Genomic DNA, 57,088 nt, shown 5'->3' on the forward strand with positions numbered 1-57,088 from the left:
TTCCCTGCGCAATCCCGCCACGTTCAGCGGGGTCTGCGGCCTCAAGCCGAGCACCGGGCGGTACCCGTCGGACCACCGCTTCGGCCCGGACGACCCGTCGTTGAGCTCGCAGGTCATCCCGGTCGACGGGCCGATGGCCCGGACCGTGGCCGAACTCCGCCTCGCGCACCGAGCGCTGGTGGGCACCGACGCACGCGATCCGCGCGCGGTCCCGGTCCCCGTCGAGGGGCCGGAGCTCGAGCGCCCGATCAAGGTCGGCCTCGTCGTCGACCCCACCGGCGGAGGCGTCGATCCCGAGGTGCGGGAGGGGCTCGTCGGCGCGGCCGACGCCCTCGCCGACGCCGGTTACGAGGTCGTGGAGGTCGAGCTGCCGAGGCTGCAGGAAGCGCTCGACACCTACGGCAAGATGATCATGACCGAGTTCGCGCCCGGCTGGCCGATGATCCGCGAGCTGGTCGGCCCCGACGCGGCCCGCTACATGGAACTGTCCATGCAGGAGGGAGCGCCCGTCGAACTGCCGGAGTACTTGGGGCTCACCGGAGTTCGGCTCGGCATCCAGCGGGCGTGGGCGGAGCTGATGGAGGAGTTCCCGCTGGTGCTCGGTCCCGTCAGCACCAGGCTGTCGTTCGAGCCGGAGGAGGAATCGCGCGGCCTGGAGGAGTTCCGCGCGTACGGCAGGTCGATGGCGCTGTGCACGGCGAGCAGCTTCGTCGGCGTCCCAGCGGTGGCGGTGCCCGCCGGAACCGCATCGGGATTCCCGCGCGGTGCGCAGGTGATCGGCCAGATGTTCCGGGAAGACCTCTGCTTGGACGCGGCCGAGGTGATCCAGGGCGCCTTCGAGTCCAGCACCCCGATCGACCCGCGCTAGAGCCCGTCGAGGGATGCGGCGCAGGTTCCTAGACGCTCATGCCTCGCCAGATGAGGTCGATGAGCTCCGCCGTCCCAGCTCGCCAGTCTCCCTTGGGGTCGAGGTAGAAGAGGCCGCTGAGGCCGCGCAGCACCGTTTCCGGGTTCAGGTCCGGGCGGATGTTGCCGGCCTCGGCGTTCGCGAGCAGCAGCGGGCTGAGCGCGTTGATCAGCTTCTCGTGGGCGTTGACCGGGAGCTCGGCGGGTGAGGACGTCGCGGCGACGAGCGCCTTCGCCAGGCCGCGCTTGGTCATCATGTAGTGCGCGAGGTGGTCGGTGACCCAGGTGCGGAACGCCTGTTCGGGCTCGTGGGCGGCCAGCAGCTTCGGTACGACTTCGCCGAGGAGTTCGAGCTCGCGCTGGTAGACCGCGATGATCAGCGCCTCAGTGGTGGGGAAGTGCCGGTAGACGGTGCCCACGCCGACGCCGGCCTGCTTGGCGATGTCGTTGAAGGAGACCCGTTCCGAGCAGGCGAGCGACCTGGCGCCGACGCTGAGGATGGCCTCGTGGTTGCGCCGGGTGTCGGCGCGGCGCGGGTTCACCGAGCCCGTGGTCATCGTCCCTCCCCGCTCGTATACCTGGTCTTCACCCGGAATGTAGTGCACCGCCGGCGAGGCTTGGGCATTCTTGAGGGCGAGAACATACGTGCTCGTTGATGCCCGGATAATTATCCGGTAGCTTGGTGTCAGCTGAAGTGGATGAGTATCCGGTTCAGCCTTCGAGTTTAGCTCCCACCACCACGAGCATTCCGCCCCGGCGTTCCGGCGGCAGGGCGGGGAAGAGATTCTGTGGACATCTCCCTGGAAATCAACGGTAGGACGGAAGAACTCAGCGTCGATCCCGGCGTGACCCTGCTCGACGCGCTGCGAGAGAACCTCGGCGTCACCGGCCCGAAGAAGGGCTGCGACCGGGGGCAGTGCGGTGCCTGCACCGTTCACGTCGACGGACGTCCCGTCCTGTCCTGCCTCACCCTGGCCGCCACCGTGCAGGAACCGGTGACCACGGTCGAAGGACTCGCGGACGGCGAGTCGCTGCACCCCGTGCAGCAGGCCTTCATCGAGCAGGACGCGCTGCAGTGCGGGTTCTGCACGTCCGGGCAGGTCATGTCGGCCGTCGCGGCGGTCGAGCAGGACGTCGAGGACGTCCGCGAGTTCATGTCGGGCAACATCTGCCGCTGCTCGGCCTACCCGAACATCGTCGCGGCAGTGGAACAGGCGAGGCAGGCGGGCTGATGCGCTCCTTCGAACTGACCGCACCGAGCACGATCGACGAGGCGTTGGGCGACACCGGCACGTTCCTGGCCGGTGGCACCACGCTCGTGGACCTGATGAAGCTCGACGTGCTCACCCCGAAGCGGGTGCAGAACATCAACGGCCTGCCGCTGCGCGGGATCGACACCTCCGACGGGCTGCGCATCGGCGCGCTGGAGCGGATGAGCGACGTGGCCGAGAACCCCGGTGTGCCACCGGTGATCTCGCGCGCGCTGCTGCAAAGCGCGTCGCAGCAGCTGCGCAACATGGCCAGCATCGGCGGGAACCTGATGCAGCGCACGCGGTGCGGCTACTTCCGCGACGTCGAGATGCCCTGCAACCGGCGCGATCCGGGCAGCGGTTGCTCGGCGATCGAGGGCGCGAACCGGATGCACGCGATCCTCGGCACCAGCGATTCGTGCGTGGCCACCCACGCCAGCGACCTGGCGGTCGCGTTGGTCGCGCTCGACGCCGAGGTCCGGCTGGTCAGCGCCTCCGGCGAGCGCGTCGTCACGCTCGCGGACTTCTACCTGCAGCCGGGCCAGACGCCCGAGGCCGAGCACGACCTGCGCGAAGGCGAGCTGATCGGCGAGGTCATCGTCCCGAATCTCGACTGGGCCGACTGCTCCACCTACGTGAAGGTCCGCGACCGGCAGTCCTACGAGTTCGCCCTGACCTCGGCCGCCGTGGCGCTCGACGTCCGCGACGGCGTGATCGCCGACGCTCGCGTCGCGGTGGGCGGCGTCGCCACGGTGCCGTGGAAGCTCGGGGTCGTCGAGGACCTGCTGCGCGGCAGGCCCGCCACCCAGGAGACCTTCGAAGCCGCCGCCGCTCTCGCTGTCGAAGGCGCGAAGCCGCTGTCCGGCAACGCTTTCAAGGCCTCCTTGCTGAAGCGGACGATCGTTCGCGCCCTGCTCGAAACCACCGAAGGGATGCAGCTGTGACCAGTCGGCTGGACGGTCCGCTGAAAGTCACCGGACAGGCCAAGTACGGGGCCGACAACAACCTCCCCGGAATGGTCTACGGCTACCTCGTGCTCAGCACGACCGCTCGCGGTGAGATCGAGAGCATGGACGTCACCGCGGCCAAGAGCGCGCCCGGCGTTCTCGCCGTGTACACGCCGTTCGACAAGGTGGACCTGACGACGCCGAGCTCGATGCTCGGCGAGACCTGGGTTCCGCTGCAGAACCGCGAGGTCTCCTACTACGGGCAGCCGATCGGTCTGGTCGTGGCGGACTCCTTCGAGCGGGCGCGTGACGCCGCAGCGCTCGTGGAGACCGGTTACCAGGAGGCACCCGCCAAGACCTCGTTCGAGGACGGGATCGCCGAGGCCGAGGTCGCGCCGGATCGCGAGGACCTGGAGATCCTCGACCCCGACGCGGGCCTGGAGTCCATCGCGGACGCCTTCGAGGCCAGCCCGGTGGTCGTCGACCAGACCTACGCGACCGCGACCCAGAACCACGCCGCGATGGAACCGCACTCGGCGGTGGCGGCGTGGGAGGGCGACGAGCTCACGCTGCACACCCCGAACCAGGGTTCGCACATGGTCGCCGCGGACGTGGCGACCGCGCTGGGCGTCGACGCCTCGCAGGTGCGCGTGGTGAACCCGTACGTCGGCGGCGCTTTCGGCGGCAAGGGCAAGACCTCCACGCCCGCCTTCCTGGCCTCGGCGGTGAGTCGCGCGCTGGGTCGTCCGGTCAAGGTGGTGCTGACCCGCGAGCAGGTGTTCACCGCGACCGCCGGACGCGCGTCCACGCGGCAGCGGGTGGCCCTGGGCGCCGACCGCGAAGGCCGGCTGATCGCGGTCCGGCACGACTCGTGGTGCAGCACCGATGCCGCCCGTTCGTTCGTCGAGCCGACCTCGCACGGCACGTCGCTGGAGTGGTACGCGACGCCGAACCTCGCGGTGTCGCAGCGGATCGTGCCGCTGAACGTCCCACCGACGACGTTCATGCGCGCTCCCGGTGAGGCGCCGGGGTCGTTCGCGCTGGAGAGCGCCATCGACGAGCTCGCGATCGAGCTGGAGATGGACCCGATCGAACTGCGCAAGCGCAACAACTCGACGGCCCCGCCCGGCAAGGACCTCCAGTGGTCCAGCAAGCACCTCGACGAGTGCTTCACGGTCGGTTCGCAGCGCTTCGGCTGGGCGAACCGCAGCCCGCAGGGCCGCACCGAGGGCGACTGGCAGGTCGGCATGGGCGTCGCCGTGGCGATGTTCCCCGCGCTGCGGTCCCCGGCGACGGTCGGCATCGAGCTCAGGGCGGACGGGACCGCCGTGGTCTCCACCAGCGGTGCGGACCCGGGAACCGGCCTGCTCACGGTGATGTCGACGATCGGCGCGGAGGCGCTGGACCTGCCCGAGGAGCGGATCACGCCGCAGCTGGGTGATTCGGCGCTGCCGCCAGGCGGTCTGTCGGGTGGTTCGACCGCGACCGCCAGCGTCGGCACCGCGATCCAGCTTGCGGGGGTCGCGGCGGTCGACGAGCTGACGGCGCTGGCTTCCGGGCCGGGCGCGCCCTTCGAGGGCAAGGACGTCACCTACGCTCACGGCGAGCTCTTCGCCGACGGCGAGACGATCGCCTTCGGCGACCTGCTGCGCAGGCTGGGGCGCGAGTCCGTGTCGGTGAGCGGGTCCTCGGCTCCCGGCGAGGAGCTGACCAAGCACTCCTTCAGCTCGTTCGGCGCGCAGTTCGTCGAGGTCAAGGTGCACAGGTGGACGCGCGAGATCAGGGTGTCCCGGATGCTCGGCGTGTTCGACTGCGGCCGGATCATCAACGACAAGCTGGCGACCAGCCAGCTGCAGGGCGGCATGATCTGGGGCCTGTCGGCGGCGCTGCACGAGGCCATGGAGGTCGAGGGCAGCGGGCGAGTGGCCAACGGTGATTTCGCGAGCTACCTGCTGCCGGTCAACGCCGACATCGGCGAGGTGGGCGTGGAGTTCGTGAAGTACCCGGACACGCTGCACAACTCGGTGGGTGCCAAGGGGCTCGGCGAGATCGGCACGGTCGGCGTGGCCGCCGCGGTCGCCAACGCCGTCTGCAACGCCACCGGCGTCCGGGTCCGCCACATCCCGATCACCATCGAGAACCTCCTGGTGGACTGACGACGCGCAGCCGGTCCCAGTTTTAGTCCAAACCGAGCCATGATCATGTCCGAAATGTCGGCTCAGTTAGGACTAAAACTGGGACCCACCCATCGCGAACGCCACGTTCCGCTCGCGTCCGTTCTCAGGGGGTGTAGGAGCCGGGGATGGTCCTGTTGATGACGCTGATGCGGTTCCAGGCGTTGATGGTCGCGATGAGCATCAGCAGCGCGGTCAGCGTCTCCTCGTCGAACTGCTCGCGCGCGTTCTCGTAGACCTCGTCGGGCACGCCGTGCGGGTTGTCGGCGAGGCGGGTGCCCGATTCGGCCAGGTCCAGGGCCGCGCGCTCGGCATCGCTGAAGTGCGGCGACTCGCGCCAGGCCGCGACCTGGAACAGCCGCTCGTCGGTCTCGCCTCCCTGCTTGGCGTGCTTGCTGTGCATGTCGACGCAGAAGGCGCAGCCGTTGATCTGGCTGACCCGCAGCTTGACCAGGTGTTGCAGGTTCTTGGGAATGCCGCTGCCTGCGAGGTAGGCCTCCAGCGACGCCATCGCCTTGTACCCGTTGCCCGCCTTGGCCGGCAGGTCGTCGATCCGTCCCTGCATCGTTCACTCCTTGTTGTGGATATCTGTTGTCCAGAATCTGCGGATGAGCGAACCCTCCGCCGGGGCGGGGTTTTCGCTCAGGTGCGGGTGTCGTCGAACCAGCGACGGACCCGCTCGGGTGCGGCCGAGGAGTGACCCTCCACCGAGGACGCGATGTCGGCGATGGTCTGCGAGGCCAGTTCCCGGCGCCACGCGAGCTCGGCCTTGCGCATGGAAGTGTGAATCTCGCACGGCGTCTTGCTGCGAACGCCGCTGTCCGAGCCGCCTCGATGGCGGATCTCGGTGCAGCGGAACGCCTCCTCCTCGCCTTCGATCGCCGCGACCACGTCCATCAGCGTGATCTTCTCCGGCGGCCGGGCGAGCCGGAAGCCGCCGCGCGGTCCCGATGTCGAGGTGAGAATCCCGGCGCGGGCCAGCGCCTGCAGCTGCTTGTTCAGGTATGCGGCCGGAAGTTCGTAGAACCCGGCGAGCTTCGCGGCCGGGACCGCTCGTTCGTCGCCGAGCCAGGCGAGGTTGAGGCAGCTGTGCACCGCCCACTCCACGCCCTCGTTCATCCGCACAACCAGGACACTACATGTCCAGGATTAGAACTGGCAACCGGGAATGGTCTGGGCCACTCGGGTCTGAACGCGATCTTGCGCGTTCCGCCGGGTGCGGGGGCGGCGTAATTTCGGCTGTCGTTCACAGGCGAATACCGATTGGGGAATCGAACATGCCGATGTCCAGGCGATCGTTCATGATCTCCACCGGTGCACTGGTCGCGGGCGCGACCGTGTTGCCGATCTCCCAGCAGCGTCTCCCGATGGCCGGCGCGGACGGCTCGTGGCTGGCCGACGCGGTGCTCTACCAGATCTACCCGCAGACGTTCGCGGACACCGACGGCAGCGGGGTCGGGGATGTGCAGGGCATCATCGACCACCTCGACCACCTCCAGTGGCTCGGCGTCACCGCGGTGTGGATGAACCCGATCTTCCCGTCGCCGCTGACCGATGCGGGCTACGACGTCTCCGACTACGTGGGCGTGCACGAGCGCTACGGCACGCAGGACGACGTCGCGCGGCTGACCGACGAAGCCCGCCGCCGAGGCATCCGCATCCTGTTCGACCTGGTCGCAGGCCACACCTCCGACCAGCACCCGTGGTTCCAGAACTCGTTGCAGGACTCCGGGGACGACCGCTTCATCTGGGCGAGTCCGGACCAGCTGCCGCCGGACGGCAGCCTTCCCGACGGCTTCGTGGCCTCGCCGGGTCCGCGCGAGGGCGCGTTCCTGAAGAACTTCTACGACACGCAGCCGGCCATCAACTACGGCTACGCCCAGATGAACTCGGATGAGCCGTGGCGTCAGCCGGTCGACGCCGAAGGTCCGAAGCGCAACCGGGAAGCGATGCGCGAGGTGATGGATCACTGGCTGAAGTTGGGCGTTTCGGGTTTCCGCTGCGACATGGCGGCCAGCTTGATCAAGGACGACCCGGATCTCGCCGAGACGGGCAAGCTCTGGGGCGAGATGGCGGCGTGGCTCGACGAGAACCACCCGGACGCGGTGCTGATCTCGGAGTGGGGAGACCCGGCGGTCGCGGTGCCCGCCGGGTTCGACGGCGACTTCTTCTTCCAGACGGGCGAGGCGTGGAAGTCGTTGTGGCAGGACAACCCCTACTTCGGCGCTGACGGAACCGGCACGGCCAAGACCTTCATCGACGCCTGGAAGGACGCCGAAGCCGCGATCGGCAGGCCGGGGGGAGTGCTGCTGCCCTCGGCCAATCACGACACCGCGTTGCGGCTGAACAACGGCGTGCGGACTCCGGAGGAGATTCCGGCGGCCTTCGCGTTCTGGCTGACCTGGCCGATCGTCCCGCTGCTCTACTACGGCGAGGAGATCGGGATGCGGCTGGTCGAGGGCCTGCCCGACGTCGAGGGCAGCGACGGCAGGCAGAACAACCGGACCCCGATGCAGTGGAACGACGGCCCCAACGCCGGTTTCTCCACCGCCCCGGCCGACGAGCTCTACCTGCCCATCGACCCCGAGGAGGACCGGCCGAACGTCGAGGAGCAGCGCGGTGATCCGGGCTCGCTGCTGAACCTGGTGCAACGACTCATCGCGCTGCGCGCGAACCACCAGGAGCTCGGGATCGCTGCCGAGGTCGAGGTGTTCCACGACGGCTACCCGCTGACCTACCTGCGGGGTGATCGGTTCCTGGTGGCGGTCAACCCCAGCCGGGAGTCGGTGGTGGTGTCGGTGCCCGACGATCGGCTAGCGGGTGCGCGTCCGGTCGAGGACTCCGGAGTCACGATCAGCGGTCACGAGATCACCGTGCCGGGATTCGGCTACGCCGTGCTGGATCTTCGGCCATGAGCACCTTTCCTCGTTCACTCGGATGACGTAGATTCGGCGCCGCTGTGTGAATACGTATTCAGGCGAGGAGCTGGGTGCAGTGGTGTCGAGGCGTTCGTTCATGATCGGTACGGGTGCGGTGCTCGCCGGAGCTGCGGTGGTGCCGATCGCGCGGGTGAGTCCCGCAGCGGCGTCCGGTCAGCCCTCGTGGCTGGCCGACGCCGTGCTCTACCAGGTGTACCCGCAGAGCTTCGCCGACACCGACGGTGACGGGATCGGCGACCTGCGGGGCATTACCGAGCACCTCGACCACCTGGCGTGGCTGGGAGTCACGGCGATCTGGGTGAACCCGGTGTTCCCGTCGCCGTTCACCGACGCCGGTTACGACATCACCGACTACGTGGGCGTGCACCCGCGCTACGGATCGCAGGAGGACGTCGGGGCGCTGGTCGAGGCGGCCCGGGCGCGCGGCATCCGGGTGCTGTTCGACCTCGTCGCGGGGCACACCTCCGACCAGCACCCGTGGTTCCTGAACTCCTTGCAGGACAACGCCGACAGCCGCTACGTGTGGGCGACCCCGGACCAGCTGCCCCCGGACGGCAGTCTGCCGGAGGACTTCGTGGCCTCGCCCGGGCCGCGCGAGGGCGCGTTCCTGAAGAACTACTACGACACCCAGCCGGCCATCAACTACGGCTACGCGCGGATGAACCCGGACGAGCCGTGGCGCCAGCCCGTCGACGCCGAAGGCCCCACGCGCAACCGGGAAGCGATGCGCGAGGTGATGGATCACTGGCTGAAGCTGGGTGTTTCGGGATTCCGCTGCGACCTGGCCGCCACGCTGGTCAAGGACGACCCGGGCTGGGTCGAGACGGGCAAGCTGTGGGGCGAGATGCGCGCGTGGCTCGGCGAGAACCACCCGGACGCCGTGATGATCGCCGAGTGGGGCGACCCGGCGACCTCCGTGCCCGCGGGCTTCGACGGTGACTTCTTCCTGCCCGTCAACGGTCCCGGTGATGGTGCGCCGTGGAAGACGTTGTGGCAGGACAACCCCTACTTCGGCGCCGATGGAACCGGCACGGCGAAGGTGTTCGTCGACGCCTGGGAGCAGACGGAGCAGACCATCGGCAAGCCGGGACACATCCTGCTGCCCTCGGCCAATCACGACGGCGCGTTGCGCCTGAACAACGGGGTGCGGACTCCGGAGGAGATCCCGGCGGCGTTCGCGTTCTGGCTGACCTGGCCGACGGTGCCGACGCTGTACTACGGCGAGGAGATCGGCATGCGGCTGGTCGAGGGCTTGCCCGACGTCGAGGGCAGCGCGGGCAGGCAGAACAACCGGACCCCGATGCAGTGGAACGACGGCCCGAACGCGGGGTTCTCCACCGCGCCCGCCGACAAGCTCTACATCCCGCAGGACCCGGACCCGAACCGGCCGACCGTCGCGGGGCAGATGGCCGATCCGGGCTCGCTGCTGAACTTCGTGCAACGGGTCATCTCGCTGCGCAAGCGTCACCCCGAGCTCGGCAGCGGTGGCGGGGTCGAGGTGTTCCACGACGGCTACCCGCTGACCTACCTGCGGGGTGACCGGTTCCTGGTGACGATCAACCCGAGTCGCGAGCTGGTCACCGTCGAGGTCCCCGACGATCGCCTCTCCCGCGCCCGCCCGGTGGAGGACAGCGGCGTCCGCATCAGCGGCCGGACCCTCGAAGTCCCGGCCTTCGGCTACGCCATCCTCGACCTCGGCTGAGCGCCTCACCTCGGCATTTCCCAGTTTTAGTCCAAACCGAGGGGGCGGTTTCAACCGGTGGTTGCAACTTGGTTTGGTGTGGACAGTAGTTGGTGGAGTGCTTCGGCGGGGGTGCGCCAGGCGAGTGTTTTGCGGGGGCGGCCGTTGAGTTCGGTGGCGACGTCGGCGAGGTGTTCGGGGCTGTGCCGGGAGAGGTCGGTGCCTTTGGGGAAGTACTGGCGGAGCAGGCCGTTGGTGTTTTCGTTGGTGCCGCGTTGCCAGGGGCTGTGGGGGTCGCAGAAGTAGATATCGAGGTCTGTGGCCAGGGTGATGTCGGTGTGCCTGGCCATTTCGCTGCCCTGGTCCCAGGTCAGAGACCTGCGCAAGTGGGTGGGCAGGGTGTGGATGGCGGTGATCATCTGGTTTTTGACGTGCTCAGCGTCCTTGCCTTCGGGCAGGTGTAGCAGCATGCAGAACCGGGTGGAGCGCTCAACCAGGGTGCCGATCACCGAGCCGTTGTCCTGACCGGCGATCAGGTCGCCTTCCCAATGTCCGGGCACCGCGCGGTCGGTGGCCTCCGCGGGCCGCTCGGAAATACTGATCATGTCGGGGATGCGGCCGACGCGTTCCCGCCGGGCATCGGGCATCCGCCGTGGCCGGCGCAACGCCCGGCCGGTCCGCAGACACGTGGCCAACTCCCGGCGCAATGCGCCCCTGCCCTGCACATACAGAGACTGATAGATCGACTCGTGCGACACCCGCTTCTCCGGTCGGTCGGGAAACTCCTCGGCGAGCCTGGCACTGATCTGTTCCGGAGACCAACACTGCCGCAGCCGCTGCTGAACGTGGTCGCGTAACTCGGTGTCGGCAGCCAGTTTCGCGGTCTTCGGACGCCGCGCACGCCGCTGACTCGCGCTCTGGGCGGTACTGGCCCGATACCCACGCTCACCAGTGGTGTTGCGGTCCAGCTCACGACCGATCGTGGACCGATGCCGCCCCAACCGGCGAGCGATCTCGGCCCGGCTATGCCCCTGCGCACGCAGGACGGCAATCTCCTCCCGCTCGGCACACGACAAAAACCGACCCGAACACTCACCCACACCATTACCCACCACCCCGCCAGCCTGGGTGAACCACCGCTTACCCGACGTCAACGACACACCCGCCACAGCACTGGCCGCCCCCAACGACAACCCACCACGCACCCCAGCCCAAAACACCACCCGCACCTCACGCGGCTCCACCGGACGACCCACCAGCGCACACTCCCTACAACACAACAGGAGTTGCAACGACCGCTTGAACCCGCGGGGCCTTCGATGCCCGAAATGTCCGCTCAGTTAGGACTAAAACTGGGAAGTGGTGAGGACTCGATCACGCGATCACCGGTGGGGTCGAGAGGGTTCTCCGGGGTGGGTCAGGGATGGGTTCGGGGTGGTTCCGGACGCCGGTGGTGCCGGGTGCGCGCGAGGCTGGTGGACGTCGCCACACCACCTGGGAGGAACGGATGGACCTCAGCCGCGTGTACGAGATCCGGGTCGCCGGATTCGCCAGCGATGCCGAGGCGGTCGCGGCGCAAGACCCGATCGCGCGCCTGCTGTGCCCGGACGAGTTCCACCGAGGCCCGTGCGAGGTCCCGTGGAGCCTGTGCGCCGTGGACGACCCGGATGCTCCCGGACGCGGAGTGCTCGTGGTCGCCGTGCTCACCACCCGCTCCAAGGCGCTCGATCTGCTGCACCCGATCGGCGAGGTCACGGGCCGTCCGGCACAACTGCTCGACGCCGACCCCTCGGACTACGAGGAGCTCGTCGAGCAGCACCGGATCGAAGCGCTGGCCAACTGATCGCGGGAGTTCACCCGTTGTGGCCGACGAATTCCCGTTCACCGAATAGCATCCTCCGCGGTCGACCACTCGCGCGGAGGGACTCCAGATGATCAGCAGGACCGCCACCGTCGCCACAGCGGCGCTCTTCACCCTCGCAGTCGCCCCCGCGGCCGAGGCCGAGGACACCTACGCCAACTACGCCGAACTGGCCGCTCACGAGACCGAAGGCGTCGACTACCGGCGAGCCGTGCGCGACGGGAGCACCGACGTCGTCCACGTCGCCATCCACGGCGGCGGCATCGAACGTCCCACCACCGAACTCGCGGATCGCGCGGCCACCTCCGGTGACCACGGCTTCGGCACGTTCGAGGGGATCAAGTCCTCGGGCAACAGCGTCCTGCACATCACGTCCACAAACTTCGACGAGCCGCAGATCAGCGATGCCGTGGCCGGCTCCGCCTACACGGTGTCCTGGCACGGAGCCGCGGGCGTCGAGGAGGCCACCTACGTCGGTGGTCTCGACACCGAGCTGCGCGACGCCGTTCGGGAAGAACTCCGCGAGGAGGGCTTCGACGCGCCCGATGCGCTCCCCGACGGCCTGACCGGCGAGAACCCGGACAACATCGCCAACCGCAACACTCGCGGCAAGGGCGTGCAGCTGGAGCTCACCCGCGCTCAGCGCGACGCGCTGGTGAAGGACGGCGTGCCCACGGCCGAGTTCGACGACTACGTCGCCGCCGTCGAGAGGGCCGTCAGCCGTCGATGACCATGGGGGCCGAGACGCCGGGCGGGCCGTCGAGGATCGTCGGGGCGTACTCCAGCAGCTGGAGCCGGCCGTCGAAGGTCCGGGTGCTGATCAGGTCGAGCTTGATGTCCGGGTACCCGTCGAAGATGCGCTGCTGACCCGTCGCGCCGGTGATGACGGGGAAGACGACCACGCGGAAGCGGTCCACCACCCCGGCTCGCAGCAGTGAGCGGGCGAGCGTGAGGCTGCCGAGGGTGCGCAGCGCCCGGGGCTCGCGCTGCTTCATCTCCTGCACGGCCGCGACCGCGTCCCCGGTGACGAGTTCGGTGTTGGCCCAGGACAGCGGAGTCCGCAGCGTCGAGGAGAAGACGACCTTGGGCAGGGCCGTCAGCTCGGCGAACGCGGGCTCCTCGGGCGCTTCGGCGGCGAATCCCGACATCAACCGGTAGGTCGTGGCCCCCATGAGCGTGAGGTGCTCGTTCTCGGAGCTCTCGGCGATCCAGTCGAGGTATTCCGGGCCGCCCATGCCCCACAGGCCCGGCCACCCCTCCGCCGCGGCGTAGCCGTCGAGCGAGATGATGAAGTCCACCATCAGATCCGGCATCACGTCCGTCCTCTCTCCGCAGGTCTCGACGTGTAGACCCGCGAAGGCGGCCGAACTCATCGTCGGCGCCTCACTCGGAGGCGGCGTCCTCCGGGCGCAGGGGGAGCGTGGCGTGGACCCGGTAGCCGCCGTCCTCCGTCCGGCCGGTGTTGAGCCTGCCGCCGGTGAGGGCGACCCGCTCGCGCATGCCGACCAGGCCGAAACCCGAGCTGGGCAGTGCCACGGCGTGCCCGCGCGGGCTGTGGCGGTTGGTCACCGTCAACGAGAGCTCGTCGTCGTCCGAGCTCACCGCGACCAGGACGGCCGCGTGCGGGGAATGCTTGGCGGCGTTGGTGAGCGCTTCCTGCACGACGCGGTACGCGGCGCGCCCCACCTCGGGCGGGACCTCCGGCGCCGGCTCGGCCATGTGGAGCTGCACGTTCGATCCCGAGCGCACGGCTCCGTCGACGAGCTCGGCGATGCCGGTCGTGCTCGCCGACGCGGGCTCGGGTTCGGCATCGTCGCGCAACGCGCGCAACATGTCGTGCAGCTCGCTCATGGCGGTGGCGCTGGTCGAGCGGATGATCTCGGCCAGCTCGGCGCTGCGCTGATCGGAAGCGTTGGCGGCCAGGATGTCCGCGTGCCGGGAGACGACGCCGATGCGGTGCGCGACGACGTCGTGCATCTCCCTGGCGATCTCGCGCCGCTGCGCCTCCACGGCGCGCTCGGCGAGCAGCTCCCGCTCCCGCTCGACCTGCTCGGCCTGCTCCCGGAAGTCGGCCAGCACGCGCCGCCGCCCGAACACCCACAGCCCGAGCAGCACCGGCACGACCACCGAGCCCACGACGATGGTCGTCGTCGGCCCGATCCGGAAGTCACCCCAGTCCAGCACGACGGGCAGCAGGACCAGCACGTTCGCGGTCGCGGCCAGCCAGGTGGGCAGGCGCGGCCCGCGCCTGCTCGCCACCGTGTACAGCGCGACTTCGACGAACCCGAGGACGCGCTCCACGTTCAGCGACGTCACGGCCACCACCAGCGCTGCCGCGAAGGGGAACCGCCGCCGCACCAGGAGGGCGGAGAACGCCGCGATCATCGCGGTGATCGTCAGGGGCGAGGTGTCGGTGAGGCGCCCGCCGTGGGCGTAGAACTCCCCGGCGATCGGCGCACCGGCCACCGCGAGGTCGAACAGCAGCGACCGGGGAGAACCGTCCCACCAGGACAACCACGAGCGCTGCTGCAACCTCGACACGTCCGTCACGGTACTCACACGTCGCGACGGGTCAGGACGACGCCCGCGGCTCCGAGCAGAATCGCCGCGAGCCCCAGCATCGGCAGGGCGTGCGGCCACTCCGGGGTTTCGCTGATCAACTGACGAGCCGAGTAGAACGGCTGCAGCACCACGAGCAGCCACTCGGGCAGGTCCAGCCGGTTGATCAGCAGCATCTCGACCTCGGGCCACACCACGAGGAACGCGATCGGCACGACCGAACCGTGCAGCAGAACGGCGAGCGCGAGCCCGACCAAGGTCATCAACGTCGTGTAGATGACGGCCCCGGTGCCCATCATCAGCGAGACGGACGCGGTCGGCGCCGCCCCCATGAACACCGCGAGCACCAGCCAGGACGCCGAGAGGACGACGGTTTCGGTGGCTATGGCCGCGACGGCGACCACGGCCGCCTTGGCCCCCAGCACCCGCAGCCGCGATCGCGCGGTGAGCACGGTCGTGGTGATCGTGCGGTACCGGTACTCGTTGCCGAAGGCGTTGACGCCCAGCGCGCCCACCAGCGCGCCGAAGATCCACGCCACCGAGATCACCTTGTCGAAGGTGACGTCACCGTGGTCGCGCGAGTCGTGCGCGAAGACCGTGAGCAGGAGCTGGATGAGGAGCGCGGCCCCCATCAGGACCCAGTTGGACCGCACGGTCCGGAAGGCGGCCCACTCGTACTGGACGGCGCGCAGGCCCGCGGACGTGCTGTCGGTCTGCGGCCTGGCTGCGAGCGTGGTCATGCTGCTGCTCCTCGGTAGGTCGTGGCGGTGGAGGTGGCGTTGAAGAAGGCGTCTTCGAGGCTGCTGCGGCGGGTGTGCAGCTCGCGGATCGGGATGCCGGCCTGCCGCGCGGCTGCGCTGACCGCGTCGACCTCGGCGTTGTGGATGACCAGCGCGTCGGCTTCTTCCTGCTGCACCTGGAACCCCGCCTGGTGCAGCCACTGCCCGAACCGCCCGGCTTCCACCGTCCGCACGACGACGTGGGTGCGGGTGTGCGCGGCGATGAAATCGCGCACGGGCTGGGCGGCGATGAGCTCGCCCTCGCCGATGACGACGAGATCGTCCGCGAGCTGCGCGATCTCGGACAGCAGGTGCGAGGACACGAACACGGTCCTGCCCTCGTCGGCGAGGTTGCGCAGCAGCGAGCGGATCCAGCGCACGCCTTCGGGATCGAGCCCGTTGGTGGGTTCGTCGAGGATCACGTACTCGGGGTCGCCCAGCAGGGCCGCGGCGATCCCGAGGCGCTGCCGCATCCCGAGGCTGAAGCCCCCGATGCGCCGGGAGCGGACCTCGTCGAGCCCGACCGCGGCCAGCACCTCGCGGACCCGCTGCTCGGAGATCCCGGCCCCGGCGGCGATCATCCGCAGGTGCTGGTGCGCCGACCGCCCCGGGTGCACGGCCCCGGCGTCGAGCAGCGCGCCCACGGTGCGCACCGGGTTCGGCAGGTCCTGGTAGCTGCGGCCGTTGAACAGGACTTCGCCCTCACCCCGGTCGAGACCGAGCATGAGCCGCATCGTGGTCGACTTGCCCGCCCCGTTCGGGCCGAGGAAGCCGGTCACCACGCCCGGCCGGACGGTGCAGGTGAGGTCGTGCACGGCGAGCTTGTCGCCGTAGCGCTTGGACAGTTCCCGGATGGTGATCAACCCTGCTCCTCGATGTCGGATCGGATTTCCCGCATGACAACGAGAATCGCGAATCCACCGGGTTCAGGGCGTCTGACTTCCAGCTAGGAGCGGGTACGACTTTCGGGCAGCGGGAGCACAGCGGCCACCCGGAAGCCTCCGTCGGCGGTCGGGCCGGCCTCCAGCTCGCCGCCGGCGAGCGCGACGCGCTCCCGCATCCCGAGCAGCCCGTACCCGGCTCCGGAGGAGGGGGACGGTCGGCTCGGCCCGTTCGCGACGGTGACGGCGAGGTCGTCGCCCGCCTCGACGACGACGGTCACCGCGGCCTCGGGCGCGTGCCGGGCCGCGTTGGTCAGCGCTTCCTGCACGACCCGGTAGGCCGCTCGTCCGGTGGTGCCGGAGGTCTCGGGAAGGTCGTCGGGCATGGTCAGCCGCACCGGGATCCCGGTCTCCGCGGCATCGCGGACCAGGTCGGCGATGTCGTGCACGGCGGGTGCTTCGGTGAGGTCGGAGGGGCCCTCGCGCAGGACGCGGAGCATCCCGCGCAGCTCGGTGAGCGCCTTGGCGCTGTTGTCGCGGATGATCTCGGCGGTGTCGGCGGTCGCCTCGTCCTTGGCGTGCACGGTGAGCGCGCCCGCCTGCAACGACATCACGCTGGCGCGGTGCGCGATGACGTCGTGCAGCTCGCGGGCGATCCGCCGCCGCTCCTCGCCGACGGCGCGCTCGGCGAGCAGCGCTCGCTCGCGCTCGGCCCGGTCGATGCGCTCGCGCGTGGCCGCCATCATCACCTGCCGCTGCTGCAGCCACAGCCCGAGCATGCCCGGCACGCAGTACAGCGCGGACTTCACGGCGATGCCGACCAGCATCGGGAACCCCGACCAGCCGGTCTGCCCGATGATCTCGGAGCCGACCCCGATCCCGATGATCACGAAGCCCACGACCCACGTCGAGCGCGTGGCCCCGTGGCGGCGCGCGTAGGTGTAGAGGGCGACCCACGACGGCGGCGGCGATGAGAAGAACACGAGGGGCAGGAGCGAGGTGGCGACCGCGATCAGCGGGAACCTCCTGCGCACCAGCATCCCGAGGCCGGCGACGACGGCGAGACCGAGCTGCCACGGCGTGGGGTTCTCCGCGAACGCCCCGCTGAACATCAGCGCGACGACGATATCGATCAGCAGGCGGTGAACCTTGCCGTCCCACCAGGACAGCAGGCGCTCACGGTCGAGGAGGAGACGCACCGGGCCGACTCTAGTTGCGGCGATCGCCCGGCACGTTCGCCGAGGGGCCGAGACGGGTACGACTTTCGGCCAAGTTCGGACGAGCAGGTCGGGGGACGTGACGGCGGCCGGAGATCCATAGCGTTGTTGATCGAAGGACGAACGAACCCCTGAGAGGAACGTCATGGACCTGGAAAAGCTCTTCAGCTCGCCGGAACTGCTGCTGGAGACCGGCCTGCTCGCGGTGGCCGCGCTGGTGATGTTCGGTGCGCTGGCGCTGTTCGTCTGCGCCGTGGTCAGCATCATCGGCTCACCGCTGTCGTTCGGCATGACCGTGGTGTGGCTCCTGGTGGCCTTCGCCGCGCCGTTCCTGGGCAGCCTGCTGTGGTTCATCGTCGGCCGTGGTGACGCCTACCGCCGGCGAGTGGCCTACTAGGTCTCCCCGGACCGCTGGTGAAACGGCCGAGTGCGGGTAGGTTCGGCGCATGGATTCTGATGCCATCGTCGTGGGTGCGGGCCTCGCCGGCCTGGTCGCCACGGCCGAGCTGGTCGCCGCAGGCAAGAAGGTCACCGTGGTCGACCAGGAGAACGCGGCCAACCTCGGTGGCCAGGCGTGGTGGTCGTTCGGCGGGATCTTCCTGGTCGACACCCCCGAGCAGCGCCGGCTCGGCGTGAAGGACTCCTTCGACCTGGCCTGGCAGGACTGGCTCGGCAGCGCCGGCTGGGACCGCCTCGCCGACGAGGACAGCTGGGCCTCCCGCTGGGGGCGCGCGTACGTCGAGTGGGCCGCTGGCGAGAAGCGGGACTGGCTGCGCGGCAACGGGATCCGGTTCACCCCCATGGTCGGTTGGGCGGAGCGCGGTGACGGTCGCGCGACCGGCCACGGCAACTCGGTGCCCCGCTTCCACGTCGCCTGGGGCACCGGCACCGGTGTCGTCGGGCCGTTCGTCGAGGCTGCGATCGAGGGGGCGAAACGCGGCCTGGTCACCTTCCGGCACCGCCACCAGGTGGACGAGCTGATCGTCGAAGGCGGCGCGGTCGTGGGAGTTCGCGGCACGGTCCTGGGCCCCGACGACGGGGAGCGGGGAGTGGCGTCGAACCGCGAAGCGGCCGGTGAGTTCGAGCTGCGCGCGCAGGTGGTCGTCGTCTCGACGGGCGGCATCGGCGGCAACCACGACCTGGTGCGCGAGTTCTGGCCCGAGCGGCTGGGCCGCCCGCCGCGCGAGATGATCACCGGCGTTCCCGAGTACGTGGACGGCCGGGGGATCGGGATCGCGCAGGACGCCGGTGCGCGGCTGGTCAACCGGGACCGGATGTGGCACTACGTGGAGGGAATCCAGAACTGGGACCCGGTCTGGCCGAAGCACGCGATCCGGATCCTGCCGGGTCCGTCGCCGCTGTGGTTCGACGCCCTGGGCAGGCTGCTGCCCGCGCCGTTCCTGCCCGGCTGCGACACGCTCGGCACCCTCAAGCACCTGCGGACCACGCCCGACATCGCGCAGCACGACCACTCCTGGTTCATCGTCACGCAGAAGATGATCGAGAAGGAGTTCGCGCTGTCGGGTTCGGAGCAGAACCCCGACATCACCCACCACGACCTGAAGCTGCTGGCGAAGACGCGGCTCGGCAAGGGCGCACCGGGACCGGTCGAGGCGTTCAAGCAGCGCGGCGCGGACTTCGTCGTGGCGGACACGCTGGCGGAGCTCGTCGCGAAGATGAACTCGCTGACCGAGACGCCGCTGCTGGACGCCGCCGAGGTCGAACGGCAGATCGTCGCGCGCGACCGCGAGATGGCCAACCCGTTCAGCAAGGACGCCCAAGCGCAGCTCATCCACAACGCGCGCCGCTACCGCGGTGACAAGCTCACGCGGGTCTCCTCGCCGCACCGGGTGCTCGACCCGAAGGCCGGTCCGCTCATCGGCGTCAAGCTGCACGTGCTGACCCGCAAATCGCTCGGCGGTATCCAGACCGACCTGTCCTCGCAGGCCCTCGGAGCCGACGGCCAGGCCATCCCCGGCCTGTTCGCCGCGGGAGAGGCCGCCGGGTTCGGAGGCGGAGGTGTGCACGGCTACAACGCGCTGGAGGGCACGTTCCTAGGCGGCTGCCTGTTCTCCGGCCGCGCAGCCGGAAGAGCCATCGCCCGCGCGCTCTAGGGGATGTTGAGGAATTGCTTTGCGTGGCGGTGCGGGTAGCGGAACCTGAGCGCCTTCGTGGTCTCCGTGCGCCGCTCCTTGAGTCTTCCGCTTACCCCAGGGGTGGACATAGGCGTCCCGGCGTACTCGCCACGAAGGCGCTCAGAACCCGCGGCGGTGCGGGCTGAGTCCCACACCTGAAACGGCGGCTACCGCTGCATTCATCAACATCCTCTAGGCGAGGCCGGCGTCGTGGGTGACGATGGCGACCTGAGTCCGGTTGACGGCGTCCAGCTTCTGCATGATCCGTCCGATGTGGACCTTGACGGTGGACTGGCTCATGTACAGGTCGGCGGCGATCTCGGCGTTGCTGGAACCCTGCGCGACGGCCACGGCCACCTCGCGCTCGCGGGCGGTGAGCTGGTCCATCTTGGACTTCGCCGACTGAGCGGCACCGCCCCCGGAGGAGAAGGTGGTCAGCAGCTTCCGGGTGATCCGCGGCGAGAGCATCGCCTCACCACCGGCGAGGGTGTGCACGGCGGCGACCAGGTCGCGCGGCCGGGTGTCCTTGAGCAAGAACCCTGCCGCCCCGTTCTGCAGCGCTTCGTGCACGTACTCGTCGACGTCGAAGGTCGTCAGCACTCCGACGGCGGGCGGATCGGGCAGCGCCGCGAGCCGCTTGGTCACTTCCAGCCCGCCGACCCCGGGCATCTGGATGTCGGTGAGCACCACGTGCGGCGCGAACCGGGACACCAGCTCCACGACCGGCGCACCGTTGGCGGCCTCGGCCACCACCTCGATCTCCGGATCGGCCTCCAGGATCATCCTGATCCCGGACCGCACCAGGTCCTCGTCATCGACCAGAACGACCTTGACGCTCACCGAACACCCCACCCGAACCTCGACGAAAACCGCCATCCCACGGTATACCGCCCTCCACCCACCACGCGTCCACCTTCACCATGAACCCGGCAGCCGCTGGCACTCAGCTCCGCCAGAACCACGTTGATCAGCGGTAGACCCGGCTCCCGTCCACCACCGGGCCAGGATCTTGACCGCCCGGGCCGCGCAAGGCGAGGGCCAGGTTGTCCAGGTAGGACGCCAATCGTTCCCGGTCTTCGATCCCGTAGTGACCGGCTTCCAAGTCGTCCACGGCCAACCCGAGCGACATGATCACTCCGCGCGTCATGGCCCCCAGCCGGCACAGGTCCCCTGTCACCGTTGCCCCGCTCGCAGCGCTTCGAACGTGGGCGCACCGGCCACCAGGCGGTAGCAGGACGGGCAGGTCGGCAGCAGCCACGCCACCTCGTCGAGGTCGACGATGACCCGCTCTCCGCAGTGAGCAATGGTCGTCACGCCGTCCGCGGCACCAGCAGGGATGACATGTCGAGCCTCGTACCCCGGCATCCAGCACCAAGCGCGCTCCGGTGGGTTCGCAGAAACTTCCTTCATCTCCCCAGATCCCTTCATGTGGTTCATCAGCGCTTGAATGTTGCTGTGTGAAGTCGACATGTAACGCTGTGGAGTCGACGTGGGGGATGGTGTGGAGGAAACTCCCACACCTGGCAGCGTCCTTTTGCTGCTTGAGATGGCTACGCTGTGGATCGAATTGGATACGTGCCGGCCTCTGGAGATCTTCATGGCCCGTATGCCAGAAGCAGTGCGCGAGCTGCGTCGAGGCTTGGGCGCGACGCTTCGCGGATTCCGCGAGTCCTCGCCACTCGACCAAGCCGCTATTGGGCGGATCACCTCGTACTCCCGCACCTCGATCTCCCACATCGAGTCGGGCAGGCAGTTCCCCGAACGAGAGTTCTGGAGAGTCGCTGATCAGGCCCTCAATGCGAACGGGGTGCTTCTAGAGCGCTTCGACAACGTCGTCGAGCGGGAGAAGCAGATCAGGATTGCCGAGCTTCGAGGTGGCCAGGTACGAAGGGACGACGACACCCCACCAGAGCCGCGGTTTTCGGGCCCGCCCCACGACGAGGATTGGCATGACGACGTGAATCGCCGCGAAGTTCTTCGATTGGTGGCGGTCACAGGCAGTTTGCTGGCGATCCCTTCCATCGACGCCGATCGAGTCCTGCACGCTGCCGAACGTCCTCGACGTCTCGACTCCGCGACCGTGGATGCCTACTCCCACCTGAACGCGAATCTGTGGGCGAGATTCGGTGAGTCGCGGTCCAAACGTGACGTCCTCCCGGTCGTGAGACATCAGCTCGATGTCCTGCGCAGCAGCTTGAACGAGCCACAGGCCGTCGCTGTGCAGCAGCGACTGTGCGCACTCGCCGCCGACCTGTTCCAACTCTGCGGAGAAGTCTTCTTCGACGTGGGCAGCTACGCGGCGGCAGCTCAGTGCTATGCCGAAGCCGCGCACGCGAGCAAGGAAGCACGCCAGCCGGATCTCTGGGCGTGCGCGATGACTCGCCACGCCTTCATCAGCATTTACGAGCACCAGTATCGGCGTGCGGTTCCACTGCTCGACGGGGCAGCGCAACTGGCTCTCCGAGGAGACCCGACCAGGACGACCCGTTACTGGGTCGCGGCCGTGCGTGCGCAGACCAGTGCGGGGCTTGGGGATCTGCCGTCTTGTCAGCGGTCGTTGGGCGAGGCGGAGCGAGTCGCTGACCTGACAGACAGGGCTCCTTCGACCGGTTGGCTCCGTTTTGAAGGGGCGCGGCTCGACGAGGAGCGCACTTCGTGCTTCGTGAAGCTGCGTCGTCCGGAGTTGGCGGAACCCGCGCTCAACAAGGCACTGGGACAAGCGACGTCAGCACGCCGCCGCGGGAGCGTGCTCGTTGATCTCGCGACCGTGGGTGCTCAGCGCGGTGATGTCGATCAGCTGGTGCTGAACGGAGCTGCGGCGGTTGACAGCGCGAGGCGCACGTCATCGGTCGGATATCTTGGCCGAAAACTGGGGGATCTTCAGGCGCAACTTATGCCGTACGTGGGTGATCGGCACGTTCGCTACCTGGATTCGCAGATCAGAGATGTCGTGTCCGTGGCAAGTTCCCAATGAGGAGGGGTTCAGTGTCCGAGGTGAAGGGGCGAATCTTCCGCGAAGCGTGGATCGCCGGTGTGAACGCGCACTACCCAGGGGATCCGAAGCCCGGATACATCGCCCCGTGGGAGGAGACGCCCGACTGGGAACGCGCCAGTGCGTCGGCCGTATACCAGCAGGTGCAGGACTTCATCGAAGCCACGGAGGGCAAGGCTTCGAAGCTCACTCGTGAGCAGAAGGGGCGATTCGTGGCTCTGTGCTGGACGGGGCAGATCTTCCGGCACTTCCCCGACCCCAAACCGGCCTACGTCGCGGACTGGGCGGACATGCCCGAATGGCAGCGCGAAACCGACTCGGACATCTTCGAACGCATTGACAGCGAACTAGTCCGAGACACGAAATAGGAGGCCCTGTGGCTGATGGTGGGGGAGGGCCGGTGGCCGAGGCGCGGGGGTTGACCGTGCACGTCGACACCGGCCGGTGGAGCGAGACGGTGATCGAGTCGGTGGATCTGGCCGTGCCGGCGGGTCGGGTCACGGCGCTGCTCGGTGAGTCGGGTTGCGGGAAGTCCATGCTGGCGGCGGCTCTGACCGGGCACCTGCCCGCGGTCGCGAGCACCAAGGGAGACGTGCTCGTCAACGGCGTGCCCGTGACCGAGGAGCCGGAGTGGCGGCGGTTGCGCGTGAACACCGTCGGCTACCTGCCGCAATCCGGGGTCACGGCGTTCCACGCGGAGGCCGATGTGGCTTCGCAGCTGCGCAAGACCTACGAGCTGCGCGGGGTGCTCGGCGTCGAGGAGGCGTGCGCGTCCGCCCTGTACCCGGACGACGTGCGGCACCTGCTCCCCGGCCAGCACTCCAGCGGGCAGGTCCAGCGGGCCGCGCTCGCCGCTGCGCTGATTCCCGCGCCGACGCTGCTGGTCGTGGACGAGCCGACCGCTTCGCTCGACACCGCCACCGCTCGCGCGGTGTGGGCCACCCTGCGCAGGTGCGCCGACGCGGGCACCGCCGTGCTCGCCATCAGCCACGACGTCAACCACCTCATCGACCTCGACATCGCCGACGAGATGGTGTTCATGCGCGAGGGCCGAGTCGCCGCCGCGGGGACGCCGGACGAGATGTGCGAACGCGACGACCCCTACCTGCGCGGGTTCTTCAACCCGCTCGGCCGGTGACGGGCGCGGTCACTGCACGAGGTCGAGGAATTCCCAGCGGGCGCCCGGTTGTGCTCCGCTGAGCCACTTCCCGCAGTTCTGCAGGACCACCTGGCTGGAAGTGATGTGCTGGGAGCCGGTTCCGAGGTCGCGCAGGAACCGGTCGATCGGCCCCCTGCGGATGGCCGCTGTGCCGGCCCACTGGTGCACCGTCCGGCCGACCTCCTGCGCGCTGCGCGTGGCGTTGCCGAGCGCGAGCCGGATCAGCGTGTCCTGCTCGGTGGTCTGCGTGTCGCTCGCCGCCAAGGTGTTCTCGACGTCGGCCCAGACCTGCTCCGCCCAGGCGCCCGCCGAGCGCAGCGCGGCTTCGGCGGTCGCGTACTCCGCGTGGAACTGAGCGGTGTCGACCGCTGCGCCTCGCGTGCCGGACTTGACCGCTGCCACCGCTTTCAGCTCGTCGAGCAGCCGCCGGCCGACGCCGAGCGCCCAGCCCGTGTGACCGATCGCGGCCATGTTGACCAGGCCGACGCGGTACATCGCGCCGCCGTTGACGGGGGTGCTGGTCGTCGCGAGGTAGGTGTTCTCGCGCGGGACGAACACGTCGGTGCAGTGGTAGTCGATGCTGGTCGTGGCGCGCAGACCGAGCACGTCCCAGTTGTCGGCCAGCTCCACCTGCGCCTTCGGCATCGCCAGCACCCGGCCTTCGCCGCTGCCCTGGACGAGGATCAGGCTGTGCACGTGGGTGGCCAGCGCCATTCCCGAGGCGAACTGCCAGCTCCCGCTCACCCGGTAGCCGCCCTCGACCGGGATCGCCTCGCCCGGCCGGGTTCCGTGCCCGGCCAGCAGGGCGTGGTCGCCACCGGCGACGTCGGGGAACAGCGCGTCCGCCGCGTCGGCGTCGAGGTACGCCGCGGTGGTGCCGGTGATGTGCTGCAGAGCCATCATCGTCCAGCCCGCTGCGGCATCGTGATAGCTGATCCGCTCGCTCATGGCCGTCAGCTGCCGCGGAGCGAACTCGAGGCCGCCGAGGCTCGCGGGCAGCGAGGCGCGGACCGCGCCCGCCTCCAGCAGGCCTCGCGCGACGTCCTCGTTCAGGCTCCCGCGCTCGTCGGCCGTCTCCGCGCTCGCGTTCATCAGCTCGCCGAGCGCGTCGACGCGCTCGAGCACCGCCGGAAGCTCCGGGCTGATGTGCAGGTCCCCCATGTGCGTTCCTCCTCGATCCGCGGTCGGCACGCGGACCAACCTAGATGAGTCGGACCGCCGCAGTACCGTCGTCGGTGAAGACGAGCGGGAGGCGGACATGACCGGCACGACCGTGACCGAGGTGATGGCCGAGCTGGCCGCCCTCGAAGACCCCAAGGTTCGCGCGGTGAACGAGAAGCACGGCGACGATCACGGCGTGAACCTCGGGAAGCTGCGCGCCCTGGCCAAGCAGCTCAAGACCCAGCAGGAACTCGCGCGCGAACTGTGGGCGACCCGAGACACGGCCGCGAGGCTGCTGGCGCTGCTGATCTGCCGCCCGAAGGCCTTCGACCGCGACGAGCTGGACACCATGCTGCGCGAAGCCCGCCGGCCCAAGGTCCACGACTGGCTCGTCAACTACGCGGTCAAGAAGAACCCGCACGCCGAGGAGCTGCGCACGGCGTGGAGCGCCGACCCGGACCCGGTGGTCGCGAGCGCGGGGTGGGCCCTGACCGCCGAACGCGTGACGAAGAAGCCGGACGGCCTCGACCTGGCGGGTCTGCTCGACGTCATCGAGGCGGAGATGAAGGACGTGCCGGACCGCCTGCAGTGGGCCATGAACACGTGCCTGGCCCAGATCGGGATCCACCACCCCGAACACCGCTCGCGCGCGATCGGCATCGGTGAACGCCTGCGCGTGCTGGAGGACTACCCGACGTCGCCCGGCTGCACCTCGCCGTACGCACCGACCTGGATCGCCGAGATGGTCCGCCGCGCGAGCTGAGCGTCACTCAGCGCCGTCCTGCTCCAGGATCGCGTAGACCCGCTGCAGGACGGTGATCTGCGCCCGGTTGTAGAGCTCGGCCACCGCGTGGGCCATCGTGCTCTCCGCCAACTCCCTGCCTCGCGGTGAGTTCGCCGCGGGATTCACCAAGCGCGGATGCCGCTGCCGATTCCTGCGGACCACCGGTGCCATGCGCTCGGCGAGCTGGTCGAGCGCGGCGTCATCGGCATCCGCGGGCAGGAGCTCGAACTCCATGTCGGTCTCTTCCGGTTCTGCCAGCATCTCGCGGAACTCCGCGAGGTCCGACTCGCTGAAGATCGTCGAGTAGACCGCCAGCATCGACCGCTGCGTGTCGGTGAACTCCCCGGAGATCGGAGCGAAGTCGGTCGGCACGTCCGGTCGCGCGTCGTGGCGCCTGATCACCGCCAGTTCCGACCGAATCCGCGTCAACCGGTCGATCGTCTCCTCCAGCTCGGCGTCGAGCGCGCTGATCGCCTCGTCGGGTTCGGCGTCGGCGCGCAGGAGCGAGGCGATCTGCGACAAGGGGAGCCCGAGGTCGCTCAAGCGCTTGATCTGCACCAGCCGGATCAGGTGCGACACCCCGTACTGCTTGTACCCGTTGGACGTGCGTTCGGGCACGTCGAGGAGACCGATCTCGTGGTAGTGCCGGACGGCCTTCACCGTCGTGTTCGTGAGATCGGCGATCTCACGGGTGCTCCACGCCATCGCCCGCTCCTCGTTCCTCGTCAACGTGAGACTGCCACCTGGCCGGGGTCGCTGCAGCCGCCCCGGCCGAGCAGCGCGATCAGGGCGCGAACAGCAGGGGGACCAGGTAAATGATCTCGAAGGCCTCGTAGATCGCGCCCACGACGAACAGCACCAGCGCAGGCAAGGTCAGCCACCCGAACTGCTTCAGCCCGCGGACGTAGCCCTGGCGGCGGTTGCCCGACCCGACGCTCGCCGGGCGCAGCCACGACCGCCCGATGAGGTAGGCGCCGAGCAGCAGCACGGCGTAGGCCTGGAACTCGATGATGACGGTCAGCGAGTGCGGGATCATGGTCTTCGCCATGGTCTCGTTGATCGGCGCGAGCGTCACACCGGTGGTGAACGCCCAGTACGCGTACACGGCGATGCCGGCGAAGGGCACGACCATCGAGGGCAGCAGGATCTTCACGATCCCCACCGTGATCGTGTTGACCAGGAAGATCGTCAGGCTGAACAGCCACATGTTGCCGAGCACCATGCCCACCAGGTCCGCCGTCCCGTCCTGCGTCAGGGCGTTGCTGCGCGCGGCGGTCAGCTCGGGGAACAGCAAGCCCGCTCCCACACCGACGAGGAACAGGCCGTAGACGAGCGCGTTGATGGCCAGGTAGGCGCCGAGGTTCGCCCGGATGATCCGGAACGGCTCGCGCAGGAAGCGCTTCCGCCGCTCGGGACGCGGGAACTCGTCGGTGTCGATCGACCCGGACGGGGTCCGGTCTGGCGCGGTGGTCATCGAGCGCTCCTCTGGGGTCATGGCCGGTGCTCGACACCAGTTCAGGCCCTGCCCCAAGGGCAGGGTCAAGTCACCCGCATCGCCCAACGCCGAGGCGCCCGCCCCAGAGGTGGAGGTTGGGGTGGTCCGGTGGAGGCAGTTCCCAGTTTTAGTCATAACTGAGCGGACATTTCGGGCGCGAAGGGTCCTCGGTTTGGACTAAAACTGGGAACTGCCGAGGTCACGACCCCGCCGCGACCCACCGGCGGCTGGGTGGGGGTTGCCGGGGTGGTTGCGGCAGCGTAGGTCCGCTTCGGTTGTCAGCGCAGGCGGTCGGAGAGCTGTTGCGCGATCGGGGTCAGCCGGGTGCGCAGCGCTTCATCGCTGAAGAGCGCGGTGTTCTCCCTGGCGGTCACCGCGACCAGGTACCGACCGGTCTGGAAGAGGATGACCCGTTCCTGCGCGAAGGCGTACGAGATGTGGGCGGGCCCGTCGCCGATGCTGGTTCCCAGCGGGGTAGCCGGTCCGAATGCCCTGCCCACCTCCGAATTCGGGCTCGCGTAGAGCTGCAAGGACTCCGCCGCCTTCGCGGCGCCCGGGAAGGTCCGGACGGTGACGTCGATGGATCCGGTCGGTCGGTTCCACTCGGCTTCGGGCTCCAGAGTGCCCTGGGTGCACCGGTCCTCGACGTACTCGACCTTCCCGCCGGTGTCCATGCTGAACAGCTCGGTCGGGCTGGTGTCCCACTGACGCTGCTCGATCATGCCCGAGCCCGGTTGGCCGAACAGGCTCATCAGGTCTTGGGCGCTGATCGTCTCGCACGGGTCGGGCACCTTCCCGTACGGCTGGGGGTACGTGGCGACGCTGGGCGACTTGCTCGTGGAGTCCCAGCTGCTCGTGATCCGCGAGAGGGCTTGCTTGGCGGTGTCCAGCGCGCGGTCGCGGGGAGTGCCGTCCGGGCTGACCAGGGTGAACTCGACGAGCATCGATCCCTTCACCAGATGCCCGTACACCCCGTTCGGTCGGTCGGCCACGCTCTCGGGGTCGTTCTCGATCAGGACCTCGAACCCGTTCTCCTGGTGGGCATCGCTGTCCTCCCGTGCCATGCGTGCCGTGGATTCCGTTCGGGTCGCGCCGTCCAGCGGCGGGCTGAGCACGTTGAGCGTGGCCTTCCCGTACGCGTCGAACGGGACCTCGCAGCCGCTCACACCGGTCACCACTCCGCCGACGCCCTGCTCGACGGGCTGCGAGGTCGGGTCGTCGGGGTCGGGCGAGCGATCGAAGATCTGCTCGTTCCTGGACAGGACCCACCCTCGCGACAGCAGGAAGTCGACCGGGATGAGCGCGCACGCGTTGGGCGCCGCGACCTCACCGTAGGTCGGGGCCGGGTCGTTGCCGGGCTTGATCGGCAGCTCGGTGAGCGGGGGCGCGGCCGCCGGCGCGGCCTCCTCGCCGCCCACGTTGAAGGCGACGACCGCAGCGATGGCGCCGACCACGAGCACGACCACCGCCACCAGGCTCACCACGACGATGACCGCCGCCGATCCCTTCTTGGGCGGCTGCGGAGGCGGGGGCGGGACCTGTCCGTACTGCCCGTGAGGGGGCCAGCCGGGCGGAGGTGGTCCGTAGCCGGTGGGGCGGCCGTGCGGAGGCGGAAGCGGTCCACGTGGCTGATGTGGAGTGGTCATGCGCTGGCCGAGATCCTTTCCCCAGAACGTGAGGATCAGCGTAGATCGGCCCGTTCGGCCAGGAAGCGGTTTTCGCCAATACCGGCGGCAGCGCGAGATCCAGCGCGGAAGCGAGACGCCGTGCAGGCGGGGCACTCCGGATGGGGAGTGGGGCTAGCGCTTCACAACACGAACACCTTCGGGATGCTGGTCCGTGAGCAGGCCCGGGAGGAAACGCAAAGCGGGGAGCGCGCAGAACGCGCTCCCCGCACCGTGGGGGCTTACGGGGGCTCGGCCCCCGTATGGACATCACGATCGCGGGAAGATGCCAGAAGGGCATCGAACAGCGTGGGGCCGGAGGGACTCGAACCCTCACTGTCTAGGACCTAAACCTAGTGCCTCTGCCAATTGGGCTACGGCCCCTCGGTGGACATCCAGCGTATCGCGGGCGTCGATCTTGTTCCTCGGGCGGCCGATGAGACCCGAGCAGGGGACCATGGGCGCGGCTGGTGCGGCATCGGTTCTCCGGTGAACTACGGTGTGGGCAGCCAGGTGAACGTGAGGAGGACACGTGGCCCGTGATCAAGATGCCATCGAGCGTGACATCGACCAGGCGCGTGACGCGCTGGCCGACACGCTGGACAGGTTGAGCGTGCAGGCGAACCCGCAGCGGTTCGTCGACGCCGGCAAGGCCAGCGTGATGGAGAAGCTGAACGACCCCAAGGTGCGCTACGCGCTCATCGGGGTCGGTGCGCTGGTCACCTTGGTGGTCGCGCGCAAGCTGTTCAAGTGAGGTGCCGGTTGTTCTGGGGTCTCGGACCTGGCCCCAGAACACCGGAACCGGCTCAGCCCGCGCCGACCGCGTCGCCCACGCTGACCGTGCCCGGCCGGGACACCCGCATGATCACGCCGAACTTGTTCTCATGTCGCTGGATCAGGTGAGTTTGCAACTCCCGCCAGCGCTCGCGTCCCTCGGCGTCCCAGCTCGGCACCGCGCAGCGGATGCACGGCCCCGAGTTCTCGCCCGTCACGGCCAGCTCGACCTCGCCGGCGGTGATCGTGGAGCCCGGTTCCCAGTCCTGCTCGGCGAAAGCCGGCAGATCCGACTCGACGTGCAGGTTCGTCCGGAAGCGCCGCAGATCCACCTCCGCGCCCATCTCCTCGCTCAGCCCGCGCAGCGATGACTCGAAGGTGACCAGCACGGTCGGGCCGCGGTCCTGCTGGCCGTCGGCCGCGCGCAGCCCCACCGGGATCTCCAGAGACTCCGAGAGCGCGTCCCCCAGCTTCGGGTGATCCCAGGAGAAGCGCTGGTCGCTGGGGCCGTGGAGGGTCGGCGTGCCCGACGGCTCGGGCAGGTCGCCGTAGCCGGCGGACCAGGACAGCAGGGCTTGGTTCTGGCGGACGGTGAGGACGTTGCCCGCGCGGTTCGGGCGCTCGTCCAGCAGCGCGAAGGCGCGATCGCCCGCCACGCCCCGCTCGTCGAAGCGAGCGGCGGAGAGCTGCTCACCGCGCAGCGACTTCACCGGCCAGCGGTTGAGCCTGAGAACCTCCGACACGAGCCGACCTCCGTTCTGCCAGGAAAACCCACCCTAGCGCGGCGAACGGCCGATCAACGCCGCAACAGCGGCAGCAGGCCCTCGTTGAGCAGCCGGTCGACGAAGCTCGTGTCCAGCGGCTCGTCGGCGAGCATGAGCCGGTAGATCAGGCCGGCACCGGCCAGCTCGCCGACCGTGTCGACCGGGGCGTCCGGGCTGATCTCGCCGCGCTGCACACCGCGCTCCATGATCCGCCGCAGCACGTCGCGCTGCGGCAGCAGGAAGGACTCGCGGAACTTCAGCGCCAGCTCGGGCTCGTGCGGCAGCTCGCCGACCAGCGCCTGCGCGGCCTTGCCGACCGGGCCGGTCAGCAGCGTGGCGAAGGAGCGCAGGAACTCGCCGAGGTCGGCGGCCACCGAACCCAGGTCGGGCTCGGGGATGCGGCGCTGGACGAGCTCGTTGCAGGTGTCGATGACCAGATCGAGCTTGGAGTCCCAGCGGCGGTAGATCGTGGCCTTCCCGGCGCGCGCGTGGGCGGCCACCGCGTCCATGGTCAACGCCCGGTAGCCGACCTGGGCCAAGACCTCCATCGCGGCCTGGCGCAACGCGGCATCGCGGGAGGCGTCCCGCGGGCGTCCCCGGCCGGCGGGCGGCCTGCTCGGTTCGAGGCTGGCCACCGCTGCTTCCTCCTGGGGTGCACTACTGGTCGGCGCGTTCACGAACGCCATCCTAAGGTCCCCGGCCACGGGGCCCCCGCGCATGCGATCGGTGGGTCGCGAAGAGTCACCGACCAGGGGATTCCCGGCCGGGAACCAGGCCTCAGGTAGCGGCAGGTGCGTTGGCCACGGCCGCGCGGGCAGCGCGTTCGGTGGCCTCGTCCGACAGGCCGTGCCGGGCCTGCAGGTAGGCGGTGGTGAAGGCGAAGCCGTCACCGTCCAGGAGGTGGATCACCACTCGTCCGGACTTGCCGGGGGAGATCTGCTCGATCAGCTGATCGGCCTGGTCCCGGGCGGCGATCAGGCCGGGGGCACGCGCCGTCTTCTGGTCGTCACCGTTGGTGACGGTGATCTGCCAGTCCTCGCCCTGGGGTACGTAGTTCGCGGTGATATGACCGCCAGCCATGAATGCCTCCGCTCTCCACTTTGCTCGGGCGTTCGAGCTCTTGACCGGAAGACGATGTTAGGCGCAGCGGCTCTCAACAGCGCATCTCGGTCGTCAGGGCACTCTACGTGGAGTGTCGTTCCAGATCTTCAGGCCGGTCGACATCAAAGCCGTCCGATACGTCGTCACACAAGATCATCGTCACTGCGCGTTGTTTCAGGTAATCCCGCGCACCGGCGTCACCTGTTGCGGAGGCGGCTGCACCGGTCCAGTGGTCACGTCCCAGCAACACCGGGTGACTCCGCCGACCGCCGTGCGAGGCGGCGGCGAGCGCGTCGGGGGAGGAGTGCTCGGCGACCCGGCGGACCGCCTCCGGGCCGATGCCCGGCATGTCGACCGGGAGGATCAGCGCGGCCGGGGCGTCGGAGTCCTGGAGGGCGTCCAGCGCGGCCCGCAGCGAGGAACCCATGCCCGAGGGCCAGTCGGGGTTGATCACCGTCGTGACGCCTGCGAGCTCGGCGCGTTCGCGCACCTCCTCGGCCGCGGCGCCCAGGACCACCAGGACCGGGTCGCACCCGGCGTCGGCCAGGACCTTCGCGGTCCGGTCGACCAGCAGCGTCCCGCGGTAGTCGACCAAGGCCTTCGGCATCCCGAAACGGCGGCCGGCGCCGGCTGCGAGGACGACTCCTGCTGGTGCTGTCACGGTGACGACGGTACTGGTCCGCTGGCTCAGGGGTCGTTGCAGGATCGCGTTGCTTGGCGGTGCGGGTGGCGGAACCTCTTCTGCAACGACTCCTCAGACCCCGGTGAGGCCGGAGACGAGGAAGTAGACCGCGAAGACGATCGCCAGCGACCCGACCAGCCAGCCGACCTCCCGCACCTTGCCGCGCGCCACCTTGATCACCGCGAAGGCGATCAGACCGGCCCCGATGCCGTTGGTGATCATGTAGGTGAACGGGATGACCGCCAGCGTCAGGAACGCGGGGATCACGTACTCGGGATCTTCCCAGGGGATCAGCCGGACCTGCGACATCATCAACCCGCCGACGACCACCAGCGCCGGTGCGGCGGCCTGCGCGGGGACCACCGACGCCAGCGGTGTGAACAGCAGCGTCAGGCAGAACAGCAGGCCGGTGATGATGCTCGCCAGTCCCGTGCGGGCGCCTTCGGCGACGCCTGCGGCCGATTCCAGGAACACGGTGTTCGGCGCGGCGCCGGTCAGCCCGCCCGCAGCGGCGGCCACGCCGTCGACGGCCAGGATCCGGCCCATGCCCTGAACCTTGCCGTCCTCGATCAGCCCGGCCTGCGAGGAGACGCTGTTGATCGTGCCCATCGCGTCGAAGAACCCGGACAGCACCAGGGTGAACAGGAAGACCGTCGCGGCCACACCACCTGCTGCGGCGAACCCGCCGAAGAGGTCGACCTGCCCGAACAGCCCGAAGTCCGGTGTGCCGACCAGCTGAGCGGGAACCTCGGGGACCACCGTTCCCCACTGGTCGGGCGCGATGTTCAGCACCGCGTTGGCCACCAGCGCCAGCACGGTCCCGGTCACGATGCCCAGCAGGATCGCGCCGGGAGTGCGGCGGGCCATCAGCCCCATCATCACCAGCAGGGTCACGCAGAACACCACGATCGGAATCCCCGCGAGGTGCCCGTCGGTTCCCATCTGCACCGGCACGGTCGTCTCCTGGGCATCAGGGACGCGGGTCACGAAGCCGGCGCTGACCAGGCCGATCAGCGCGATGTAGAGGCCGATCCCGACGGTGAGCGCGATCTTCAGCGGTTCCGGGATGGCGTTCATGATCTTCTCGCGGACGCCGCTGAGCGCCAGCGCCACGATCACGGCGCCTTCCAGCACCACCAGCCCGAACGCCTGGGCCCAGGTCATGGTGGGGGCGATGGTGAACGCCACGACCGCGTTGACGCCCAGGCCGGTGGCCAGGGCCAGCGGAGCGTTGCCGACCAGCCCCATCACGATGGTCATCACGCCCGCGGTGGCGGCGGTGGCGGTCGTGAGCTGCTCGGGCGAGAGCTTCGCGCCGGTGATGTCGGCTCCGGAACCGAGGATCAGCGGGTTGAGCATCACGATGTAGGCCATCGCGATGAAAGTCGTGATCCCGCCCCGCAATTCGCGGGCGAAGGTGGAACCGCGCTCGGAGATCCGGAACATGCGGTCCAGGCCGGCTTCTCGCCTGGTGGTCATTTGCTGGGTCATGCGTCCTCCCATGCCGGTGGGCGCCCCCGGGACGTCGGTCTTCCGGGCAGGGTTGAGCCCGGCGAGAATTCGCCGAATGCCTGGTGCGGGGCGTTTAACTGAAGCGGGCCGTTGTTGGGTGGCCGCTGTGGCTGGCGATCCGGTCATCGCCGTGTGGTGCGCGGGATCGTCCGCTCGTCGTGCGATCAGAGTCGAAGGTGCGTTCCCCGCGCCTCACCCTCGCGGCTGGCGCCGCCTGGGGTTCGTCTTGAGTGTGGGGTGGGGTGCGGTGGGGAAGTTTTCATGAAAACTTCCCCACCCCACGCACGGAGTCCGCACGCAGCACTTCTTCAGTAGTCGACGCGGTCGGTCTTGTTCCGCCAGGCGTCGAACGCTTCGTTCCGGTTGTGGATCTCGACCCGCGCGATGGCGGTCGGGTTCTGAGCCGGGTCGACCATCGCGTCGTAGAAGGCGCGGTCGTCGAAACCGGCCGCCGCGGCGTCGTCGCGGTCGGCGGCGAACAGGACGCGCTCGACCCTGGCCCACATCGCCGAGGCCAGGCACATCGGGCACGGCTCGCACGAGGTGACCAGCATGCAGCCGGCCAGCGAGAACGCGTCGAGCTCCCGGCAGGCGTTGCGGATGGCCACGACCTCGGCGTGCGCGGTCGGGTCGAGGTCGGCGGTGACGCGGTTGTTGCCGGTCGCCACGATCTCGCCGTCGCGGACGATCACCGCGCCGAACGGGCCGCCGCCGTTGTGCACGCTCGTGGTGGCCAGCTCGATCGCGCGGGTCATCCAGTCGTGCTCTTGCTGGGTTGCGACGTCAACGGACATCGTTTCACTCCAATGGTTCTCGTCGCTTCAGATGATGTGCTCGGGAGCGACCGGGGTGTGCGTGAGGTCCTTGCCGGTGGCGGCGCGGATGGCCGCGACGACGGCCGGGGTGGTGGAGATGGTGGGCGGCTCGCCGACACCGCGAACCCCGTAGGGCGCGTTGTCGTCACCGCGCTCGATGACGTCGATCTCCATCGGCGGCATGTCGAGGATGGTGGGGATCAGGTAGTCGGTGAACGAGGGGTTGCGGATCTTCCCGTCCTTGACCTGGACCTCCTCCATCACCGCCAGCCCGAGGCCCTGCGCCGAGCCGCCCTGGATCTGACCGAGGACGGCTTCGGGGTTCACGGCCTTGCCGACGTCCTGCGCGCAGGCCAGCTGCACGACCTTGACCAGTCCCAGCTCGGTGTCGACGTCGACGACGGCGCGGTGCGCCGAGAAGGCGTGCTGCACCTGCACCATCTCGCTCCTCCCGTCGGCGTCCATCGGGAAGGTCTGCCGGTGGTGGAACTCGCGGGTCTCCTCGATGACGTCGTCGCCCAGCAGCTCGGCGAGGTCGGTGACGACTCCGTCGGCGCCGATCACCTTGCCGCCCTGCAGCGACAGACCCACCGCGGTCCCGAAGCGCTGCACGACCTTGTCGAACAGCACCTCCCGCACGGCCTGGCAGGCCTCCCGCACCGCACCTCCGGTGACGTAGGTCTGCCGCGAGGCGGAGCTGGAACCGGCCGGGCCGACCGAGGTGTCGTTGGGGTGGATGGTCACCCGCTCCACTCCCAGCTCGGTGCGCGCGATCTGCTGCTGCACGGTCACCAGGCCCTGACCGACCTCGGCCGCGGCGGTGTGCACCATGGCGGCCGGTTCGCCGCCGATGAGCTGCAGTCGCACCCGCGCCGTCGAGAAGTCGTCCGCGCCTTCGGAGTAGCAGATGTTCTTGATCGTCACGCCGTAGCCGATGCCGCGCACCACGCCTTCGCCGTGCGTCGTGTTGGACGCCCCGCCGGGGAGCTCGCGGATGTCGGTGGTGTCGCGCTCGGCGGGCATCGGCAGCGCCCGGACGCGTTCCATCAGCTCGGCGACCGGGGCGGGCGAGTCCACGACCTGCCCGGTGGGGATCGTCCCGCCCTGGGCGATGGCGTTGCGGACGCGCAGCTCCACCGGGTCCATGCCGAGCGCGGCCGCGAGCTTGTCCATCTGGGACTCGTAGGCGAAGGTCGGCTGCACCGCGCCGAGCCCGCGCATCGCACCGCACGGCGGGTTGTTGGTGTAGAGCCCCCACCCGTCGATGCGGACGTGGGGAACCTCGTACGGACCGACGCCCAGCGTCGTCGCGTTGCCCACCACGACAGGGGTCTTCGACGCGTACGCGCCGCCGTCGAAGTACTGGTCGGCCTTGACGTACACCAGCTTCCCGTCGCGGGTCGCCCCGTGCTCGTAGTACATCTTCGCCGGGTGCCGGTGCACGTGGCCGTAGAACGACTCCTCGCGGCTGTAGTACATCTTCACCGGCTTGCCGACGTGCATCGCGAGCATGCACACGTGCACCTGGATCGACAGGTCCTCCCGGCCGCCGAACGCGCCGCCGACACCGGACATGGTCATCCGCACCTTCTCCGGCGGGAGTCCCAGCGCCCGTGCGGTCTGCTTCAGGTCGGAGTGCAGGTCCTGGGTGGCCAGGTAGAGCTCGACGCCGCCGTCCTCAGCGGGGATGGCCAGACCGGACTCCGGGCCGAGGAAGGCCTGGTCCTGCATGCCGACGGTGTAGACGCCGGAGACCACGACGTCGGCGGTGGCGTTCGGATCGCCCTTGACGATGTGCTGGTGGCGCACCACGTTCCCGTCCGGGTGCAGCTTCGGCAGGTCCGCGTCGTGCGCGGCGCGCTCGGCGTCGAGCACCGGTGTCAGCACCTCGTACTCGACGACGATGCGCTCCAGCGCGCGCCGTGCGGTCTCCGGGTGATCGGCGGCGACCAGGGCCACCGCTTCTCCGACGTAGCGCACCACCTCGGAGGCCAGCACCGGCTGGTCGACCGTCTTGAGGCCGTAGATGTTCTCGCCCGGCACGTCCTCGGCGGTGAGCACCGTGTGCACGCCGGCCATGGCCATCGCGGGACCGATGTCGATGGAGCGGATGCGGGCGTGCGGGTGCGGGCTGCGCAGCGTCGCGCCCCACAGCATGTCCTCGGCCCACAGGTCGGAGGCGTAGGCGAACTCACCGGTCACCTTCAGCGCGCCGTCCGGGCGCAGCGGGGACTCGCCGATGCCGCCGTCGATGGCGTCGTCGAGCCGTTGCGGCGTCCGCGTGGGTGCCTGAGCACTCGGTCGGTTGGTCATGGTCACGACACCTCCACCAGGCGCGACCGGGCGCTCGCCCGGTCCAGCTCTTCGACGACGTCTTCTCCGGTGAGCACTTCAATTCCGCCGCACAGCAGCGTGTCGACCTGCGGCAACCGACCCAGCACCAGCGCGGCGACCGGATCGGCGATGCCGGTGTGGTCGAGCCCGCCGAGCCGCCACACGGCGATGTCGGCGAGCTTGCCCGGCTCCAGCGAGCCGATCTCGTCCTCGCGGCCGATGCAGCGCGCGCCACCCCGGGTGGCCAGCCGCAGCGCCTCGCGAACGGACAGCGCGCGGGGACCACCGGTGGCGCGGGCGAGCAGCAACGCCTGGCGCATCTCCTCGCCGAGCCCGCCGGACTCGTTCGAAGCGACCCCGTCGACCCCCAGCCCGACGGGGGCACCTGCGTTCAGGAGCCCTCGCACGGGCGCGATCCCGGCGCCCAGCCGGCCGTTGGAGCTCGGGCAGTGCGCGACACCCGTGCCGGTCGCGGCGAGCCGTCCGATCGCGCTCGACGAGAGGTGCACGCCGTGCGCGAGCCACACGTCCGGCCCCAGCCAGCCCAGGTCCTCGGCGTACTCCACCGGAGTGCGGCCGAACTCGGCCCGGCACTGCTCCTCCTCGGTCGTGGTCTCGGCGAGGTGGGTGTGCAGCCGAACGCCGTTGCCCCGGGCCAGTTCCGCGGCCTCCCGCATGAGTTCCGCGCTCACCGAGAACGGCGAGCACGGCCCCACGGCCACCCGGACCCGGGAACCCGGTGCCGGGTCGTGGAAGGAGTCGATGGCCTGCTGCGTTCCGGCCAGCGCCTCGTCGCGGTCCTCGACGACGGAGTCCGGCGGCAGACCGCCCTGGGAGCGGCCGCGGTCCATCGAGCCGCGAACCGCGTGCAGTCGCAGCCCGATCCGCTCGGCGGCGGTGACCACCGCGCCGAACACGTCACCCCCGTCGCGCGGGAACACGTAGTGGTGGTCGGAGGCCGTGGTGCAACCGGAGCGCGCCAGCTGCGCGAGTCCCGCCGAGGCCGCGGCGTGCGCGGTCTCGACGTCCAGCCGCGCCCACACCGGGTAGAGCGCGGTCAGCCACTCGAACAGCGTCGAGTCGACGGCGTGACCGCGCGTCGCCCACTGGTAGAGGTGGTGGTGCGCGTTGACCAGGCCGGGGGTGACCAGGCATCCGGTGGCGTCGATCCGGCGCACCGGAACGTCCTGCGGCGGAGCCGATCCGGGCCCCACGGCGACGATCCGGTCGCCCTCGACGACCACGTGGCCCTCGGCGAACTCGGTCCAGGAGTCATCGACCGCCACGACCGGTCCGCCTTCGATGACGGTCCGCTCGGTCACCGCACCGGGCTGGGAGACCCGGTCGGGAGGGCTGTCATCCATGGCTCCTCCGCGAGGCGGCGAGCCGGACCGCGTCCATGATCTTCTCGTAACCCGTGCAGCGGCACAGGTTCCCGGCCAGGGATTCGCGGATCTCGGCGTCCGACGGCTGCGCCGTGCGCTCCAGCAGGTCGTGGGTCTGCACCAGCAGGCCCGGGGTGCAGAAACCGCACTGCACGGCGCCGGTCTCGACGAACGCCTGCTGCACCGGGTCCAGCTCCTCCTCGTCGGCGAGGCCTTCGACGGTGCGCACCTCGCGACCCTCGGCCTGGCCGGCCGCGACCAGGCACGAACAGGCCGGGACGCCGTCCAGGTAGACCGTGCACGAACCGCATTCGCCCTGCTCGCAGGCGTTCTTCGAACCGGGGAGGCCGAGCCGCTCGCGCAGTACGTACAGCAGGCTCTCGCCCTCCCAGACGTCGTCGGCCTCCTGCCGGCGCCCGTTGACGGTGAAGTTCAGGCGCATTCCTGCCTCCCGGAGCGGTGCTCGTGCCAGGCCCAGCTCAGGGTCCGGCGTGCCAGCACGCCCAGGGCGTGCTGTCGGTACTGGGCGCTGCCGCGCACGTCGTCGATCGGGGACGAGGCCTGCGCGACGAGCTCGCCGAACCGCCGGGCCGCGGAGTCCTCCAGCGCGGCGTCCCAATCGAGCTCGGCGGTGAGGAAGTCCTCGGCCTCCCGAGCTCTGACCGGGGTCGGTGCGGCCGAGCCGATGCCGGTGCCGACGGTGCGGCTCGCGGGATCCAGCGAGATCGCGAACGTGCACACCGCGATGACCATCGCGTTGCGGGTGCCGACCTTGGAGAACTGCTGCGGGCCGGCGGCCGGTGCGATCCGGATGGCGGCGATGAGCTCGTCGGGTTCGAGGACGTTGCGCTTCGGGCCCGCGAAGAACTCCTCGACCGGGATCACCCGGCTGCCGCGCACGGACTCGGCCACGACGCTCGCGCCCGCGGCGAGCAGCGACGGATGCGCATCACCGGCGGGGGAGGCGGAGCCGAGGTTCCCGCCGACGGTGCCGCGGTTGCGGATCTGCGGCGATCCCACGGTGCGGCTGGCCATGGCCAGCCCGGGGACGCGCTCGCCCAGCTCCTCGATGATCCGCGCGTAGGGCACGCCCGGGCCGATGTGCAGCACGTCGCCGTCCGGCGCCCACTCGGCGAGCTCCGGCACGCTCGTGAGGTCGAGCAGGTGCTCCGGCCGCTGCCGGTCGAAGTTCAGCTCGACCATCACGTCGGTCCCGCCCGCGATCGGCGTCGCGTCCGGATACGCGGCCTTCGCTTCGAGCGCTTCCCGCCAGCTGGCGGGGCGGAGGAATTCCACGTCGTACTCCTTCGTCGACCGGCCCATGCGCTGATGTGGCCCAGTACACATTCGGCGAGTAGTCGCTGGCTAGCGGGCGAAACCCCGAAAAAGACGTTCCCCTGAACGGGTGTCGTTGTAGCTTCCTACGAAGACCGGGGATCCGCTCGACGTCCTCGCCCCTCCGGAGGTGACGGCGTGAGCAGCTCCGCAACCCTCGAACGCCACGGGAGAGGCGCGGTCGGCCACCCGGTGTCGCGGTCGTTCTCGCAGCGGAACCGGCCTGACGCTCCGTCGGCGCCATGTGCTCGGGTGGGGTAGGGAGAACGCGGCCACGTCTGACGAACGGGGAACGAAGAGTGCGGCTCAGGGATCTGCTCGCGGACGACGAGCTCGGCCTCGTGCTGCTCAACGACGCGGACGCGCTGGACCGGCCCGTTCGCGGCGTCTACATCACCGACCTCATCGACCCGCGCCGCTACCTCACCGGCGGTGAGCTGGTGCTCAGCGGCCTGGTCTGGCACTCGGGGCCGGAGGACTCCGAGCGGTTCGTCGAAGCGCTCGTCGACGCAGGGGTCGCGGGTCTCGCGGCCGGGACGGCGAGGCTCGGGCACGCACCGGCCGACCTGGTGAAATCCTGCCGGGCGCACGGGCTGCCGGTGTTCGAGGTCCCGATCTCGGTCAGCTTCAACGCGCTCGCCGAACGCATCCAGTGGCGGGCCGCGCCCCGCCGCGAGCTGATCTCGGCGGTCGCCGCGGGAGCCGACCTGGACCGAGTGCTGCGAATGGCCGCCGACGATCTCGACGCCGACTGCTGGGTCCTGTCGGCGACCGGCTGGGTCGTCGGAGGAACCGCCGAACTGGCGGAGCAGACCCGAGCGGACGCCCTCGCCGAGTTCGCCCGCGGACGACTGCCGCGCACCGCGCGCGCCGGCGAACCGCACGTGCTGTGGCCGGTGGAATCCGGTGCCGAACCGGTCGCCGCCCAGTGGTTCGCACTGGTCAGCGGCGACCTGGTCGAGTGGGACGAACACCGCGAAGCGGTGGCCACCGACCTGGGCACCGTCGTCGCTCTCGTGCGCGCACGCGTCGACGAAGCTCGTCGCATCGCCGGTCGCTCGGTCGAAGCCGCGCTGCGCAGGCTCCTGGAAGGCAGCTCCTCGCCCACCGAGGTCGCCGCCCGGCTCGAAACCGCCGGGTTGCCCGCCGACGAACCGCTGCGCGCGGTGGTGATGGGCGTCGGCGACTCCACCCGGTCGACGACGCTGCTCCGCGAGATCGCGGCGGCCACCGGCATGGCCTCGGTCACCGCACCGCTGGGCGATGGCGCCGCCGCGCTGTTCGTCGACACCCACGAGCACCTCGCGGACCTGGAGCAGCAGCTGCGGGGCATCGTCTCCGACGTCGAAGCCGGTTTGGGGGAGCGGCGGCTCACGATGGGCGTCAGCGACACCACGGCCGCCACCGCGTTGCGCGGAGCCCTCGACGAAGCCGCCTACGCCCGCAAGCTCGCCGATCAGCGACGAGGGCGAGCGGAGGTCGCCGTTGCCGCCGAACTCGCCTCGCACGAGGTGCTGCTGGCCTCCACCTCCGACGAACTGCGCCGCTCGTACCGGGAACGGCTGCTGGCCGACGTCATCGCCTACGACGCCGCGCACGGATCGGAGCTGCTGCGCACGCTGCGCGTCTTCCTGGACAACAACGGCTCCTGGTCGCGCTGCTCGCAACTGCTGCACGTGCACGTCAACACGCTGCGCTACCGGGTCCAGCGCGTCGAGGAGCTCACCGGACGCGACCTGGCCGACTTCTCCACGAGAGTGGACTTCTACCTGGCCCTCCGCCTGGACTCCGACGCCTAGGAACGACATGCCCGGTCTCGGTAGCCTGATCAGCCGGGCCGGTTCTCCGGGCGGGAGGCGCACTCATGACCGACCGCGAACTCCTCGACATCGGCGCGGCTCTGACGCCGTCGGCCGATGAGCCGGTGACCTCCGGTGATGTGCAGGCGCTCCGCACCATCGCCGCCCACGCCGTGGCGCTCGACGGACGGCGCGGCGGTGCCGGCCTGCTCCCCTCGGTGACGAGCGCTTTCAGGGCCGCGTCGGCGCGGCTGGCGACCGGCGACCACCCGGCCGGTCTCGAAGCCGACTTCACCGCCGCGGTGGCCGAACTCGGCGAAGTCGCCGGGTGGCTCGCGTTCGACTCCCTCCAGCACGGCGAGGCCCGCTGCCTCAACCTGCGGGCCCTGCGCCTCGCACGACTGGCCGGGGACGCCCGCATGGAGATGTTCCTGCTGGGCAACATGGCACTGCTGGCGCAGGAAACCGGACGGGCCCGCGAGTCGCTGCGCCTCGTCGAGCTGGTGGAGCGCTTCCGGTTGTCCCCGAGGGTGCGGGTCATGGCCTCGCTCAGGCGCTCACGGGCCCTCGCCGACCTCGGTGACGAACGCGCGCTCGCTCTCCTCCACCAGGCGCAATCGCAGGTGGACGAGTCGGTCATTCGTGCCGACCCCGAGTGGACGTGGTGGGTCGACCGCCGCGAACTCGTCCTGCACGAGGGCAGCGCGTGGCGCGCGGTCGGCAGGCTGGACAAGGCCGTGGACCGCTACGCCGCGGCGCTCGAAGGCGTGCCCGAGGCCTATCGGTGGTCGGCCTGGGTCGGCGGTTCCTGGCTCGTCGGCGCGTTGGTCGAGGCGCGGTCGTGGTCTGAAGCCGAAACCGCCGCGAACGAGCTGGCACCTCTCGCGCGAGAGGTGTCGTCCGGCCGCGCGACCCAGCGGCTCCGCGAGGCATCGGCCACGGCGAAGGCCCTGCGCGCCCCGTCCAGCCTCGAGGACCTGCTCACCGCGCTGGCCAGCGGCTAGAGCGCTGGACCACGACGTGCGAGGAGCCGGGGATCGCGCTTCGCCGGAGGCGACCGGCCGTGGCGCGCGGGTCGCCCCGAGTCGTCCGGCCCGGTGCGCGTGCTCACAACTTCGCGGGCGGTTCGAAATCTGACTTCGAGAGCGGTACCGTGCTTGGTCGCAGTTGCGGTCGCGCAGCGTCGAGCCGCAGGCGAGGAAGACGGGACGAGAACCCACCGATCCCCGAGACGGAGGTAACGGGATTGACCGATCTGTCCGCCACCACCGGCGTGACGGACCGCCTGAGCGGCACCGCGCAGCAGGAGCCCGGGCGGGACAACGGGAATCCGGATCCCATCCGGCGATTCCTGGATCAGTACAACCCCGAAACCCCTTGCCTCGTCATGGATCTGGCGCACGTGCGGAAGCGCTACCGGCAACTGCGCACCGCCTTGCCGGACGCGCGCATCTGCTACGCGGTCAAGGCCAACCCGACCCCCGAGCTCGTCGGCGAGCTCGTCTCCGAGGGCGCCTCGTTCGACGTCGCCAGCCCGGGTGAGATCGAGTTGTGCCTGGCCAAGGGCGCGGCACCCGAGTCGCTCTCCTACGGCAACACCATCAAGAAGCGCCGCGACGTCGCCCGCGCCTTCCAGCAGGGCGTGCGGCTGTTCGCCACCGACAGCGAAGCCGACCTGACCAACATCGCCGAGGTCGCGCCCGGTTCGCAGGTGTTCTGCCGCGTCCTGGTCGACAACACCGGCTCCAAGACCCCGTTCGGCCGCAAGTTCGGCTGCACCCCCGCGCAAGCCGCGCGCTTGCTCGTGCGCGCCCGAGACCTGGGCCTCGATCCCTGCGGCGTCTCGTTCCACATCGGATCGCAGCAGCTGGACCCGGCCGCCTACCAGCACGGGATCGCGGCGGCCGCCCGCGTGTTCGCCGACTGCGCCGAGCAGGGCGTGCGTCCGCGGATGGTCAACCTGGGCGGTGGCCTCCCGGCCGAGTACACCGACACCGCGCCTCCGCTGGCCGACTACGTCACGGCCGTCGAACGAGCGCTGGAGCGCGCTTTCGGGCCGCAGCGACCGGAACTGCTCGTCGAGCCCGGACGGTTCCTCGTCGGTGATGCCGGTGTGCTGCGCAGCGAGGTCGTGCTGGTCACCGACTCGTGCGACGGGCAGAGGCGCTGGGTGTACCTCGACATCGGGCGCTACAACGGACTCGCCGAGACCGAGGGCGAGGCCATCACCTACCGGCTGCGCACCTCGCGCGACGGGGACCCGGCCGGTCCGATCGTGCTGGCCGGACCGACCTGCGACGGTGATGACGTGCTCTACCAGCGGACCCACTACGAGCTGCCGCGCACGCTGCGCGGTGGTGACCACGTGGATCTGCTGTCGGCGGGCGCGTACACCGCGAGCTATTCATCGGTGGGTTTCAACGGGTTCACCCCGTTGCCCACCTATTGCGTCGATGGCGATCAGCGGCCGTGATCTGCTGCGGCACAACCGCCCGCAGCGCGTGCTCTCCGCGGACGAAGAGCGAGACGCGGCAAATCTGCGAAATGATGGGAGGTCGATAGATGTCCGTTGACACCGGAGCACAGGTCGGTCTGTTCACCGGCAGGCACGTCCTTGCAGAACTCGAAGGCGTGGAACCGGCGCTGCTGGACGACGAGCAGTACCTGCGCGAAGTCCTGCACAACGCGTTGAGCGAGTCGGACGCCACGGTGTGCCAGATGATCGCCAAGCGGTTCGACCCGCAAGGCGTCACGGTGTTGGCGCTGCTGTCGGAGTCCCACGCCTCGATGCACACGTACCCGGAAGACGGCTCGATCTTCATCGACGTGTTCACCTGCGGCCACACCGCGAAGCCGGAGCTGGCCGTGGAACTGCTCGCCGAAGCGCTGCAGCCGACCTCCAAGCACGTGCAGACCATTGAACGCGGGCACGACTACGCCGAACTGGTCTGCTGACGCGGTCTTTTCGCGTGTCGGCGGGCCCGCCACGGGAGCCGGCGGGATGCTGGGCACACATCAATGGGGAATTCAGGAGGAACACCGTTGATCGAACTCGACGGGCACCGGTGGATCAAGGAGCCGATGGGCGACGACCTGCAGCGACTGTGGCGGGTGGACGACGTGCTGTGGGAGGGCGACACCCCCTACCAGCACGTGGTGATCGCGCGCACCGCGCAGGGCATCTCGCTGTTCTGCGACGACGATCGGCAGAGCACCGAGTTCTCCCAGCTGGTCTACCACGAGGCCATGATGGTGCCGGCGTTCCTGCTGGCCGCGCAGGTGGAGCGGGTGCTGATCATCGGGTCGAGCGAGGGCGTGGCCAGCCAGATGGCGGTGGCCGCCGGCGCGACCCGGGTCGATCACGTCGACATCGACGAGCTGTGCGTGCGCAAGTGCGCCGAGCACCTGCCCTACGGCTACACGCCGGAGGAGCTGGCCGCCGCCGAGAAGGGCGAGGGTCCGGTCACGATCCACTTCGCCGACGGCTGGAGCTTCCTGGACACGGCCCCGCCGGAGGGCTACGACATCGTCGTGGTCGACCTCCCCGACGAGCGCGCTGACGACGCCGACGGCCAGCACAACCGGCTCTACGGCCTGGAGTTCGTCCAGCGCTGCCAGTCGGTGCTCTCCGCCGGTGGCGTGGTGGCCTTCCAAGGCGGTTGCCCGACGGTGTGGCGGAACGAGACGCTGATCCGCGCCTACAACCGATTCCAGTCGGCGTTCGAGACGGTCACCTACTTCGGCTCCGACGAGCACGAGTGGGCGTTCCTGTTCGGCCGGGTCGAGCCCATCGACGACCCGATCAACCTCATGCTCGAAGCGCTCCCCACCAGCGGCTACGAGCCCAGGACGATCGACGACGCCTCGCTGATCGGCGCCACGGTCGCCCCGTACTCGCTGCGCAACCAGTCCTGACCGGTGCCGGAGGTGGGCGGACGACGTCCACCTCCGGTTCGGCCGGCTACAGCGAGTCGAGGTAGGGGTGGAAGGCCTGGGTTCCGTCCCGAGGGAGGAACCACTGGTCGAACGCGAGCCCTCGGTCGTGCAGCTCGGCCTCGACCTTGGCAGCCTGCTCGACGACCTCCGGCTCCGCCTCGGCGGCCAGCGGGACGTCGACCTCGTACAGCTCGTGGTGTTCGACCCCGCCGAAGGCCTTCTCCGCGAACGCCTCGAACAGGGGCTCGCTGGTGTCCCAGTCCATGAGCTCGGCGGCTTCCAGGACCACCCGCGCCTCGTTGAGCACCAGACGCAGCGCGAGCGCCTCGGCGACGCTGCGCGGGGGCTGCCACGTCGGCTCGGTGAGCCGGACGGTCACGGCGCCGGAGGCGAGCACGAAAGCCCTGGCGAAGAACGCGTCGTAGCGTCGGTCGTAGCAGGGCGGCAGCTCCTCGAGCACGAGCAGGCCGACCGCGTCGGCGACGGTCGCGTTGTTGACCGCCAGCGCGAGCTCGTCGTAGAAGATCTCGTCGGTCACCACCCGCACCGCGTGCACCAGCGCACCCGCGGCCAGCGTCGCCTGCTCGCCCTCGACGCCGAAGGCATCGCTGCGGAAGGCCCGCAGCCGCGGGGCCAGGCCGGAGAGCCGCTTCTTCCAGTGCTCGAGGTCCATCGCGGGTTCGCCGGAGGAGTCCAGCACCTCCTCGATGGCTGCCTGCAACGCGTCGTCGGCGTCGACCCCGTCGGCCGCGGCCAACCGCTCGTTGAACTCGTCCTCGGTGATGCGCACGGCCGAGTCGGACACGGACCAGCCGATCAGCAGCTCGGTCTCGACGATGAGCTCGTCCAGCACCGACGCCGCACCCTCCTCGGCGGCCTGCAACGACGGCGCGTCCAAGGCGAGCAGGACGCTCACGCCCGCCGGGTGCACGGTGATGCGGTAGTCCAGCACGTCGATCTCGGACTCGCCGGGCCCGCTGACCCCCTCGACCATCGCGAGGTGGCGGTCCAGGACCGCCGCGACCCCTTCTTGCTGCAGCGGGTCCAGCTCGACCACCTCGGCAGGTGGTGCCAGCTCTGCCGTCACCGCGTAGTCCACCGCGTATCGCCCTCTCCTCGACTGCTGGTCGGCATGGTACGGCGTCGCCCCGGCGGTGACCCGTCCACCGGACGGGGTGTCGTGGTCGGCGATGATGGTCGCGTGACGACGAGCGTGGTGGTCTTCGGCAGCTGCAACATGGACCTGGTGGCGTACGTGCCGGTCGCGCCCAAGCAGGGTGAGACGGTCACCGGCCGCGAGTTCCGCACGGTCCCCGGCGGCAAGGGCGCCAACCAGGCGATCGCCGCCGCCAAGGCGGGCGCGGAAACGCGCATGATCGGAGCGGTCGGCGGCGACGAGTTCGGCGACGAGATCCGCCGCGTGCTCCAAGATTCCACCGTGGACACACGTGGCCTGCGAACGGCGCCCGGTCGGAGCGGAACGGCGCACATCGTGGTCGACGACGGCGGTGACAACTCGATCGTCGTGATCCCGGCTGCCAACGGATCCGTGGACGCGCTCGCCGACGGCGACGAGGCGATCATCGCGGGTTCGGACAGCCTGCTGCTCCAGCTGGAGATCCCGCAGTCCGGGGTGGTGGCCGCGGCGGCCGCGGGCAAGCGCAACGGCGTGCGGGTCGTGCTCACCCCCGCCCCGGCGGTGCCTCTGCCGGAGGACCTGCTGCGCGAGGTGGACCTGCTGGTGCCCAACGAGCACGAGGCCGCGGTGCTGACCGGACACGACGACGCCCGACGAGCGCTTCCCGCGCTGCTGGAGCTGGTGCCCGAGGTCGTGATCACGCTGGGTGCCCGGGGCTGCGTCTATGGCAACCGCGACGGCGTCCGCCACGAGGTGCCCGCGTTCGACGTTCAGGCCGTGGACACCACGGCGGCCGGCGACACCTTCGTCGGAGTGCTCAGCGCCTCGCTGGGAGCGGGCGCTGAGGTCCCCGAGGCGTTGCGGCGTGCCGCCGCCGGGTCGGCGCTGTCGGTGCAGCGCAATGGCGCGACCAGCGCGATGCCCGATCGAGAGGAAATCGACCGGTTCGTCGCGAACGCTTAGTCGGTACTTCCCATTGACCGTGCCCGCCAGAGCGGTGACCAATGGTGGGTAATGCGCGGGCATTCACCGGGCGGCCGGAAAGTTCCGGAGGAACCACGTCCGGCCGCCCGTGCCCGGCTGTTCACTGAGCGTTGTCGAATGCCTCGACGATCTCAGCCGGAATGCGGCCACGGTCGGAAACCTGCATGCCCTGTTCCCGAGCCCATTCCCGAATGGCCTGGTTGCGTTCGCGGTCGGCCTGCGTCGGCGCGCCCGAGGGCTTGCCGGGCTTGTTGCCGGACCGCTTGCGGCCACCGGTCTTGCGCGCGCTGGCCACGAAAGAGGCCAACCCGTCCCGCAGTTTCGCGGCGTTGTCGTCGGACAGGTCGATTTGGTAGTTGACCCCGTCCAGGGCGAACTCGACAGTGTTGTCGGCTTGCGAGCCGTCGACATCGTCGACCAGCTGCACGGTGACTTTCTGCGCCACGGTTAAACCTCGATTCCGGCTCGAATCCAGTCTCAGCCCGCACGTGCCCGCGCGACGAAGAGCGAGCGAACAATAAACGATCGCCCGAAGAATGTTCCACCCGGTCTCGAAATTCGGTCCAGGAACCGATTACCTCGGGTGAAACGGCCGCGTTCGGTTACCGTCCGTTAGAGGGCAGGACACCGGCGCGTTGCGATGACGTCCCCTGCGCCGAGCGGTTTTCGGCCGGGCGAGCCGTTGTTCTAAGGTTGAGTGCGAGACATCTGCTAAGCGCCGTGCTACAACGTGGTCAGAACCAGCAGTAGTCTTGCCTGGAAGTCGCGGATCGAGACGGGGCGCGTTCCCGAGACAGGTGATCATGGCCGAGCGGATTCAGGTTGATCTCGTCGATGACATCGACGGGTCGCCAGCCAAGCACACCGTCACTTTCGCCCTGGACGGTGTGAGCTACGAGATCGACCTGAACGACGGCAACGCCGAAGCGCTGCGTTCTGTCCTCGACCGCTACATCAAGGCCGCCCGCGCGCCCAAACCGGCAGCTCCGCGCAGCACCAAGCAGCAGGAGCGCGAAGACGAGCAGGCGCGCCAGGCGAACAAGCAGCTCACCGAGCAGATCCGCGGTGCTGCCGCGCGCACCCGCGAGGCGCTGAAGAAGCCCGAGTCGGAAGAGTCCGCCGAGGCTCCCGCCGAGGAAGCGGAGCCGGAGGTGGTCGCCGTCGACGAGGCGAAGCCGGCCTCCTCCGAGGGTCCCTCGGTGTCGCTCCCGCTCTTCTCCTCCGCGGTCGACTGACCGCGACCGCGAAAAACCGCACCGGAGCGCTGGGCGCTGAGTCCGGTGCGGTTCGAGTGGTCTGACGGCTGCTCAGTCCGCGGCGCGGTGCCTGCGCGCGCGAGAGCGGGTACCCGTGGAGCGCGTTTCCTTCGCGGGTGCCGAGTCCGCTCCTGCGGTGAGTGCGGCCGCGAACTCCGGTGGGGCGCTCGGGCCCCAATTGCGGTCCTCCGGATCCGCCAGAGTGTTGCGCAGCTCGGTGTATATCGGAGTCGTGTCCACTGCTACCCCCGTTCTGACGAGACGTCGGCAGGCTACCCGCGAACTCGCGAAGTGCCCTCCCTGAAGACCATCTACCACCCGAAGGTGGACGGCGCACTCGTCGAGCCGACACCCCGTTCCACCCGCTGTTTGCCCTTTCCGGCGCTGTGACCTGGGGTTTTGGCTTTAGAGGGGGGTGGTGTTCACCGGGTTTTTCGGGGTGCGTAAAGTATTCCAAGTCAGAGCGACACGGACCGGGAAAAACCGGGCCGGGCCTGACGGGGCCCCGAGAACTTCGTGAATGCCTTTGGGTGTTAGCGTGGTGGGACCCCGGTGAGAACGGGTAAGACCTTTTGATAATGTGAATACCGATTGAGCGGTTGTTTCTGCTTGGTGTTGCCGGGTACGGGGCTTTGTTGAAGGTCACGGAATGGCGACGGACGAGAATGAGACCCCCCGGTTTGACCGAGGAAATCAGGATGGTCTAAAGTAGGGATCACCGCGAGAGCGGGAAAACATCGAGGAAATGACTCCCCGGAGTTTGCGGCCCTGATGGGTTGTGGGTGATGGTGTGGGTGTGTTCTTTGAGAACTCAACAGCGGATCATTTTGGTTAGTGTTCTTTTATGCCCCTGACCAGCATCTTTTTGGTGGTGGTTGGTGGTTTCTTTGAGTATCACGCTCCAACCTTTGGGTTGTTGAGTGTGTGCTGGGATTGTTTCAACAAAGCATTGTTGGAGAGTTTGATCCTGGCTCAGGACGAACGCTGGCGGCGTGCTTAACACATGCAAGTCGAACGATGAAGCCGCTTCGGTGGTGGATTAGTGGCGAACGGGTGAGTAACACGTGGGTAATCTGCCCTGCACTCTGGGATAAGCCTTGGAAACGAGGTCTAATACCGGATATGACATACGGCCGCATGGTCTGTGTGTGGAAAGTTCCGGCGGTGCAGGATGAACCCGCGGCCTATCAGCTTGTTGGTGGGGTAGTGGCCTACCAAGGCGACGACGGGTAGCCGGCCTGAGAGGGTGACCGGCCACACTGGGACTGAGACACGGCCCAGACTCCTACGGGAGGCAGCAGTGGGGAATCTTGCGCAATGGGCGAAAGCCTGACGCAGCAACGCCGCGTGGGGGATGACGGCCTTCGGGTTGTAAACCTCTTTCGACAGGGACGAAGCTTTCGGGTGACGGTACCTGTAGAAGAAGCACCGGCTAACTACGTGCCAGCAGCCGCGGTAATACGTAGGGTGCGAGCGTTGTCCGGATTTATTGGGCGTAAAGAGCTCGTAGGCGGTTTGTCGCGTCGGCCGTGAAAACCTGCAGCTTAACTGTGGGCGTGCGGTCGATACGGGCAGACTTGAGTTCGGCAGGGGAGACTGGAATTCCTGGTGTAGCGGTGAAATGCGCAGATATCAGGAGGAACACCGGTGGCGAAGGCGGGTCTCTGGGCCGATACTGACGCTGAGGAGCGAAAGCATGGGGAGCGAACAGGATTAGATACCCTGGTAGTCCATGCCGTAAACGTTGGGCGCTAGGTGTGGGGATGGGTTCCACCGTTTCCGTGCCGTAGCTAACGCATTAAGCGCCCCGCCTGGGGAGTACGGCCGCAAGGCTAAAACTCAAAGGAATTGACGGGGGCCCGCACAAGCGGCGGAGCATGTGGATTAATTCGATGCAACGCGAAGAACCTTACCTGGGTTTGACATGCACTAGACAGCCGTAGAGATACGGTTTCCCTTGTGGTTGGTGTACAGGTGGTGCATGGCTGTCGTCAGCTCGTGTCGTGAGATGTTGGGTTAAGTCCCGCAACGAGCGCAACCCTTACCCTACGTTGCCAGCGGGTTATGCCGGGGACTCGTGGGGGACTGCCGGGGTCAACTCGGAGGAAGGTGGGGATGACGTCAAGTCATCATGCCCCTTATGCCCAGGGCTTCACACATGCTACAATGGCTGGTACAGAGGGCTGCGATACCGTGAGGTGGAGCGAATCCCTTAAAGCCGGTCTCAGTTCGGATCGGGGTCTGCAACTCGACCCCGTGAAGTCGGAGTCGCTAGTAATCGCAGATCAGCATTGCTGCGGTGAATACGTTCCCGGGCCTTGTACACACCGCCCGTCACGTCATGAAAGTCGGTAACACCCGAAGCCCATGGCCTAACCCTTTGGGAGGGAGTGGTCGAAGGTGGGACTGGCGATTGGGACGAAGTCGTAACAAGGTAGCCGTACCGGAAGGTGCGGCTGGATCACCTCCTTTCTAAGGAGCAAGATAAACCCAGCGTTTTCGCTGGAGTTTCCGAGTGGAGTGGCCGCATGTGTCACTGCTCGGGTGCTCGATGGATTGTGGAACACACTAACTTTCGCTGGCTGTGTGCTGGTGCTTTATGGTCCGCTGTTGGGTGTCTGAGAGAGCACACCGCCTCCACGTTGTGTGGGGGTGTGTTGTGGTCTCGGGTTGTTGTTTGAGAATTGTATAGTGGGTGCGAGCATCTTTGTGGCCAAGTTTTTTAGGGCACATGGTGGATGCCTTGGTACCAGGGGCCGATGAAGGACGTGGTAGGCCGCGATAGTCCTCGGGGAGTTGTCAAACGAGCTGTGATCCGAGGGTGTCCGAATGGGGAAACCCAGCCCGAGTGATGTCGGGTTACTCATGCCTGAATGTATAGGGTGTGAGGGGGAACGCGGGGAAGTGAAACATCTTAGTACCCGTAGGAAGAGAAAACACTGGTGATTCCGTGAGTAGTGGCGAGCGAAAGCGGAAGAGGCTAAACCGTGCGCGTGGGATACCTGGTAGGGGTTGCGTGTGCGGGGTTGTGGGACACTGTTGGGCGGATCTACCAGTCTGCCAGCATTGGGTTGCGTGTTAGTTGAACAGGTTGGGAAACCTGACCGTAGACGGTGAGAGTCCGGTAGGCGAAAATGCGTGGTCTGTGTGTGGTGGTGTTCCCGAGTAGCAGCGCTTTCGTGGAGGGTGCTGTGAATCTGGCGGGACCACTCGCTAAGCCTAAATACTTCCTGGTGACCGATAGTGGATAGTACCGTGAGGGAATGGTGAAAAGTACCCCGGGAGGGGAGTGAAATAGTTCCTGAAACCATGTGCCTGCAATCCGTCAGAGCGGTCTTTGCAACCGTGATGGCGTGCCTTTTGAAGAATGAGCCTGCGAGTTACTGCTGCGTGGCGAGGTTAACCCGTTGGGGGTAGCCGGAGCGAAAGCGAGTCTGAATAGGGCGCTTTAGTCGCGTGGTGTAGACCCGAAGCGGAGTGATCTACCCATGGCCAGGGTGAAGCGCGGGTAAGACCGTGTGGAGGCCCGAACCCACCAGGGTTGAAAACCTGGGGGATGAGCTGTGGGTAGGGGTGAAAGGCCAATCAAACTCCGTGATAGCTGGTTCTCCCCGAAATGCATTTAGGTGCAGCGTCATATGTTGCTTGGGTGGGGTAGAGCACTGGTTGGTTGATGGGCCTTCACGGGTTACTGAGATCAGCCAAACTCCGAATACGCCTGAGTTGAGTGTGGCAGTGAGACGGCGGGGGAGAAGCTTCGTCGTCGAGAGGGAAACAGCCCAGAGCATCGGCTAAGGCCCCCAAGTGTGCGCTTAGTGGGAAAGGATGTGGGATCGCTTAGACAACCAGGAGGTTGGCTTAGAAGCAGCCATCCTTGAAAGAGTGCGTAATAGCTCACTGGTCAAGTGGTCCTGCGCCGACAATGTAGCGGGGCTGAAGCGCACCGCCGAAGCCATGCCAATTCAACTTTTGTTGGGTTGGGTAGGGGAGCGTCCTGCACGAGGTGAAGCGTCCGCGTAAGCGTGGTGTGGATTGTGTGGGAGTGAGAATGCAGGCATGAGTAGCGAGTGAAGAGTGAGAATCTCTTCCGCCGGATGACCAAGGGTTCCTGGGGAAGGTTCGTCCGCCCAGGGTGAGTCGGGGCCTAAGGCGAGGCCGACAGGCGTAGTCGATGGATAACGGGTTGATATTCCCGTACCCGTGCATGCGCGTCCATGATGAATTCTTTGATGCTAACCATCCGCGATATGTGGATCCTTCGGGTGAAGCGTGGAGTGCATGGGACCCGATGGGATAGTAGTCAAGTGATGGGGTGACGCAGGAGGGTAGCTCTGCCAGTGAATGGTTGTACTGGTGTAAGCCTGTAGCCCGGTGTGTAGGTAAATCCGCACATCTTGTGGGTGAGAGGTGATGCGTAGCCGTTGTGGTGAAGTGAGTGATCCCACGCTGCCGAGAAAAGCCTCTAGCGAGTGTGTGCACGGCCCGTACCCGAAACCGACACAGGTGGTCAGGTAGAGAATACCGAGGCGGTCGGGTGAACTGTGGTTAAGGAATTCGGCAAATTGCCCCCGTAACTTTGGGAGAAGGGGGGCCACTGCTGGTGAACGCCCTTGCGGTGGGAGCTGGTGGTGGTCGCAGAGGCCAGGGAGAAGCGACTGTTTACTAAAAACACAGGTCCATGCGAAGCTGTAAGGCGATGTATATGGACTGACGCCTGCCCGGTGCTGGAACGTTAAGAGGACCCGTAAAGCCCTTTGGGGTGTAGCGGAGAATTTAAGCGCCAGTAAACGGCGGTGGTAACTATAACCATCCTAAGGTAGCGAAATTCCTTGTCGGGTAAGTTCCGACCTGCACGAATGGCGTAACGACTTCTCCGCTGTCTCGACCACAGGCCCGGTGAAATTGCAGTACGAGTAAAGATGCTCGTTTCGCGCGGCAGGACGGAAAGACCCCGGGACCTTTACTATAGCTTGGTATTGGTGTTTGGTTCGGCTTGTGTAGGATAGGTGGGAGACTGGGAAGCTATCACGCTAGTGGTGGTGGAGTCGTTGGTGAAATACCACTCTGGTCGTTCCGGGCATCTAACTCGGGTCCGTGATCCGGATCGGGGACAGTGCCTGGTGGGTAGTTTAACTGGGGCGGTTGCCTCCCAAAGGGTAACGGAGGCGCCCAAAGGTTCCCTCAGCCTGGTTGGCAATCAGGTGTTGAGTGTAAGTGTATAAGGGAGCTTGACTGTGAGACTGACGGGTCGAGCAGGTGCGAAAGCAGGGACTAGTGATCCGGCACTGGCTGGTGGAAGCGGTGTCGCTCAACGGATAAAAGGTACCCCGGGGATAACAGGCTGATCTTGCCCAAGAGTCCATATCGACGGCATGGTTTGGCACCTCGATGTCGGCTCGTCGCATCCTGGGGCTGGAGTTGGTCCCAAGGGTTGGGCTGTTCGCCCATTAAAGCGGCACGCGAGCTGGGTTTAGAACGTCGTGAGACAGTTCGGTCCCTATCCGCCGCGCGCGTAGGAGACTTGCGGAAGGCTGTCCCTAGTACGAGAGGACCGGGACGGACGAACCTCTGGTGTGCCAGTTGTTCTGCCAAGAGCACGGCTGGTTGGCTATGTTCGGGAGGGATAACCGCTGAAAGCATCTAAGCGGGAAGCCTGTTCCTAGATGAGGTCTCCCACCCCTTTGTGGGTTAAGGCCCCCGGTAGATGACCGGGTTGACAGGCCGGATGTGGAAGCACAGTAATGTGTGGAGCTGACCGGTGCTGATAGGCCGAGGACTTGCTCACAAAGATGTTACGCACCCACTATACGATATCTGAGACAACAACCCAGGGTTGTTAACTCAATATGTGTCAACGTTGTTGGCGCCTATAGGTTTCCCGTTTTCGGACGGGGCTGAGGGTTGTCGGTGGCGATGGCGGGGAGGGTCCGCCCGGTCCCATTCCGAACCCGGTAGCTAAGCTCCCCAGCGCTGATGGTACTGCACTCGCTAGGGTGTGGGAGAGTAAGACACCGCCGACACATTCCTTAAAGAGGGGTGGGGTGGACAGAGTGATCTGTCCACCCCACCCCTTTTTGCATGTCCAGAAACCCGATCCGAGGTCTCACGGACCAGTGTGCCTGTCCGCGGGCTCCGATTGCGGGCTGACCGGGCCGTGTCTGCGCTCGACAAGGGGTCCTCCTTGCTTGAGACTTGCGGCCGGAGTCCGGGCGAAAGGGGCGCGGGAGTGGAAGACAACGACCTGCGATCGTTGCTGGGGAAGTTGACGGTCCAGGACAAGGCGCGGTTGCTGACCGGTGCTGATTTCTGGACGCTGCACCCGATCCCGAAGATCGGTCTGCGCCGGCTGGTGCTGTCGGACGGCCCGAACGGGGTCCGGGGCACCACCTGGGACGAGCGGGACACGTCACTGCTGCTGCCGGTCGCCTCGGGTCTTGCGGCGACCTGGGACCGCGACGCAGTGCGCCGCGCCGGCGAGCTCTTCGGCGATGAGGCGGTCCGGCGCGGGGTGCACGTGGTGCTCGCGCCCACCATCAACCTGCACCGGAGTCCCTTCGGCGGCAGGCACTTCGAGAACTTCTCCGAAGATCCGCTGCTGACGGGCGTGATGGGGACGGAGATCGTCACCGGCATCCAGTCCCGGGGCGTGGCCGCGACACCCAAGCACTACGTGGGCAACGAGAGCGAGACCGAACGCCTCACCTACAACGCCGTGATCGACGAGCGGACGCTGCGGGACTGCTACCTCGCACCGTTCCGGCGCATCGTGGAACAGGCGCGCCCGTGGGCGATGATGGCCGCCTACAACGCGGTCAACGGTCACACGATGACCGAGCACTCCGAGCTGGTCAACGACGTCCTCAAGGCCGAGTGGGGCTTCGACGGTGTGCTGGTGTCGGACTGGTTCGCCACCCGTTCCTGCGTCGCCGCGGCCAACGGTGGTCTTGACCTGGCCATGCCCGGACCGCAGAGCCCGTGGGCGGATGGTGCGCTCGCGAAGGCGGTCGAGGAAGGCGAGGTCGCGGAGGCGCTCCTCGACGACAAGGTGCTGCGGCTGCTGCGCCTCGCCGACCGCGTTGGGGCCCTCGGTGAGGACGACGCCCGCGAGAAGACCGCGGAAGCTCCGCCGGAGCGGGCCCGGGCCACCATCCGGGAGCTCACGGGCCGGGGTTTCGTGCTGCTGCGCAACGAGAACTCGGTCCTCCCGCTGGACGCGAAGGTCGCGAAGGTCGCGGTGATCGGTGAGAATGCCTCGTTCCCCGCGGTGCAGGGCGGTGGTTCGTCGCACGTCTCCCCGCCGCACGTGGTGACTCCGCTGGAGGGCATCCGCAACGCCCTGCCGAACGCGGAAGTGCAGTACCAGCGCGGTGTTCGGCACCGCAGGCTGCTCGATCCGGTGCCGCGCGAGAACCTGCTGGACCCGCAGGGCGAAGGCAACGGCGTGCGCGTGGAGTACCTGGGGGAGAAGGGCGACGTGCTGGGCACCGAGCTTCGCGGTACCGAGCGGTTGACCTGGCAGCTGGGAGCGATGCCCGAGGGCACGAAGAAGCTCCGGATGAGCGGGAATCTGTCCGCTGAGATCGGCGAGCACGTGCTCGGGGTCAACGGCACCGGGCACTTCCGGGTCGAGGTCGCTGACCGTGAGGTGCTCGCCGCGGACGTCAAGAGCAGCAGCGAGGTGGACGATCCGCTGGCGGACATGCTGGCGCCGCCGGAGCAGCGCTTCAACGTGGTGCTGGTGGACTCCGACGTCGACGAGTCGGGTCGTGTCCGGCTCGCGATCGAGTTCACGCCGCTGAAGGTGGACGCGGACCTGATCTGCGTCGGTTTCGGTCACCGGCCGGAGCGCTGGGACGACGCGACAGAGCTGGAGGCCGCCTTGCGCGCGGCTCGGGACGCGGACGTGGCGGTCGTCGTGGTCGGCACCAACGACGAGGTCGAGACCGAAGGCCGGGACCGGGATTCGCTGGACCTGCCAGGAGCGCAGGACGACCTGGTCGCGAAGGTCGTTGCCGTCAACCCGAACGCGGTGGTCGTGGTCAACGCGGGCGGCCCCGTCCTGATGCCGTGGGCGACGGACGCGCCGGCCGTGCTGTGGACCTGGTTCGGCGGTCAGGAGTACGGGGACGCCCTGGCGGAGGTGCTGCTGGGGAAGGCGGAACCGGGTGGCCGACTGCCGACGACGCTGCCCGCCGCGCTGGCGGACGTGCCGGTGCCGCTCCCGGGGGTGCAGCCGGTCGACGGCGAGTTGCCTTACGAGGAGGGCCCGCTGATCGGGTACCGCGCCTACGCGGATCGCGGTGTCGCGCCGGGCTTCTGCTTCGGGCACGGACTGGGCTACACGACCTGGTCCTACGACGAGGCGAGCCGCAACGGCGACGCGGTCGAGGTGAAGCTGCGCAACACGGGCGACCGCGCCGGCCGGGAGGTCGTCCAGGTCTACGCCGCGGATCCGGTGCGGCTGGTGGGTTTCGCGGTGGCGGCGGCAGAGCCCGGCGCCGAGGCGGAGGTGACCGTGGAGGTCGAACCGGGAGAGGGAGATCTTCGCGTGGGGCCGAGCTCCGGCGACCTCCGCCTCGACGTCGGGCGCTGAATCACCGCGGAGCGACCTTCTTCTCGAGGTCGTCGAGCACCAGGTTGGCGGCGATCGGGCCCAGGCCCAGGTACCAGGTGTCGTCGGGCACCTCGA

General features: G+C 68.4%; 52 protein-coding genes, 1 tRNA gene and 3 rRNA genes (2 of these 56 only partly in view). 26 read left to right on the plus strand and 30 right to left on the minus strand.

Annotation, left to right across the window (positions count from 1 at the left end; translation table 11 throughout):
- A protein-coding gene (locus tag FHU35_RS23305) for an amidase (protein WP_145743309.1) crosses the window boundary here: on the plus strand, positions 1 to 868 show its 3' portion. The gene continues 542 nt to the left of window position 1, outside the view; only the last 868 of its 1,410 coding nucleotides appear in the window; its start codon lies off the left edge, out of view; the stop codon is at positions 866 to 868.
- A 28-nt stretch (positions 869 to 896) separates the two neighbouring features.
- Here FHU35_RS23305 and FHU35_RS23310 read toward each other — a convergent pair whose 3' ends face one another.
- Positions 897 to 1,463: a TetR/AcrR family transcriptional regulator gene (locus FHU35_RS23310; protein WP_145743311.1), complete on the minus strand. Its 567-nt coding sequence runs from the start codon at positions 1,461 to 1,463 to the stop codon at positions 897 to 899.
- Positions 1,464 to 1,694: 231 nt separating this feature from the next.
- Between FHU35_RS23310 and FHU35_RS23315 the strand changes: the two genes are divergently transcribed.
- From FHU35_RS23315 to FHU35_RS23325, 3 genes are read left to right on the plus strand one after another with little or no spacing between them, the layout of a single operon-like run.
- On the plus strand, positions 1,695 to 2,138 hold the full coding sequence (locus tag FHU35_RS23315) for a (2Fe-2S)-binding protein (RefSeq protein WP_145743313.1): 444 nt from the start codon (positions 1,695 to 1,697) through the stop codon (positions 2,136 to 2,138).
- Positions 2,138 to 3,100 (plus strand): FAD binding domain-containing protein, encoded by a 963-nt coding sequence (locus tag FHU35_RS23320; RefSeq protein WP_145743315.1) that lies wholly within the window; start codon positions 2,138 to 2,140, stop codon positions 3,098 to 3,100. The genes FHU35_RS23315 and FHU35_RS23320 overlap by 1 nt, the downstream gene beginning before the upstream one ends.
- Positions 3,097 to 5,259, plus strand: coding sequence for a xanthine dehydrogenase family protein molybdopterin-binding subunit (locus tag FHU35_RS23325; protein ID WP_145743317.1), 2,163 nt, complete (start codon positions 3,097 to 3,099; stop codon positions 5,257 to 5,259). Before FHU35_RS23320 ends, FHU35_RS23325 begins: the two co-directional genes overlap by 4 nt.
- 124 nt (positions 5,260 to 5,383) lie before the next feature.
- Here the strand turns inward: FHU35_RS23325 and FHU35_RS23330 are convergent, their stop codons facing one another.
- Positions 5,384 to 5,842 carry a carboxymuconolactone decarboxylase family protein gene (locus tag FHU35_RS23330; protein ID WP_145743319.1) on the minus strand — a complete coding sequence of 153 codons (459 nt, stop codon included), beginning with the start codon at positions 5,840 to 5,842 and terminating at the stop codon, positions 5,384 to 5,386.
- A 77-nt stretch (positions 5,843 to 5,919) separates the two neighbouring features.
- Positions 5,920 to 6,402 (minus strand): RrF2 family transcriptional regulator, encoded by a 483-nt coding sequence (locus tag FHU35_RS23335; protein WP_145743321.1) that lies wholly within the window; start codon positions 6,400 to 6,402, stop codon positions 5,920 to 5,922.
- A gap of 152 nt (positions 6,403 to 6,554) precedes the next feature.
- On the opposite strand from FHU35_RS23335, the gene FHU35_RS23340 reads away from it, so the two are divergent.
- Complete coding sequence (locus tag FHU35_RS23340) at positions 6,555 to 8,192, plus strand: alpha-amylase family glycosyl hydrolase (protein ID WP_246110523.1); 1,638 nt, start codon at positions 6,555 to 6,557, stop codon at positions 8,190 to 8,192.
- A gap of 100 nt (positions 8,193 to 8,292) precedes the next feature.
- The gene (locus FHU35_RS23345; RefSeq protein ID WP_145743323.1) at positions 8,293 to 9,918 is read left to right on the plus strand and encodes an alpha-amylase family glycosyl hydrolase; all 1,626 of its coding nucleotides are present in this window, start codon (positions 8,293 to 8,295) and stop codon (positions 9,916 to 9,918) included.
- A gap of 50 nt (positions 9,919 to 9,968) precedes the next feature.
- On the opposite strand, the gene FHU35_RS23350 is transcribed toward FHU35_RS23345, so the two are convergent.
- Positions 9,969 to 11,189 carry an IS30 family transposase gene (locus FHU35_RS23350; protein WP_186459227.1) on the minus strand — a complete coding sequence of 407 codons (1,221 nt, stop codon included), beginning with the start codon at positions 11,187 to 11,189 and terminating at the stop codon, positions 9,969 to 9,971.
- Positions 11,190 to 11,404: 215 nt separating this feature from the next.
- Between FHU35_RS23350 and FHU35_RS23355 the strand changes: the two genes are divergently transcribed.
- Both FHU35_RS23355 and FHU35_RS23360 read left to right on the plus strand, forming a co-directional pair.
- A complete protein-coding gene (locus FHU35_RS23355) occupies positions 11,405 to 11,740 on the plus strand; it encodes a hypothetical protein (protein ID WP_145743325.1) in 336 nt (111 codons plus the stop codon).
- Positions 11,741 to 11,828: 88 nt separating this feature from the next.
- Complete coding sequence (locus FHU35_RS23360; protein ID WP_145743327.1) at positions 11,829 to 12,488, plus strand: poly-gamma-glutamate hydrolase family protein; 660 nt, start codon at positions 11,829 to 11,831, stop codon at positions 12,486 to 12,488.
- Here the strand turns inward: FHU35_RS23360 and FHU35_RS23365 are convergent.
- The 5 genes from FHU35_RS23365 to FHU35_RS23385 all read right to left on the minus strand — a co-directional run bounded on the left by FHU35_RS23365 (position 12,475) and on the right by FHU35_RS23385 (position 17,176).
- Positions 12,475 to 13,071 carry a dihydrofolate reductase family protein gene (locus FHU35_RS23365; protein WP_145743329.1) on the minus strand — a complete coding sequence of 199 codons (597 nt, stop codon included), beginning with the start codon at positions 13,069 to 13,071 and terminating at the stop codon, positions 12,475 to 12,477. The genes FHU35_RS23360 and FHU35_RS23365 overlap by 14 nt on opposite strands.
- A 70-nt stretch (positions 13,072 to 13,141) precedes the next feature.
- Entirely contained in the window at positions 13,142 to 14,299 is a 1,158-nt protein-coding gene (locus FHU35_RS23370; protein WP_145743331.1) for a sensor histidine kinase, read from the minus strand.
- A 14-nt stretch (positions 14,300 to 14,313) separates the two neighbouring features.
- Positions 14,314 to 15,057, minus strand: coding sequence for an ABC transporter permease (locus tag FHU35_RS23375; protein ID WP_145743333.1), 744 nt, complete (start codon positions 15,055 to 15,057; stop codon positions 14,314 to 14,316).
- Positions 15,054 to 15,959, minus strand: coding sequence for an ABC transporter ATP-binding protein (locus FHU35_RS23380; RefSeq protein WP_145743335.1), 906 nt, complete (start codon positions 15,957 to 15,959; stop codon positions 15,054 to 15,056). The genes FHU35_RS23375 and FHU35_RS23380 overlap by 4 nt, the downstream gene beginning before the upstream one ends.
- Before the next feature lie 83 nt (positions 15,960 to 16,042).
- Positions 16,043 to 17,176 (minus strand): sensor histidine kinase, encoded by a 1,134-nt coding sequence (locus FHU35_RS23385; RefSeq protein ID WP_246110524.1) that lies wholly within the window; start codon positions 17,174 to 17,176, stop codon positions 16,043 to 16,045.
- A 163-nt stretch (positions 17,177 to 17,339) separates the two neighbouring features.
- Between FHU35_RS23385 and FHU35_RS23390 the strand changes: the two genes are divergently transcribed.
- The gene (locus FHU35_RS23390; protein WP_145743337.1) at positions 17,340 to 17,591 is read left to right on the plus strand and encodes a PLD nuclease N-terminal domain-containing protein; all 252 of its coding nucleotides are present in this window, start codon (positions 17,340 to 17,342) and stop codon (positions 17,589 to 17,591) included.
- Positions 17,592 to 17,640: 49 nt separating this feature from the next.
- A complete protein-coding gene (locus FHU35_RS23395; protein ID WP_145743339.1) occupies positions 17,641 to 19,308 on the plus strand; it encodes an FAD-binding dehydrogenase in 1,668 nt (555 codons plus the stop codon).
- A 213-nt stretch (positions 19,309 to 19,521) separates the two neighbouring features.
- Here FHU35_RS23395 and FHU35_RS23400 read toward each other — a convergent pair whose 3' ends face one another.
- The 3 genes from FHU35_RS23400 to FHU35_RS29420 all read right to left on the minus strand — a co-directional run bounded on the left by FHU35_RS23400 (position 19,522) and on the right by FHU35_RS29420 (position 20,643).
- Positions 19,522 to 20,169 (minus strand): response regulator, encoded by a 648-nt coding sequence (locus FHU35_RS23400; protein WP_145743341.1) that lies wholly within the window; start codon positions 20,167 to 20,169, stop codon positions 19,522 to 19,524.
- 127 nt (positions 20,170 to 20,296) lie between these two features.
- A complete protein-coding gene (locus FHU35_RS29415) occupies positions 20,297 to 20,458 on the minus strand; it encodes a hypothetical protein (RefSeq protein WP_186459575.1) in 162 nt (53 codons plus the stop codon).
- Positions 20,459 to 20,502: 44 nt separating this feature from the next.
- A complete protein-coding gene (locus FHU35_RS29420) occupies positions 20,503 to 20,643 on the minus strand; it encodes a hypothetical protein (protein ID WP_186459576.1) in 141 nt (46 codons plus the stop codon).
- Positions 20,644 to 20,818: 175 nt separating this feature from the next.
- On the opposite strand from FHU35_RS29420, the gene FHU35_RS23405 reads away from it, so the two are divergent.
- The 3 genes from FHU35_RS23405 to FHU35_RS23415 are packed head-to-tail and all read left to right on the plus strand — an operon-like array spanning position 20,819 to position 23,459.
- Complete coding sequence (locus tag FHU35_RS23405) at positions 20,819 to 22,303, plus strand: helix-turn-helix domain-containing protein (protein ID WP_145743343.1); 1,485 nt, start codon at positions 20,819 to 20,821, stop codon at positions 22,301 to 22,303.
- Entirely contained in the window at positions 22,300 to 22,689 is a 390-nt protein-coding gene (locus FHU35_RS23410; protein WP_145743345.1) for a hypothetical protein, read from the plus strand. Before FHU35_RS23405 ends, FHU35_RS23410 begins: the two co-directional genes overlap by 4 nt.
- A 32-nt stretch (positions 22,690 to 22,721) precedes the next feature.
- Complete coding sequence (locus tag FHU35_RS23415; protein WP_145743347.1) at positions 22,722 to 23,459, plus strand: ATP-binding cassette domain-containing protein; 738 nt, start codon at positions 22,722 to 22,724, stop codon at positions 23,457 to 23,459.
- 9 nt (positions 23,460 to 23,468) lie between these two features.
- Here FHU35_RS23415 and FHU35_RS23420 read toward each other — a convergent pair whose 3' ends face one another.
- Positions 23,469 to 24,641 (minus strand): acyl-CoA dehydrogenase family protein, encoded by a 1,173-nt coding sequence (locus FHU35_RS23420; RefSeq protein WP_145743349.1) that lies wholly within the window; start codon positions 24,639 to 24,641, stop codon positions 23,469 to 23,471.
- Positions 24,642 to 24,738: 97 nt separating this feature from the next.
- Between FHU35_RS23420 and FHU35_RS23425 the strand changes: the two genes are divergently transcribed.
- Positions 24,739 to 25,404: a DNA alkylation repair protein gene (locus tag FHU35_RS23425; protein WP_145743351.1), complete on the plus strand. Its 666-nt coding sequence runs from the start codon at positions 24,739 to 24,741 to the stop codon at positions 25,402 to 25,404.
- Positions 25,405 to 25,407: 3 nt separating this feature from the next.
- Here FHU35_RS23425 and FHU35_RS23430 read toward each other — a convergent pair whose 3' ends face one another.
- The 4 genes from FHU35_RS23430 to FHU35_RS23445 all read right to left on the minus strand — a co-directional run bounded on the left by FHU35_RS23430 (position 25,408) and on the right by FHU35_RS23445 (position 28,968).
- Entirely contained in the window at positions 25,408 to 26,130 is a 723-nt protein-coding gene (locus FHU35_RS23430; RefSeq protein ID WP_145743353.1) for a MerR family transcriptional regulator, read from the minus strand.
- Positions 26,131 to 26,209: 79 nt separating this feature from the next.
- Complete coding sequence (locus FHU35_RS23435; protein WP_222429476.1) at positions 26,210 to 26,899, minus strand: stage II sporulation protein M; 690 nt, start codon at positions 26,897 to 26,899, stop codon at positions 26,210 to 26,212.
- 299 nt (positions 26,900 to 27,198) lie between these two features.
- Positions 27,199 to 28,566 carry a hypothetical protein gene (locus tag FHU35_RS23440; RefSeq protein ID WP_145743355.1) on the minus strand — a complete coding sequence of 456 codons (1,368 nt, stop codon included), beginning with the start codon at positions 28,564 to 28,566 and terminating at the stop codon, positions 27,199 to 27,201.
- A gap of 328 nt (positions 28,567 to 28,894) precedes the next feature.
- Positions 28,895 to 28,968: transfer RNA gene (locus tag FHU35_RS23445), tRNA-Leu, on the minus strand.
- A 148-nt stretch (positions 28,969 to 29,116) separates the two neighbouring features.
- Here FHU35_RS23445 and FHU35_RS23450 point away from each other — a divergent pair.
- Entirely contained in the window at positions 29,117 to 29,338 is a 222-nt protein-coding gene (locus tag FHU35_RS23450) for a DUF3618 domain-containing protein (RefSeq protein ID WP_145743358.1), read from the plus strand.
- A gap of 52 nt (positions 29,339 to 29,390) precedes the next feature.
- On the opposite strand, the gene FHU35_RS23455 is transcribed toward FHU35_RS23450, so the two are convergent.
- From FHU35_RS23455 to FHU35_RS23500, 10 genes are all read right to left on the minus strand, one after another.
- Positions 29,391 to 30,101, minus strand: coding sequence for an MOSC domain-containing protein (locus tag FHU35_RS23455; RefSeq protein ID WP_145743360.1), 711 nt, complete (start codon positions 30,099 to 30,101; stop codon positions 29,391 to 29,393).
- A 53-nt stretch (positions 30,102 to 30,154) separates the two neighbouring features.
- Positions 30,155 to 30,799 (minus strand): TetR/AcrR family transcriptional regulator, encoded by a 645-nt coding sequence (locus tag FHU35_RS23460; RefSeq protein WP_425474173.1) that lies wholly within the window; start codon positions 30,797 to 30,799, stop codon positions 30,155 to 30,157.
- Between the two features lie 100 nt (positions 30,800 to 30,899).
- Entirely contained in the window at positions 30,900 to 31,202 is a 303-nt protein-coding gene (locus FHU35_RS23465) for a hypothetical protein (RefSeq protein ID WP_145743365.1), read from the minus strand.
- A gap of 103 nt (positions 31,203 to 31,305) precedes the next feature.
- Positions 31,306 to 31,884 (minus strand): nucleotidyltransferase family protein, encoded by a 579-nt coding sequence (locus FHU35_RS23470; protein ID WP_222429477.1) that lies wholly within the window; start codon positions 31,882 to 31,884, stop codon positions 31,306 to 31,308.
- A 93-nt stretch (positions 31,885 to 31,977) separates the two neighbouring features.
- Positions 31,978 to 33,396, minus strand: a complete 1,419-nt coding sequence (locus tag FHU35_RS23475) for an NCS2 family permease (RefSeq protein WP_145743367.1) — start codon at positions 33,394 to 33,396, stop codon at positions 31,978 to 31,980.
- Positions 33,397 to 33,725: 329 nt separating this feature from the next.
- On the minus strand, positions 33,726 to 34,172 hold the full coding sequence (locus FHU35_RS23480; protein WP_425474180.1) for a nucleoside deaminase: 447 nt from the start codon (positions 34,170 to 34,172) through the stop codon (positions 33,726 to 33,728).
- 66 nt (positions 34,173 to 34,238) lie between these two features.
- Positions 34,239 to 36,545, minus strand: coding sequence for a xanthine dehydrogenase subunit D (gene pucD, locus FHU35_RS23485; protein ID WP_145743373.1), 2,307 nt, complete (start codon positions 36,543 to 36,545; stop codon positions 34,239 to 34,241).
- A gap of 2 nt (positions 36,546 to 36,547) precedes the next feature.
- The gene (locus FHU35_RS23490) at positions 36,548 to 37,930 is read right to left on the minus strand and encodes an 8-oxoguanine deaminase (RefSeq protein ID WP_145743375.1); all 1,383 of its coding nucleotides are present in this window, start codon (positions 37,928 to 37,930) and stop codon (positions 36,548 to 36,550) included.
- Positions 37,923 to 38,393 carry a (2Fe-2S)-binding protein gene (locus tag FHU35_RS23495; RefSeq protein ID WP_145743376.1) on the minus strand — a complete coding sequence of 157 codons (471 nt, stop codon included), beginning with the start codon at positions 38,391 to 38,393 and terminating at the stop codon, positions 37,923 to 37,925. The genes FHU35_RS23490 and FHU35_RS23495 overlap by 8 nt, the downstream gene beginning before the upstream one ends.
- Positions 38,384 to 39,247: an FAD binding domain-containing protein gene (locus FHU35_RS23500; protein ID WP_145743841.1), complete on the minus strand. Its 864-nt coding sequence runs from the start codon at positions 39,245 to 39,247 to the stop codon at positions 38,384 to 38,386. The genes FHU35_RS23495 and FHU35_RS23500 overlap by 10 nt, the downstream gene beginning before the upstream one ends.
- A gap of 338 nt (positions 39,248 to 39,585) precedes the next feature.
- On the opposite strand from FHU35_RS23500, the gene FHU35_RS23505 reads away from it, so the two are divergent.
- From FHU35_RS23505 to FHU35_RS23525, 5 genes are all read left to right on the plus strand, one after another.
- Positions 39,586 to 41,085, plus strand: coding sequence for a PucR family transcriptional regulator (locus FHU35_RS23505; protein ID WP_246110525.1), 1,500 nt, complete (start codon positions 39,586 to 39,588; stop codon positions 41,083 to 41,085).
- 65 nt (positions 41,086 to 41,150) lie between these two features.
- Entirely contained in the window at positions 41,151 to 42,089 is a 939-nt protein-coding gene (locus FHU35_RS23510) for an NsdA family TPR-like regulatory protein (protein WP_246110526.1), read from the plus strand.
- A 242-nt stretch (positions 42,090 to 42,331) separates the two neighbouring features.
- Positions 42,332 to 43,558, plus strand: a complete 1,227-nt coding sequence (locus tag FHU35_RS23515) for a type III PLP-dependent enzyme (protein WP_145743380.1) — start codon at positions 42,332 to 42,334, stop codon at positions 43,556 to 43,558.
- Between the two features lie 89 nt (positions 43,559 to 43,647).
- Entirely contained in the window at positions 43,648 to 44,040 is a 393-nt protein-coding gene (gene speD, locus FHU35_RS23520) for an adenosylmethionine decarboxylase (protein WP_145743383.1), read from the plus strand.
- An 87-nt stretch (positions 44,041 to 44,127) separates the two neighbouring features.
- Complete coding sequence (locus FHU35_RS23525) at positions 44,128 to 45,000, plus strand: spermidine synthase (RefSeq protein WP_145743385.1); 873 nt, start codon at positions 44,128 to 44,130, stop codon at positions 44,998 to 45,000.
- Between the two features lie 46 nt (positions 45,001 to 45,046).
- On the opposite strand, the gene FHU35_RS23530 is transcribed toward FHU35_RS23525, so the two are convergent.
- Complete coding sequence (locus tag FHU35_RS23530; protein ID WP_145743386.1) at positions 45,047 to 46,120, minus strand: hypothetical protein; 1,074 nt, start codon at positions 46,118 to 46,120, stop codon at positions 45,047 to 45,049.
- 102 nt (positions 46,121 to 46,222) lie between these two features.
- Between FHU35_RS23530 and rbsK the strand changes: the two genes are divergently transcribed.
- Complete coding sequence (gene rbsK / locus FHU35_RS23535) at positions 46,223 to 47,122, plus strand: ribokinase (protein WP_145743388.1); 900 nt, start codon at positions 46,223 to 46,225, stop codon at positions 47,120 to 47,122.
- Positions 47,123 to 47,243: 121 nt separating this feature from the next.
- Here the strand turns inward: rbsK and FHU35_RS23540 are convergent, their stop codons facing one another.
- Positions 47,244 to 47,588: a histone-like nucleoid-structuring protein Lsr2 gene (locus tag FHU35_RS23540; protein ID WP_145743390.1), complete on the minus strand. Its 345-nt coding sequence runs from the start codon at positions 47,586 to 47,588 to the stop codon at positions 47,244 to 47,246.
- 358 nt (positions 47,589 to 47,946) lie between these two features.
- Here FHU35_RS23540 and FHU35_RS23545 point away from each other — a divergent pair, with 358 nt between their 5' ends.
- The 5 genes from FHU35_RS23545 (at position 47,947) to FHU35_RS23570 (ending at position 56,992) form a co-directional block, all read left to right on the plus strand.
- Positions 47,947 to 48,378, plus strand: coding sequence for a histone-like nucleoid-structuring protein Lsr2 (locus FHU35_RS23545; protein ID WP_145743392.1), 432 nt, complete (start codon positions 47,947 to 47,949; stop codon positions 48,376 to 48,378).
- A gap of 970 nt (positions 48,379 to 49,348) precedes the next feature.
- A 16S ribosomal RNA gene (locus FHU35_RS23555) occupies positions 49,349 to 50,871 on the plus strand.
- Between the two features lie 239 nt (positions 50,872 to 51,110).
- Positions 51,111 to 54,184: ribosomal RNA gene (locus FHU35_RS23560) — 23S ribosomal RNA — on the plus strand.
- A 118-nt stretch (positions 54,185 to 54,302) separates the two neighbouring features.
- Positions 54,303 to 54,419: ribosomal RNA gene (rrf, locus tag FHU35_RS23565) — 5S ribosomal RNA — on the plus strand.
- Together the 16S, 23S and 5S rRNA genes form the textbook arrangement of a ribosomal RNA operon.
- Positions 54,420 to 54,625: 206 nt before the next feature.
- Complete coding sequence (locus tag FHU35_RS23570; RefSeq protein WP_145743396.1) at positions 54,626 to 56,992, plus strand: glycoside hydrolase family 3 protein; 2,367 nt, start codon at positions 54,626 to 54,628, stop codon at positions 56,990 to 56,992.
- A gap of 1 nt (position 56,993) precedes the next feature.
- On the opposite strand, the gene FHU35_RS23575 is transcribed toward FHU35_RS23570, so the two are convergent.
- Positions 56,994 to 57,088, minus strand: the final stretch of a protein-coding gene (locus tag FHU35_RS23575; protein ID WP_246110527.1) for an ABC transporter substrate-binding protein. Its footprint extends 850 nt past the window's final position; 95 of the gene's 945 nt are visible here — the last part of the coding sequence; its start codon lies beyond the right edge, outside the window; the stop codon is at positions 56,994 to 56,996.

Origin of the sequence: Saccharopolyspora dendranthemae, assembly GCF_007829955.1 — a bacterium.
GTDB lineage: Bacteria > Actinomycetota > Actinomycetes > Mycobacteriales > Pseudonocardiaceae > Saccharopolyspora > Saccharopolyspora dendranthemae.

Excerpts from the sequence above, each read along its gene's own strand:
- FHU35_RS23310 (WP_145743311.1), bottom strand. The coding sequence starts at position 1,463 with ATGACCACGGGCTCGGTGAACCCGCGCCGCGCCGACACCCGGCGCAAC.
- FHU35_RS23320 (WP_145743315.1), top strand. The coding sequence starts at position 2,138 with ATGCGCTCCTTCGAACTGACCGCACCGAGCACGATCGACGAGGCGTTG.
- FHU35_RS23330 (WP_145743319.1), bottom strand. The coding sequence starts at position 5,842 with ATGCAGGGACGGATCGACGACCTGCCGGCCAAGGCGGGCAACGGGTAC.
- FHU35_RS23340 (WP_246110523.1), top strand. The coding sequence starts at position 6,555 with ATGCCGATGTCCAGGCGATCGTTCATGATCTCCACCGGTGCACTGGTC.
- FHU35_RS23345 (WP_145743323.1), top strand. The coding sequence starts at position 8,293 with ATGATCGGTACGGGTGCGGTGCTCGCCGGAGCTGCGGTGGTGCCGATC.
- FHU35_RS23355 (WP_145743325.1), top strand. The coding sequence starts at position 11,405 with ATGGACCTCAGCCGCGTGTACGAGATCCGGGTCGCCGGATTCGCCAGC.
- FHU35_RS23360 (WP_145743327.1), top strand. The coding sequence starts at position 11,829 with ATGATCAGCAGGACCGCCACCGTCGCCACAGCGGCGCTCTTCACCCTC.
- FHU35_RS23365 (WP_145743329.1), bottom strand. The coding sequence starts at position 13,071 with ATGCCGGATCTGATGGTGGACTTCATCATCTCGCTCGACGGCTACGCC.
- FHU35_RS23375 (WP_145743333.1), bottom strand. The coding sequence starts at position 15,057 with ATGACCACGCTCGCAGCCAGGCCGCAGACCGACAGCACGTCCGCGGGC.
- FHU35_RS23390 (WP_145743337.1), top strand. The coding sequence starts at position 17,340 with ATGGACCTGGAAAAGCTCTTCAGCTCGCCGGAACTGCTGCTGGAGACC.
- FHU35_RS23395 (WP_145743339.1), top strand. The coding sequence starts at position 17,641 with ATGGATTCTGATGCCATCGTCGTGGGTGCGGGCCTCGCCGGCCTGGTC.
- FHU35_RS29415 (WP_186459575.1), bottom strand. The coding sequence starts at position 20,458 with ATGTCGCTCGGGTTGGCCGTGGACGACTTGGAAGCCGGTCACTACGGG.
- FHU35_RS23410 (WP_145743345.1), top strand. The coding sequence starts at position 22,300 with ATGAGGAGGGGTTCAGTGTCCGAGGTGAAGGGGCGAATCTTCCGCGAA.
- FHU35_RS23420 (WP_145743349.1), bottom strand. The coding sequence starts at position 24,641 with ATGGGGGACCTGCACATCAGCCCGGAGCTTCCGGCGGTGCTCGAGCGC.
- FHU35_RS23425 (WP_145743351.1), top strand. The coding sequence starts at position 24,739 with ATGACCGGCACGACCGTGACCGAGGTGATGGCCGAGCTGGCCGCCCTC.
- FHU35_RS23430 (WP_145743353.1), bottom strand. The coding sequence starts at position 26,130 with ATGGCGTGGAGCACCCGTGAGATCGCCGATCTCACGAACACGACGGTG.
- FHU35_RS23435 (WP_222429476.1), bottom strand. The coding sequence starts at position 26,899 with ATGACCACCGCGCCAGACCGGACCCCGTCCGGGTCGATCGACACCGAC.
- FHU35_RS23440 (WP_145743355.1), bottom strand. The coding sequence starts at position 28,566 with ATGACCACTCCACATCAGCCACGTGGACCGCTTCCGCCTCCGCACGGC.
- FHU35_RS23465 (WP_145743365.1), bottom strand. The coding sequence starts at position 31,202 with ATGGCTGGCGGTCATATCACCGCGAACTACGTACCCCAGGGCGAGGAC.
- FHU35_RS23475 (WP_145743367.1), bottom strand. The coding sequence starts at position 33,396 with ATGACCCAGCAAATGACCACCAGGCGAGAAGCCGGCCTGGACCGCATG.
- FHU35_RS23480 (WP_425474180.1), bottom strand. The coding sequence starts at position 34,172 with ATGACCCGCGCGATCGAGCTGGCCACCACGAGCGTGCACAACGGCGGC.
- pucD (WP_145743373.1), bottom strand. The coding sequence starts at position 36,545 with ATGACCAACCGACCGAGTGCTCAGGCACCCACGCGGACGCCGCAACGG.
- FHU35_RS23490 (WP_145743375.1), bottom strand. The coding sequence starts at position 37,930 with ATGGATGACAGCCCTCCCGACCGGGTCTCCCAGCCCGGTGCGGTGACC.
- FHU35_RS23495 (WP_145743376.1), bottom strand. The coding sequence starts at position 38,393 with ATGCGCCTGAACTTCACCGTCAACGGGCGCCGGCAGGAGGCCGACGAC.
- FHU35_RS23510 (WP_246110526.1), top strand. The coding sequence starts at position 41,151 with ATGACCGACCGCGAACTCCTCGACATCGGCGCGGCTCTGACGCCGTCG.
- speD (WP_145743383.1), top strand. The coding sequence starts at position 43,648 with ATGTCCGTTGACACCGGAGCACAGGTCGGTCTGTTCACCGGCAGGCAC.
- FHU35_RS23545 (WP_145743392.1), top strand. The coding sequence starts at position 47,947 with ATGGCCGAGCGGATTCAGGTTGATCTCGTCGATGACATCGACGGGTCG.